Origin of the sequence: Streptomyces sp. NPDC006458 (genome assembly GCF_040612135.1) — a bacterium.
Lineage (GTDB): Bacteria > Actinomycetota > Actinomycetes > Streptomycetales > Streptomycetaceae > Streptomyces.
Window position 1 is genome coordinate 1 of the sequence record NZ_JBEXPR010000017.1, and the last position, 57,078, is coordinate 57,078.

Annotated in this window: 44 protein-coding genes and 5 pseudogenes; 35 read left to right on the forward strand and 14 right to left on the reverse strand. The window is 71.2% G+C overall.

Annotation, left to right across the window (positions count from 1 at the left end; all coding sequences use genetic code 11):
- Positions 1–806 (reverse strand): annotated as a pseudogene (locus tag ABZZ79_RS22955) (Fe-S oxidoreductase); the annotation flags it as partial.
- 269 nt (positions 807–1,075) lie between these two features.
- On the opposite strand from ABZZ79_RS22955, the gene ABZZ79_RS22960 reads away from it, so the two are divergent.
- The 5 genes from ABZZ79_RS22960 to ABZZ79_RS22980 all read left to right on the forward strand — a co-directional run bounded on the left by ABZZ79_RS22960 (position 1,076) and on the right by ABZZ79_RS22980 (position 6,357).
- Positions 1,076–2,101, forward strand: a complete 1,026-nt coding sequence (locus tag ABZZ79_RS22960; RefSeq protein WP_356691454.1) for an MraY family glycosyltransferase — start codon at positions 1,076–1,078, stop codon at positions 2,099–2,101.
- Positions 2,102–2,195: 94 nt separating this feature from the next.
- Positions 2,196–4,034 carry a molecular chaperone DnaK gene (dnaK, locus tag ABZZ79_RS22965; RefSeq protein WP_356691456.1) on the forward strand — a complete coding sequence of 613 codons (1,839 nt, stop codon included), beginning with the start codon at positions 2,196–2,198 and terminating at the stop codon, positions 4,032–4,034.
- Positions 4,031–4,687, forward strand: a complete 657-nt coding sequence (gene grpE / locus ABZZ79_RS22970; RefSeq protein ID WP_356691458.1) for a nucleotide exchange factor GrpE — start codon at positions 4,031–4,033, stop codon at positions 4,685–4,687. Before dnaK ends, grpE begins: the two co-directional genes overlap by 4 nt.
- 33 nt (positions 4,688–4,720) lie before the next feature.
- Complete coding sequence (gene dnaJ / locus ABZZ79_RS22975) at positions 4,721–5,899, forward strand: molecular chaperone DnaJ (protein WP_356691460.1); 1,179 nt, start codon at positions 4,721–4,723, stop codon at positions 5,897–5,899.
- A gap of 5 nt (positions 5,900–5,904) precedes the next feature.
- Positions 5,905–6,357 (forward strand): helix-turn-helix domain-containing protein, encoded by a 453-nt coding sequence (locus ABZZ79_RS22980; RefSeq protein WP_356691462.1) that lies wholly within the window; start codon positions 5,905–5,907, stop codon positions 6,355–6,357.
- A 295-nt stretch (positions 6,358–6,652) separates the two neighbouring features.
- Here ABZZ79_RS22980 and ABZZ79_RS22985 read toward each other — a convergent pair whose 3' ends face one another.
- Positions 6,653–8,683: a PA14 domain-containing protein gene (locus tag ABZZ79_RS22985; protein WP_356691464.1), complete on the reverse strand. Its 2,031-nt coding sequence runs from the start codon at positions 8,681–8,683 to the stop codon at positions 6,653–6,655.
- 262 nt (positions 8,684–8,945) lie between these two features.
- Here ABZZ79_RS22985 and ABZZ79_RS22990 point away from each other — a divergent pair, with 262 nt between their 5' ends.
- Both ABZZ79_RS22990 and ABZZ79_RS22995 read left to right on the forward strand, forming a co-directional pair.
- Positions 8,946–10,052, forward strand: coding sequence for a substrate-binding domain-containing protein (locus ABZZ79_RS22990; RefSeq protein ID WP_356691466.1), 1,107 nt, complete (start codon positions 8,946–8,948; stop codon positions 10,050–10,052).
- A 956-nt stretch (positions 10,053–11,008) separates the two neighbouring features.
- Positions 11,009–12,049 (forward strand): helix-turn-helix transcriptional regulator, encoded by a 1,041-nt coding sequence (locus ABZZ79_RS22995; protein ID WP_356691468.1) that lies wholly within the window; start codon positions 11,009–11,011, stop codon positions 12,047–12,049.
- On the opposite strand, the gene ABZZ79_RS23000 is transcribed toward ABZZ79_RS22995, so the two are convergent.
- Both ABZZ79_RS23000 and ABZZ79_RS23005 read right to left on the reverse strand, forming a co-directional pair.
- Complete coding sequence (locus ABZZ79_RS23000; protein ID WP_356691470.1) at positions 12,012–12,995, reverse strand: helix-turn-helix transcriptional regulator; 984 nt, start codon at positions 12,993–12,995, stop codon at positions 12,012–12,014. The genes ABZZ79_RS22995 and ABZZ79_RS23000 overlap by 38 nt on opposite strands.
- An 86-nt stretch (positions 12,996–13,081) precedes the next feature.
- A complete protein-coding gene (locus ABZZ79_RS23005; protein WP_356691761.1) occupies positions 13,082–14,065 on the reverse strand; it encodes a helix-turn-helix transcriptional regulator in 984 nt (327 codons plus the stop codon).
- Positions 14,066–14,383: 318 nt separating this feature from the next.
- On the opposite strand from ABZZ79_RS23005, the gene ABZZ79_RS23010 reads away from it, so the two are divergent.
- On the forward strand, positions 14,384–14,722 hold the full coding sequence (locus ABZZ79_RS23010; RefSeq protein WP_356691472.1) for a hypothetical protein: 339 nt from the start codon (positions 14,384–14,386) through the stop codon (positions 14,720–14,722).
- Positions 14,723–14,869: 147 nt separating this feature from the next.
- Here ABZZ79_RS23010 and ABZZ79_RS23015 read toward each other — a convergent pair whose 3' ends face one another.
- Positions 14,870–15,307: a TIGR03618 family F420-dependent PPOX class oxidoreductase gene (locus tag ABZZ79_RS23015; RefSeq protein WP_356691474.1), complete on the reverse strand. Its 438-nt coding sequence runs from the start codon at positions 15,305–15,307 to the stop codon at positions 14,870–14,872.
- A 131-nt stretch (positions 15,308–15,438) separates the two neighbouring features.
- Here ABZZ79_RS23015 and clpB point away from each other — a divergent pair, with 131 nt between their 5' ends.
- Both clpB and ABZZ79_RS23025 read left to right on the forward strand, forming a co-directional pair.
- Positions 15,439–18,036 carry an ATP-dependent chaperone ClpB gene (gene clpB / locus ABZZ79_RS23020; RefSeq protein WP_356691476.1) on the forward strand — a complete coding sequence of 866 codons (2,598 nt, stop codon included), beginning with the start codon at positions 15,439–15,441 and terminating at the stop codon, positions 18,034–18,036.
- Between the two features lie 181 nt (positions 18,037–18,217).
- On the forward strand, positions 18,218–18,760 hold the full coding sequence (locus ABZZ79_RS23025) for a YbjN domain-containing protein (protein ID WP_356691478.1): 543 nt from the start codon (positions 18,218–18,220) through the stop codon (positions 18,758–18,760).
- A gap of 78 nt (positions 18,761–18,838) precedes the next feature.
- Here ABZZ79_RS23025 and ABZZ79_RS23030 read toward each other — a convergent pair.
- Positions 18,839–19,454 (reverse strand): annotated as a pseudogene (locus ABZZ79_RS23030) (hypothetical protein); the annotation flags it as partial.
- A gap of 515 nt (positions 19,455–19,969) precedes the next feature.
- Here ABZZ79_RS23030 and ABZZ79_RS23035 point away from each other — a divergent pair.
- The 4 genes from ABZZ79_RS23035 to ABZZ79_RS23050 all read left to right on the forward strand — a co-directional run bounded on the left by ABZZ79_RS23035 (position 19,970) and on the right by ABZZ79_RS23050 (position 26,796).
- Positions 19,970–20,938, forward strand: a complete 969-nt coding sequence (locus tag ABZZ79_RS23035) for a hypothetical protein (RefSeq protein WP_356691480.1) — start codon at positions 19,970–19,972, stop codon at positions 20,936–20,938.
- Positions 20,935–24,489 carry a DNRLRE domain-containing protein gene (locus tag ABZZ79_RS23040; RefSeq protein WP_356691763.1) on the forward strand — a complete coding sequence of 1,185 codons (3,555 nt, stop codon included), beginning with the start codon at positions 20,935–20,937 and terminating at the stop codon, positions 24,487–24,489. Before ABZZ79_RS23035 ends, ABZZ79_RS23040 begins: the two co-directional genes overlap by 4 nt.
- A 41-nt stretch (positions 24,490–24,530) precedes the next feature.
- A complete protein-coding gene (locus ABZZ79_RS23045; RefSeq protein WP_356691482.1) occupies positions 24,531–24,977 on the forward strand; it encodes a hypothetical protein in 447 nt (148 codons plus the stop codon).
- Between the two features lie 586 nt (positions 24,978–25,563).
- A complete protein-coding gene (locus ABZZ79_RS23050) occupies positions 25,564–26,796 on the forward strand; it encodes an IS4 family transposase (protein ID WP_356691484.1) in 1,233 nt (410 codons plus the stop codon).
- Positions 26,797–27,152: 356 nt separating this feature from the next.
- Here the strand turns inward: ABZZ79_RS23050 and ABZZ79_RS23055 are convergent.
- A pseudogene (locus ABZZ79_RS23055) lies at positions 27,153–27,768 on the reverse strand (transposase); the annotation flags it as partial.
- A gap of 273 nt (positions 27,769–28,041) precedes the next feature.
- Positions 28,042–29,208: a pyridoxal phosphate-dependent aminotransferase gene (locus ABZZ79_RS23060; RefSeq protein ID WP_356691486.1), complete on the reverse strand. Its 1,167-nt coding sequence runs from the start codon at positions 29,206–29,208 to the stop codon at positions 28,042–28,044.
- A gap of 356 nt (positions 29,209–29,564) precedes the next feature.
- On the opposite strand from ABZZ79_RS23060, the gene ABZZ79_RS23065 reads away from it, so the two are divergent.
- The 3 genes from ABZZ79_RS23065 to ABZZ79_RS23075 all read left to right on the forward strand — a co-directional run bounded on the left by ABZZ79_RS23065 (position 29,565) and on the right by ABZZ79_RS23075 (position 32,521).
- On the forward strand, positions 29,565–29,837 hold the full coding sequence (locus ABZZ79_RS23065; protein ID WP_356691488.1) for a hypothetical protein: 273 nt from the start codon (positions 29,565–29,567) through the stop codon (positions 29,835–29,837).
- A gap of 420 nt (positions 29,838–30,257) precedes the next feature.
- Positions 30,258–30,779, forward strand: coding sequence for a DUF2617 family protein (locus ABZZ79_RS23070; RefSeq protein ID WP_356691490.1), 522 nt, complete (start codon positions 30,258–30,260; stop codon positions 30,777–30,779).
- Between the two features lie 107 nt (positions 30,780–30,886).
- Positions 30,887–32,521 (forward strand): polyamine aminopropyltransferase, encoded by a 1,635-nt coding sequence (locus ABZZ79_RS23075; protein ID WP_356691491.1) that lies wholly within the window; start codon positions 30,887–30,889, stop codon positions 32,519–32,521.
- A 159-nt stretch (positions 32,522–32,680) separates the two neighbouring features.
- Here the strand turns inward: ABZZ79_RS23075 and ABZZ79_RS23080 are convergent, their stop codons facing one another.
- Entirely contained in the window at positions 32,681–32,824 is a 144-nt protein-coding gene (locus ABZZ79_RS23080; protein WP_356691492.1) for a hypothetical protein, read from the reverse strand.
- Between the two features lie 47 nt (positions 32,825–32,871).
- Between ABZZ79_RS23080 and ABZZ79_RS23085 the strand changes: the two are divergent.
- The 9 genes and pseudogenes from ABZZ79_RS23085 to kynU form a co-directional block, all read left to right on the forward strand.
- Positions 32,872–33,231, forward strand: a pseudogene (locus ABZZ79_RS23085) (response regulator transcription factor); the annotation flags it as partial.
- A gap of 55 nt (positions 33,232–33,286) precedes the next feature.
- The gene (locus ABZZ79_RS23090; protein ID WP_356691494.1) at positions 33,287–34,204 is read left to right on the forward strand and encodes an SRPBCC domain-containing protein; all 918 of its coding nucleotides are present in this window, start codon (positions 33,287–33,289) and stop codon (positions 34,202–34,204) included.
- Between the two features lie 209 nt (positions 34,205–34,413).
- Positions 34,414–35,202, forward strand: coding sequence for an aldose 1-epimerase (locus ABZZ79_RS23095; RefSeq protein ID WP_356691496.1), 789 nt, complete (start codon positions 34,414–34,416; stop codon positions 35,200–35,202).
- Positions 35,203–35,212: 10 nt separating this feature from the next.
- Entirely contained in the window at positions 35,213–35,761 is a 549-nt protein-coding gene (gene pyrE / locus ABZZ79_RS23100; RefSeq protein ID WP_356691498.1) for an orotate phosphoribosyltransferase, read from the forward strand.
- A 160-nt stretch (positions 35,762–35,921) separates the two neighbouring features.
- Positions 35,922–36,944, forward strand: coding sequence for a class II fructose-bisphosphate aldolase (gene fbaA / locus ABZZ79_RS23105; protein ID WP_356691500.1), 1,023 nt, complete (start codon positions 35,922–35,924; stop codon positions 36,942–36,944).
- A gap of 271 nt (positions 36,945–37,215) precedes the next feature.
- Positions 37,216–38,682 carry an MFS transporter gene (locus tag ABZZ79_RS23110; protein WP_356691502.1) on the forward strand — a complete coding sequence of 489 codons (1,467 nt, stop codon included), beginning with the start codon at positions 37,216–37,218 and terminating at the stop codon, positions 38,680–38,682.
- Between the two features lie 767 nt (positions 38,683–39,449).
- Positions 39,450–39,863, forward strand: a complete 414-nt coding sequence (locus ABZZ79_RS23115) for a DUF3151 domain-containing protein (RefSeq protein ID WP_356691504.1) — start codon at positions 39,450–39,452, stop codon at positions 39,861–39,863.
- Between the two features lie 144 nt (positions 39,864–40,007).
- The gene (locus ABZZ79_RS23120) at positions 40,008–40,847 is read left to right on the forward strand and encodes a tryptophan 2,3-dioxygenase family protein (RefSeq protein WP_356691506.1); all 840 of its coding nucleotides are present in this window, start codon (positions 40,008–40,010) and stop codon (positions 40,845–40,847) included.
- A complete protein-coding gene (gene kynU, locus ABZZ79_RS23125; RefSeq protein WP_356691508.1) occupies positions 40,840–42,033 on the forward strand; it encodes a kynureninase in 1,194 nt (397 codons plus the stop codon). The genes ABZZ79_RS23120 and kynU overlap by 8 nt, the downstream gene beginning before the upstream one ends.
- Before the next feature lie 101 nt (positions 42,034–42,134).
- Here kynU and ABZZ79_RS23130 read toward each other — a convergent pair whose 3' ends face one another.
- Positions 42,135–43,016 (reverse strand): alpha/beta hydrolase, encoded by an 882-nt coding sequence (locus ABZZ79_RS23130; RefSeq protein ID WP_356691510.1) that lies wholly within the window; start codon positions 43,014–43,016, stop codon positions 42,135–42,137.
- A gap of 538 nt (positions 43,017–43,554) precedes the next feature.
- Between ABZZ79_RS23130 and ABZZ79_RS23135 the strand changes: the two genes are divergently transcribed.
- The 6 genes from ABZZ79_RS23135 to ABZZ79_RS23160 all read left to right on the forward strand — a co-directional run bounded on the left by ABZZ79_RS23135 (position 43,555) and on the right by ABZZ79_RS23160 (position 50,081).
- Complete coding sequence (locus tag ABZZ79_RS23135; RefSeq protein WP_356691765.1) at positions 43,555–44,520, forward strand: alpha/beta hydrolase; 966 nt, start codon at positions 43,555–43,557, stop codon at positions 44,518–44,520.
- Between the two features lie 43 nt (positions 44,521–44,563).
- On the forward strand, positions 44,564–45,808 hold the full coding sequence (locus ABZZ79_RS23140; RefSeq protein ID WP_356691512.1) for an acyltransferase: 1,245 nt from the start codon (positions 44,564–44,566) through the stop codon (positions 45,806–45,808).
- Positions 45,801–47,243 (forward strand): sensor histidine kinase, encoded by a 1,443-nt coding sequence (locus tag ABZZ79_RS23145; RefSeq protein WP_356691514.1) that lies wholly within the window; start codon positions 45,801–45,803, stop codon positions 47,241–47,243. Before ABZZ79_RS23140 ends, ABZZ79_RS23145 begins: the two co-directional genes overlap by 8 nt.
- Positions 47,240–47,914 carry a response regulator transcription factor gene (locus ABZZ79_RS23150; RefSeq protein WP_356691516.1) on the forward strand — a complete coding sequence of 225 codons (675 nt, stop codon included), beginning with the start codon at positions 47,240–47,242 and terminating at the stop codon, positions 47,912–47,914. Before ABZZ79_RS23145 ends, ABZZ79_RS23150 begins: the two co-directional genes overlap by 4 nt.
- Positions 47,915–48,045: 131 nt before the next feature.
- Positions 48,046–49,416 carry a histidine kinase gene (locus ABZZ79_RS23155; protein WP_356691518.1) on the forward strand — a complete coding sequence of 457 codons (1,371 nt, stop codon included), beginning with the start codon at positions 48,046–48,048 and terminating at the stop codon, positions 49,414–49,416.
- Positions 49,413–50,081 (forward strand): response regulator transcription factor, encoded by a 669-nt coding sequence (locus tag ABZZ79_RS23160; RefSeq protein WP_356691520.1) that lies wholly within the window; start codon positions 49,413–49,415, stop codon positions 50,079–50,081. Before ABZZ79_RS23155 ends, ABZZ79_RS23160 begins: the two co-directional genes overlap by 4 nt.
- 24 nt (positions 50,082–50,105) lie before the next feature.
- Here ABZZ79_RS23160 and ABZZ79_RS23165 read toward each other — a convergent pair whose 3' ends face one another.
- On the reverse strand, positions 50,106–50,921 hold the full coding sequence (locus ABZZ79_RS23165) for a hypothetical protein (RefSeq protein ID WP_356691522.1): 816 nt from the start codon (positions 50,919–50,921) through the stop codon (positions 50,106–50,108).
- 125 nt (positions 50,922–51,046) lie between these two features.
- Here ABZZ79_RS23165 and ABZZ79_RS23170 point away from each other — a divergent pair, with 125 nt between their 5' ends.
- Positions 51,047–52,267, forward strand: a complete 1,221-nt coding sequence (locus ABZZ79_RS23170; RefSeq protein WP_356691524.1) for a cytochrome P450 — start codon at positions 51,047–51,049, stop codon at positions 52,265–52,267.
- A 48-nt stretch (positions 52,268–52,315) separates the two neighbouring features.
- Here the strand turns inward: ABZZ79_RS23170 and ABZZ79_RS23175 are convergent, their stop codons facing one another.
- From ABZZ79_RS23175 to ABZZ79_RS23185, 3 genes and pseudogenes are all read right to left on the reverse strand, one after another.
- Complete coding sequence (locus ABZZ79_RS23175) at positions 52,316–53,923, reverse strand: ABC transporter permease (RefSeq protein WP_356691526.1); 1,608 nt, start codon at positions 53,921–53,923, stop codon at positions 52,316–52,318.
- Positions 53,920–54,105 (reverse strand): annotated as a pseudogene (locus ABZZ79_RS23180) (ABC transporter); the annotation flags it as partial. The pseudogene ABZZ79_RS23180 and the gene ABZZ79_RS23175, both read right to left, overlap by 4 nt.
- Positions 54,106–54,296: 191 nt before the next feature.
- A complete protein-coding gene (locus tag ABZZ79_RS23185; RefSeq protein WP_356691528.1) occupies positions 54,297–55,169 on the reverse strand; it encodes a diacylglycerol kinase in 873 nt (290 codons plus the stop codon).
- Between the two features lie 187 nt (positions 55,170–55,356).
- Between ABZZ79_RS23185 and ABZZ79_RS23190 the strand changes: the two genes are divergently transcribed.
- Complete coding sequence (locus tag ABZZ79_RS23190; protein ID WP_356691530.1) at positions 55,357–56,640, forward strand: adenylosuccinate synthase; 1,284 nt, start codon at positions 55,357–55,359, stop codon at positions 56,638–56,640.
- Between the two features lie 152 nt (positions 56,641–56,792).
- Complete coding sequence (locus ABZZ79_RS23195; RefSeq protein WP_356691532.1) at positions 56,793–56,987, forward strand: hypothetical protein; 195 nt, start codon at positions 56,793–56,795, stop codon at positions 56,985–56,987.
- The last annotated feature ends 91 nt before the right edge of the window (positions 56,988–57,078 follow it).

A 57,078-nucleotide genomic window follows, 5' to 3' on the forward strand; every position in this document is an offset into this window, starting at 1 on the left:
CCGCCCGAGGTCATCGGCAGCAGGGCACCCAGCGACGTGCCGCCGTCCGCGTTGCGCTTGAACCAGATGTTCGGGAACGCCAGGAACCGGTGCCAGGCCACACCCATGTCGGTCTTGAGGGAGACCGTGATCATCCAGATGAAGGAGGTCGCGATCTTCAGACCGGCGAAGAAGTAGGTGAGGTTCTGGAGGGTGGAGAGGTCCATCCCCTCCAGCCACGAGACCACCGGGTACGAGATGAAGAAGGACGCCTCGTAGCCGTCCACGTGGTGCATCGCGCCTTCGAGGGCGTGCAGCATGAAGATGCAGACGCCGACGATGAGGATGACGGTCTCGACGAAGTACGCCTGGCCGGTGTTGGAGCCCGCGAAGCGGGACTTGCGGCCCGGCCGGTCGGGGCGCGACAGCTGCCGGACGGCGATGAGCACCAGGATGCCGAGCACGGTCATCGTGCCGATGAACTCGACGAAGACGTTGTACGGGGGCCAGTCGCCGATGACCGGCAGCAGCCAGTCGGCCTGGAAGAGCTGGCCGGCGGCGTTCACGATGGTCAGCAGCAGCGTGTAGAAGCCGATCGCCACGAACCAGTGTGCGAAGCCCACGATGCCCCAGCGGTTCATCCGCGTATGGCCGAGGAACTCCTTGACCACCGTGACGGTGCGCTGCACCGGGTCGTTGGTCCGGGACCCGGCGGGCAAGCGCTGGCCGAGCATCATGGAGCGGACGATCTGCAGGACGGCCCGGCCGAACAGCGCGGAGCCGACGGCCACGAGGACCAGCGACACGATGATCGCGGCGAGTTGCATGGGGACTCCTCGAACCTGCGAGGGGTTCTTCGATGAGATTACTAAGCGGTAACTTATGCAGTCTGTTTGAGACTACCCGCATCCTCCGCCGCACTGTAGCCAGGCACTCGGTGATCTGCGTCGCTGAGGCGCCCCTCAGTGATCACGTCCACACCGGCCCTGACGTGGCGCTCGCGTGATGGAGAGCCTTTCACGGTCTCTCGCATGCGCGGCGCGCCGACCCGCTGCGCCATTCATACCAAATCATGACACTCCCCTAAATTGGTTCCGTGCTCTACGGGATCGCCGCCGCCATGGCGGCCCTGCTCCTCACCGCCCTGCTCGCGGGCCTGCTGCGCGCCCTCGCGCTGCGCCGCGGTCTGCTGGACCGCCGCGGGCGCGCCCGGCCCGTGCCGCTGCTCGGCGGGGTGGCCGTCGGGCTCGCGACCGTCGCGATCGCGGCGACGGGGGAGCTGACCGGCGTCGCCCGGCTGGGCCCGGGGCCCGGTGTGCTGCTCGCGGCCGGGGCGGGGGTCGCCCTGCTGGGGCTCGCCGCCGACGTCTGGCGGCTGCGCCCCCGCTTCCTGCTCGCCGGTACGGCGGTGGCGGCCGTGTGTGTCGTGCCCTACGAGGAGACAGGGCCGGTCGGCGGGGTGCTCGCGGTGCTGTGGATCACGGCGGTCGCGGCGGCCTTCCGGGCCCTGGACCATGCCGACGGGCTGACCGGGACGGTCGGGGTGGTCACCGCGCTCGGGGCCGGGGTGTGCGCGGCGGTGGAGGTGATGGACGGGCTCGCGGTGCTGCTGAGCGTGCTGGCGGCGGCGCTGGGCGGGTTCCTGATGCAGGGCCGGCATCCCGCCCGGATCACGCTCGGCGCGTGCGGTTCGCTGTTCACGGGGTTCCTGCTCGCGGGCGCGGCCGTGCTCACCCGTGCGGGGCACGATCCGGCCGGCTCCGTGGGTGTGCTGTTCGCGCTGAGCGCGGTGGCCGTGGCGGATGTGGTGCTGGTGTCCGTCTCGCGGCGGCTGGCCGGGCGTCCGCTGCTGCGCGGCGGTCCCGATCATCTCGCCCACCGGCTGCGCGGGCTCGGGCTCGCCCCGCGCGGGGTGACGGCGGTCCTCGGCGTGGCGGCCGCCGCGGGTGTGCTCGTGGGGGTGCTGGTGCACGCCGGGACCCTGGGGGCGACGGCCGCGTTCTGGGTGGCCGGCGGGACCGTGGGTGCGGTGCTCGCGCTGCTTCTTCGTCCGGCTGTGCCGCGTACCACCACCAGGGTGTCTTCGCAGGTCACAGGCCCGTTGCGTGTAAGGAACGGATAAGAGTTGAGTCTGCACGGCTCAGGTCTGTTGACCCAGCGGGAGCCGTCGTGCACACTTGAGTCCGTTCCACTCAAGTCAGCTGGAGGAAATAACCATGGCACGTGCGGTCGGCATCGACCTGGGCACGACTAACTCCGTCGTCAGCGTTCTTGAAGGCGGCGAGCCCACCGTCATCACCAACGCAGAGGGCGCCAGGACCACGCCGTCCGTCGTCGCCTTCGCCAAGAACGGCGAGGTGCTCGTCGGCGAGGTCGCCAAGCGCCAGGCGGTCACCAATGTGGACCGCACCATTCGCTCGGTGAAGCGCCACATGGGCACCGACTGGAAGATCGAGCTCGACGGGAAGCCCTTCAACCCGCAGCAGATCTCCGCGTTCATCCTGCAGAAGCTGAAGCGCGACGCCGAGGCCTACCTGGGCGAGAAGGTGACCGACGCGGTCATCACCGTCCCGGCCTACTTCAACGACTCCGAGCGTCAGGCGACCAAGGAGGCCGGTGAGATCGCGGGCCTCAACGTCCTGCGCATCGTCAACGAGCCGACCGCCGCCGCGCTGGCGTACGGCCTCGACAAGGACGAGCAGATCATCCTGGTCTTCGACCTCGGTGGCGGCACCTTCGACGTCTCGCTGCTGGAGATCGGCGACGGCGTCGTCGAGGTGAAGGCGACCAACGGTGACAACCACCTCGGTGGTGACGACTGGGACCAGCGCGTCGTCGACTACCTGGTGCAGCAGTTCAAGTCCGGTCACGGCGTGGACCTCGCCAAGGACAAGATGGCCCTCCAGCGCCTCCGTGAGGCCGCCGAGAAGGCGAAGATCGAGCTGTCCTCGTCCACCGAGACCTCGATCAACCTGCCCTACATCACCGCCTCCGCCGAGGGCCCCCTGCACCTCGACGAGAAGCTCACCCGCGCCCAGTTCCAGCAGCTGACCGCGGACCTGCTGGAGCGCTGCAAGACGCCGTTCCACAACGTCATCAAGGACGCCGGCATCTCCCTCAGCGAGATCGACCACGTCGTCCTCGTCGGCGGCTCGACCCGTATGCCCGCCGTCGCCGAGCTCGTCAAGGAGCTGACCGGCGGCAAGGACGCCAACAAGGGCGTGAACCCGGACGAGGTCGTCGCCATCGGCGCCGCGCTCCAGGCCGGTGTCCTCAAGGGTGAGGTCAAGGACGTCCTGCTCCTCGACGTGACCCCGCTGTCCCTCGGTATCGAGACCAAGGGCGGCATCATGACCAAGCTCATCGAGCGCAACACCACGATCCCGACCAAGCGGTCCGAGATCTTCACGACGGCCGAGGACAACCAGCCGTCCGTGCAGATCCAGGTCTACCAGGGCGAGCGCGAGATCGCGGCGTACAACAAGAAGCTCGGCATGTTCGAGCTGACCGGTCTGCCCCCGGCGCCGCGCGGCGTCCCGCAGATCGAGGTCGCCTTCGACATCGACGCCAACGGCATCATGCACGTGACCGCCAAGGACCTGGGCACGGGCAAGGAGCAGAAGATGACCGTCACCGGCGGCTCCTCGCTGCCGAAGGACGAGGTCGACCGGATGCGCCAGGAGGCCGAGCAGTACGCGGAGGAGGACCACCGCCGCCGCGAGGCCGCCGAGACCCGCAACCAGGGCGAGCAACTCGTCTACCAGACGGAGAAGTTCCTCAAGGACAACGAGGACAAGGTCCCCGGCGAGGTCAAGACCGAGGTCGAGGCCGCCGTCGAGGAGCTGAAGACCGCGCTCAAGGGCGAGGACACCGCCGAGATCCGCACGGCCACCGAGAAGGTCGCCGCGGTCTCCCAGAAGGTCGGCCAGGCGATGTACGCCGACGCCCAGGGCGCGCAGGCGGCCGGTGGCGCCGGTGCCGAGGCGCCGAAGGCCGATGACGACGTCGTCGACGCCGAGATCGTCGACGAGGACCGCAAGGACGGTGCCGCGTGACGGAGGAGACCCCGGGCTTCGAGGAGAAGCCCGACGTCCCCTCCGGCGCCACCTCCGACGACGCCGAGCCGCAGGCCGACTCCTCCTCGAACGGGGAGGGGGCGGCCCCGGCCGGGGACTCAAGCACCGACGTGGGTCTGGTGGCCCAGCTGGACCAGGTCCGCACCGCGCTCAACGAGCGCACCGGCGACCTCCAGCGCCTCCAGGCCGAGTACCAGAACTACCGCCGCCGCGTCGAGCGTGACCGGATCACGGTCAAGGAGATCGCCATCGCGAACCTCCTGACCGAACTCCTGCCCGTGCTCGACGACATCGGGCGCGCGCGGGAGCACGGCGAGCTCCTCGGCGGCTTCAAGTCCGTCGCGGAGTCGCTGGAGACCGTCGCCGCCAAGATGGGCCTCCAGCAGTTCGGCAAGGAGGGCGAGCCCTTCGACCCGACGATCCACGAGGCCCTGATGCACTCCTACGCGCCGGACGTCACAGAGACGACCTGCGTCGCGATCCTCCAGCCGGGGTATCGAATCGGCGAGCGCACCATCCGCCCCGCGCGGGTGGCCGTCGCCGAGCCGCAGCCGGGCGCGCAGGGCGTCAAGTCCGAGGCCGACGAGAGCGCGGCGGGCGACGACAAGGACAACGGCCCTGAGGAGGGCTGACGTAGAGACCGGACGGAAGGAGGGACGTCGAGGATGAGCACCAAGGACTTCATCGAGAAGGACTACTACAAGGTTCTCGGCGTCCCCAAGGACGCCACCGAGGCCGAGATCAAGAAGGCGTACCGGAAGCTCGCCCGCGAGTTCCACCCGGACGCCAACAAGGGCAACGTCAAGGCCGAGGAACGCTTCAAGGAGATCTCCGAGGCGAACGACGTCCTCGGCGACCCCAAGAAGCGCAAGGAGTACGACGAGGCCCGCGCGCTGTTCGGCAACGGCGGCTTCCGCCCGGGGCCGGGCGCGGGCGGCGGCTCGTTCAACTTCGACCTCGGCGACCTCTTCGGGGGCGGCGGCGGCAGTGCCCAGGGCGGCTTCGGCGGCGGCTTCGGCGACGTGCTCGGGGGCCTGTTCAACCGGGGCGGTGCCCCGGGTGCCGGCACCCGGACCCAGCCCAAGCGCGGCCAGGACATCGAGTCCGAGGTCACGCTGAGCTTCACCGAGGCCATCGAGGGCGCGACCGTCCCGCTGCGGATGTCCTCCCAGGCCCCGTGCAAGGCCTGCTCCGGCACCGGCGACAAGAACGGCACGCCCCGCGTGTGCCCGACCTGTGTCGGCACCGGGCAGGTCGCCCGTGGCTCCGGTGGCGGCTTCTCGCTCACCGACCCCTGCCCGGACTGCAAGGGCCGTGGCCTGATCGCGGAGAACCCCTGCGACGTCTGCAAGGGCAGCGGCCGGGCCAAGTCCTCGCGCACCATGCAGGTCCGCATTCCCGCCGGGGTCTTCGACGGGCAGCGGATCCGGCTGCGCGGCAAGGGCGCGCCCGGTGAGCGCGGCGGCCCGGCCGGCGACCTCTATGTCGTTGTCCACGTGGGCGAGCACCCGGTGTTCGGCCGCAAGGACGACAACCTGACCGTGACCGTGCCGGTGACCTTCGCGGAGGCCACGCTCGGCGGTGAGGTCCGGGTGCCCACCCTGGGCGGCCCGGCCGTCACCTTGAAGCTGCCTCCCGGCACGCCCAACGGCCGCACCATGCGCGCCCGCGGCAAGGGCGCGGTCCGCAAGGACGGCACCCGCGGGGATCTGCTGATCACCGTCGAGGTGAGTGTCCCGGCGGAGCTGTCGGGGAAGGCTCGTGACGCGCTGGAGGCGTATCGCGAGGCGACCGCGGGCGAGGATCCGCGGGCGGAGCTGTTCGAGGCCGCGAAGGGAGCTTGAGCCAGATGGATGGCCGTCGACGCAACCCCTATGAACTGACCGAGGAGACCCCGGTCTACGTCATCTCGGTGGCGGCCCAGCTCTCCGGCCTGCACCCGCAGACGCTGCGCCAGTACGACCGGCTCGGCCTGGTCTCGCCCGGCCGCACGGCCGGCCGGGGCCGCCGCTACTCGGCCCGTGACATCGAACTGCTCCGCCAGGTGCAGCAGTTGTCGCAGGACGAGGGCATCAACCTGGCCGGCATCAAGCGCATCATCGAACTGGAGAACCAGGTCGCGGCCCTGCAGGCCCGGGTCGCGGAGATGGAGGCGGCGCTGGACGGAGCCGCCGCCGCCATGCGCCAGCGCGAGGCCGCGGTGCACGCCTCGTACCGGCGCGACCTGGTGCCTTACCAGGAGGTGCAGCAGACCAGCGCGCTGGTGGTGTGGCGGCCGAAGCGCCAGCAGCCGGGGGACTGACGCGCGACGACGTGACGAAGGGCCCGGAGGTTCACAGACCTTTGGGCCCTTTCGCGTATGTCCTGCGTCTTTCCGTATGTCCTGCGTCAGACGGCCGTTGCGCGGCCGCGCGAGGCGAGGGCGCCGGTCGTACCGCCCGAGGTACCGGCGGTCGTGGCGGCCGTGCCCGTGGTGGCCGGGTGGGCGGACTCCGGCGGAGCTGCCGGGGCCGACGACGGCGGCGTGGACGGCGACGGCGGTCCATGGGCGGTCCGGCACTGCTTCGCAACAGCGCCGGAGTCCTTAGTTCCGCAGGTCAGGACGCATTCGGCGCGGTCGCGACGGAGGCGTGGCGGGCGGCGATCTCCGTGCCGTCCGCGGCGACCGCCGTGATCGTGTAGGAGCTCGTGGTGCCGCTCGGCGTGGCCGGGTCGGTGTAGCTCCTGGTGTTGCCGGACAGGGGCTGCTGGGTCAGCCGTATCCACTCCTCCGTGGCGCGGTCCCAGCGGTAGACGTGGAAGCCGGTGGCCGGGCAGTCGCCGGTGGTGCAGGTCCACGACAGCCGAGCGCGGGCGGAGTCGTCCACGGTGGCGGACAGGGCCCAGTCGTAGGTGTAGGGCAGGTTGTACGCCGGGCCGAGGTAGAACTCGTTGGCCTCGACGTGGGCGACGTCCGACGGGGAGCCCGTCGCATAGACGGAGTTGCCGGAGGTGTCCACCGCGTCGACGTAGTAGATCCAGGACTGGTCGTCGGCTGCCTGGACGTCGGCGTAGCCGGTGGTGCCGGGAGCGACCTCCGCGATCCGTTCGAGGGTGGAGAAGGGGTCGTCGGCGGGGGCGCGGTAGACCACGTAGTGGGCGAGGTCGGCGGCGGGGCTCTCGTCCCAGCGCAGGACCGTGCCGTACTCCGTGCTCGTGTACGCGAGCCCGGTGACGGCGGGCGGAGCGGTGCGGTCGGCGCGGGTGACGCTGCTCGGCTGCGAGGGCTCGGACTCACGGCCCTGGGCGTCGACGGTGTGGACCCGGTACCAGTACGTCACGCCGGTCTCGGCGGTGGTGTCGGTGCACGCGTACTGCGGCTTGGGGTCCGCCGGGTTGCCGGTGCGGTGGGGCTCGCAGGTGATGGGCTCGGGGACGGCGTTCTCGTCGAAGCGGTCCCAGCGGTACACCCGGAACGTGGAGGGGCCCGCCGCGGGCGAGGACCAGGAGACCTCGACGCCGCTGTCGTCGTCCGCGATCCGGGTGCCGTCCATGTACGGCACCGCGAGCGGCCGGGCGAACTCCAGCACCGGGGACGCGGTGCTGTTCCCGGCGGCGTCGGTGGCGGTGACGCGGTAGTACGACGTCTCGCCGTAGGGCGCCGTCTCGTCCCGGTAGCCGGGGGTGCGGACCGTGGCCAGCCGGGCGAACTCGCCGTCGGGGGAGGACGCCCGGTGCACGTCGTACGTCAGGCCCTCCTCCTGTGCGGTCCACTCCAGAAGGACGCCCAGCCAGTTGTCGTGCCCGGCGGTCGGCGCCGTGAGGGCCGGGGCGGTGCGGTCGGCGGTGGTGACGACCTGCTCCGCGCTGCCCGCCGACTCGTTGCCGGCCCGGTCGACGGCCCGCACCTGGTAGGCGTACGCGGCCCCCGTGGACGGCAGGTCCTGGGCGAAGGAGGTGTCCGTCAGCAGGGTCGCGCCGCTGACCGGCAGGAAGTCTCCGTCGCCGTCCGCGGCGCGCCGGTAGACGCGGTACCCGGCGAGGTCCATCTCCCTGTTCCGCGCCCAGGTCACCGAGGCCCGGCCGGTGGTCTCGTCGTACGTCGTGGCGACGCCGGTGGGCGCGAGCGGCACGACCTTGTCCACGGCCGCCGAAGTGAGGGGCGTGTAGGCGAACTTGACGCTCGCTGTGCCGGTCCAGTTGACGTAGTCGACGCGGAGGCTGTGCTCACCGGCGGGGACGGTGAGGTTGAGTGTCGTGGAAACCGTGCCTGAGGTGTTCTTCCACAGGTCGATCTTGAGCACGCCGTCGAGGTAGACCCGTATACCGTCCTGCCCGGAGGCGGTGAGGGCGAAGGGGCCGCCGGAGCCGAAGTCGCGGGTCACCGACCAGCGCACCCCGAACCGGTTCGACGGAAGGCCGGACGCCGGGGCCCCCGCGCCCCAGTTCTCGGCGATCTCGCTGTCGCAGTCGGTCTTCTTCGGGGTGCCGGAGAAGGTGGTGCCGACGAAGAACTGCCGCTCGAACTCCGGCGAGGCGCAGGTGGAGGCGGCAGAGGCGGGTGTGGCGGCGACCGTCAGCAGGCCGCCCGTGGTGGCGAGCACCACCGCGGTCGCGGCGGTGGCTGTGGTGCTTCTGGGTCGGTACATGGGTCCTCTCTCGGAGCGGTACAGCGATGAAGAGGGGTCCGGGATCAGGGGATCTCGTGAACCCTTCGTGATCATGACTGCCGAGGAAACCCATTGGTTGTGCGGGAGATTTCGCTGTGTCTTCACATACTGAACAGAAGGTGATGTTGCTATCTCGTTAAGTGATAACTCTTGACGCTGAGTGTTGTCGGCGCGTTGTCTTTCCAGTCACCTGGGCGTGATGTCGCGTCCATGTCCGCAACACACTGAATTGAGCCCCTGAATGCGTCGTATCGCCATAACCGCGGTTGCGTCCGCGCTGACCCTCTCGCTCGCCGGCTGCGGCGTTCTCGACGCGACCGAGGGTGGCGGCGAGGCGAGCCCCACCAAGGGCAACGACATCAAGGTGGGGCTGCTGCTGCCGGAGAAGGTCAACTCCCGGTACGAGAAGTTCGATTATCCCATCATCAGGAACAAGGTCGCCGCGCTCACTAATGACAAGGGCGATGTGATCTATGCCAACGCCGAGCAGAACGCGGACAAGCAGGAGAGTCAGCTCGAGAAGATGATCGCCGACAGCGTCGACGTCATTCTGCTCGACGCCGTCGACTCGCACGCCATAGCGGGCGCCGTGCAGCGCGCCAAGGACGCCGGCATTCCCGTCATCGCATACGACCGCCTGGCCGAGGGGCCGATCGACGCGTACATCTCTTTCGACAACGAACTGGTCGGCGAGGTGCAGGGCCGCACCCTGCTGGACGCGATGGGTTCGGGCGTCGACTCCTCCGACAAGATCGTCATGATGAACGGCTCGCCCACCGACCCCAACGCCAAGCAGTTCAAGACCGGCGCGACGTCGGAGCTGAGCGGCAAGGTGACGATCGCCAGGTCCTACGACACCAAGGACTGGGACCCGAAGAACGCCCAGGCCAACATGACCGAGGCGATCAACGCCGTCGGCGCGAAGAACATCGCCGCGGTCTACTCGGCCAACGACGCCATGGCCGGCGGCATCATCAAGGCCCTGGAGGCCGCGGGTGTCACCGAACTGCCGCCCATCACCGGCCAGGACGCCGAGCTGGACGCCGTGCAGCGCATCGTCTCCGGCGAGCAGTTCATGAGCGTCTACAAGTCCTACCCCGCCGAGGCCGAGGCCGCCGCCGAGATGGCCGTCGCCCGGGTCCAGGGTCGCGACATCCAGTTCGACGCCCTCACCCGCGACAAGGTCGACAGCCCCAGCCAGGCGAAGATCCCGGCCCAGCTGGTCGGCGTGGTCGCGCTCACCCGGGAGAACATCGCCGAGACGGTGATCGCCGACGGTATCTACGAGGTCTCCGACATCTGCACGGCCGACTTCAAGGACGACTGCGACGCGATCGGCCTCTCGTAGCCCTCCGGGGGTGGGCGGGTGGTGGCGGCTGCGGGGCGGGTGTTGGCGGCTGCGGGGCGGGAGGCCCGGCCGCCGACCCCGCTTCCGGTTCCGGCCCCGGCCCGGCTCCGGCTCCGGCCCGGCTCTGGCCTCGGTCCCGGCTTGGCGCCGGGCGTCGGCCCTCGGCTCCAGGAGCCGGGCGCCGGCACCGCGGCCGGGTGGTCTCGGTCCGGTCGCGGATCAGCGGCCTGGCGTGACGTAGCAGCGGACGGGCCCCGTGGGTGGTGCCTGGCTCGTGTGCGGGGTTTCGCTGCGGGTCGTGTGTGGTTGATTGCGCAGTTCCCCGCGCCCCTTTGGGTGGTGCCTAGCGGGTGTGTGTGGTTTGGCTGGGGGCCGTGTGTGGCTGAGCGCGCAGTTCCCCGCGCCCCTGAAGGGCGCTGACCACCGGCCCCCTCAGGGACGCGAGGAACTGCGCGAGCACGAAGTCGTAGGCCGGCCAGGCAGCTCCTTAGGGGCGCGGGGAACTGCGCGAGCAACCATTGATGACCTGCACTCGAAGTTGTGCGCCGGCCAGGCAGTTCCTTGGGGGCGCGGGGAACTGCGCGAGCAACCACTGGCGACCTGCGCTCGAAGTCGTAGGCCGGCCAGGCAGTTCCTCAGGGGCGCGGGGAACTGCGCGAGTGGCCATTGACGACCCGCACCTCACGTCGTGCGCGCGCCACCGGCCACCTCTCAAGGGGCGCGGGGAACTGCGCGTTAACGGCCAGCCCACCCGGCGTCACCGTGGGGGCCGTTGCGGCCGGGCCCGTGCCGTCGCTGACTTCAGCTTGTTGCACGAGGGTCTTCATGGGGCCGGGAGGAAGCCGCGCGAACCGGTGGTTTCCGGTGGTCATGCCGGGGGGAGCCGTGTTGCGGGAGCCGGTCCGGGCCGCGCATAGTTGCGCTGCGAGACGCGGGAGTCGGGGGTGGAACGGGCGATGGCCGGGCACGGAACGGAGGAGCACCCGCACGGTGCCGACCGGCTGTGCGCTGCCGCGGACCGCGTCTACTCCCGTGCCGTACGGCGCGGAAAAGTGCCCCGCTCCGACGCCGACCAGGTCACCTGCCTCCTCGACCTCGCCCTGCTGCACCCCGACCCCGACGACATGGACTGGCTGGTGCCGACCGCGCCCCAGGAGGTCATGACGCGGCTGCTGCGCGGGGTCTACGACGAGGTCAGCGCGAGCCAGCGCCGGGTGGGCGCGGCGGTCGCCGCCGTGGAGCGGTACGCCGGACTGGGCGTGGACGAGCCGCATCTGGCCATGGGCGAGGGCACGGCGCTCCGCGTCCTGGACGGCCCGGCCCGCATCCAGGCGGCCCTGGACGAGGCCACCGAAGCCTGCACCTTGGAGGTGCTCACCGTGCAGCCCGGCGGCATCCGGCGCGAGCACGAACTGACCGAGGGCCTGCACCGGGCCCTGGCCCTGCGCGCCCGCGGCGTTCGCATGCGCGACCTGTACAACCATGTCGCCCGGCACGGCCAGGGCCTGCTGCACTACCTGGAACTGATGGGCGACGCCGTCGAGGCGCGCACGCTGGACGAGGTCATCGACCGCCTCATCCTCTTCGACCGCACGGTCGCCTTCATCCCCGCCAACCCCGAACGCACGGTGGCCCTGGAACTGCGCCACCCGGGCCTGGTCGCCTACCTGGTGACGGTCTTCGAGCGCCTGTGGCGTACGGCCGTGCCACTGACCGAGGCGATCCCGGAGCCGGGCATCGAGGGCATCTCCCACCGCGAGCAGTCCATCGCCGCCCTGCTCGCCGAGGGCCACCAGGACGCGGTCATCGCCGAGCGCCTCGGCATCAGCGTGCGCACCTGCCGCGCCCACATCGCCCGCCTCGCCGAGACGCTGGGCGCGGCCAGCCGTGCCCAGCTCGGCGTCCGCATAGCCCAGGCCGGCCTCGACGGCCCGCCCCCCGACTCCTCACCGGCCGGTGTCACGCTTCCCGATCCAGGATCGCCGAGCGTGCGATGAGATAGCCGAGCTGCGCCCGGCTGTCACTGCCGAGGGTGGCGGCGAGCTTCGCGATGTGGACGCGCGCGGTACGGATGTTCATGCCGAGCCGATCGGCGATGACCGCGTCGGTGTGCCCCTCCACGAGCAGCGCGGCGATCGCCCTCTGCCGCGGGGTGATCCCGTCCAGGGTGGGCTGCTGGACGGCCTGCGGATACATGGGGGTGGCCAGGCGCCACAGCCGGTCGAAGGCGGTCGCGAGATAGTGCACGAGCGCGGGGACGCGCACTTCGAGGGCGAGACTGCCGTCCCGGTCGCCGGGGAGGAAGGCGACCGCCCGGTCGACGATGATCAGCCGGTCCGTGATCTCGTCCAGTGTGCGGGCCTCGGCCTCGCCGCGCAGTTGCTCGTAGCGGGCGGCGACGAGCGGCATGTGCCGCTGGGTGTCCTGGTACAGCGTGCGGATCCGCAGCCCGCGGTCGAGCAGTGCCTGGTCGCGTTCCAGCGCCACGGCCTGGGCCCGTTCGCCCCGGGTGCCGCTGTAGTTGCTGTTCGGCTGCACGCACAGCACCTCGACGGCCGCGTCGGCCATCGCCTCGGTGATGGCCCGGTTGATCCGCTCGGTCCCGCTGAGCACGGTGATCGCGGGCAGTTCCTCCGGCACGGTCGCCCGCCCGTCCAGCCGCATCAGCGGCTCGAACATCTCGGCCAGCCGGGCCTCGCGCCGGCGCTGCTCCGCCACGGCCTCGGCGGAGGTGTGCAGCAGCCGGTGCAGGGCCAGCGCGGGCGCGACCGGTTCCAGCCGGTCGGGGTTCGTGACGGTCGGCTGGAGCAGCCCGTGATCGACGAGACAGGGCGCGGGCCGCGCCTCAGCGGTGTGCAGATGCCCTTCGCGCAGGGCCCGCTCGTACAACTGGGTCCCGGCGGGGCACAGTTCGTCCACCCCGTGGTGGGGATGTGGGGTCACGCGTGTGCTCCCTCCTGGTCGAGGATGCCGGAGCCGGCGACGGGACAGCCGAGCCGGGCGCGGTGTGTGTGACCCTCGACGGGCATTCAGTGATCCCGTTCCAGGATCCCCGACTGGGCGATGAGGAAGCCGAGTTGTGCGCGGCTTCCACTGCCGAGGGCGGTGGCCAGCTTGGCGATGTGGGCGCGGCAGGTGCGGACGTTCATGCCGAGGCGGCGGGCGATGGCCTCGTCGACATGGCCTTCCACCAGGAGTTTGGCGATGGAGTACTGGATGTCGGTGATGCCGTCGGGGTCGGTCTCGTACGGGGTGCCGGCGTGCAGGGGGACCGCTCGGCCCCACATGAACTCGAAGACCTTGATGAGGTAGCTGACCAGACCCGGGTGGCGCAGTTCCAGGGCGACCTGGCGGTCGTCGCTGATGGGGATGAAGGCGACGGCCTCGTCGCAGATGATGAGGCGCTCGACCAGTTCGTCGATGGTGCGGTACTCGACCTTCCCGTTGGTGAACTGGTCGACGTAGGCCAGTCGTTCGGGGCTGTACCGCGCCGTGTGCTGGTAGAGGGTGCGGATGCGGACGCCGCGTTCGATCAGGGGCTTGTCGCGCTCCAGCGCTTCGGCGAGCCTGTGTTCCGGGAGGCGGAAGCTCGGTTGGACGGTGAGCATCTCGTTCTGGCACTGCGCCGTCGCGAGGTCGAGTGCCGCGTTGATGCGGTCGAGCCCCTCCAGGACGGTGATCGAGTGCGAGGTGGCGGGCCCTTGGGCGCTGAGGGCCATGAACGGTTCGAATGCCTCGGCGAGTTCGACCGAAAGACGTCTGCGCTCGGTGATCTCGCGTTCAATGGGATTGAGCCGCTCGGCCAGGGCGACGAGCGGAGCGACGGGGCGCAGCCAGTTCGCGTCGTCCGGATCGGGGTGGAGCAGCGCGAACTCCATCAGGCAGGGGACGGATTCCACGTCAGCCCGGCTGATGCGTCCTGTGCGCAAGGCTTGGGCGTAAAGACGCCCCCCGTCCTCACAAAGCTCAGTTACTGCATGGGGATGCGTAGATTTAGTCCGATTCGTCCCCAAAACTCCACCCCCCAGGGTCCTGAACATGCAGGAACATGATGCACCGATTGTGTGGCCATGACGTGCCTGAATGAGCCATCGTCTTATCCGACGGGGGAAGAGGGGACCTTCAAGTGAGGACGAAGCCGACTATGCGTAAGAGAATGCTTCGCTCGGTGCTGGTCGCCGCCTTCTCCGCCGTTGTGGCCTTCGGAACTCTGGGTGGCTTCTCCGGTACGAAGGGTGGCGAACGGGCGGACAGTTCCTGGGCAATGGGGCCCGCTGTGGCAAGAAGTGGCGATGCGCCCACCGGCGCCGACGACAGCTCGTGGGGCTGACATGACGACTCCACCCGACGACCGCTCCTTCCGCCGTGAAATGGCCACCGCCTACCGCTCCGGCTGGCACTTCATCGATCTGGTCACCGCTCTCCCCCACAACGGTGACTCCCTGATGGTGACCGTGTTCGGCGAACCTGTCGTCGTCACCCGGGACGAGGAAGGCGACGTACGGGCCTACCGGTGCCTGCGCCGGCCGCGAGGCGCGCCGCAGCCCGTGCGGTGTGCCATCCGGTACGGAATGATCTTTGTGAACCTGGACCAGCGAGACCACCGACTGGCGGACCCCAAGACCGCCCCGGAACCACGAACCATCTCGGCCACCCCCCGCAGTGCCTGACGCGATTCCCCCGTCGTAACAAGATCGCCTCAGGTGCTTCCCCCCGCAGCGGCGTCACCGTGACCTGAACACGGTGACGCCGCTGCAGTTTTACGGGATTTACGCGGACTTCCGACGACATGCGCCGCGGCCTCGGCGCGGCTGGAATCAGGCCCTGCCGAGAGCCCGGGTCACTTCGATCTCGATCACGACTCGAGTGGGGTTCGAGGCGGGTGTCCGCTCGTAGCGCTCGGCGTAGCGCCGTACCGCTTCGGCCACCCGGTCCGGATCGTCGCGCACACGCGCCCGGCCCTCCAGCGTCGCCCAGCGCCGGCCGTCCACCTGGCACACCGCCACCGGGGCCCCCTCCGGGCCCGTGGCCAGCACGTTTCGCGCCTTGCTGCTGGCGCCGTCGGTGATCACACGGGCCAGGCCCGCCCCGGGGTCGTAGGTCACGCCGACCGGCACGACATGCGGGCTGCCATCCGGGCGCAGAGTTGTCAAGGTGCACAGGTGCCGTTCCCGCCAGAAGGTGAGATACGCCGGGTCCGGAACGGCCAGGTCCTGGGCGTGCGTCCCCCGGGGTGTGCTCGCGCTCGTCGTCATACCGCGAACCTAACCGCCGGGAGCCGCCCCGGCGCACCCTTGAGTGGAATAGACTCAACTTTGTGTACGTTGACTGAGTCAGCACTGGGAGACGTGGCACTGACGGCTGACGCAAGGAGGAGAAGGCGAACGTGGACGCCGAGCTGACCAACCGGAGCCGGGACGCGATCAACGCGGCCGGCAACCGCGCCGTGACCGAGGGTAACCCGGACCTCACCCCTGCCCATCTGCTCCTGGCTCTGCTCCAGGGGCAGGAGAACGAGAACATCACCGACCTGCTCGCGGCCGTCGACGCCGACCAGGCCGCCGTGCGGGCCGGGGCCGAGAAGGTGCTCGGCGCGCTGCCCAGCGTGACCGGGTCCACCGTCGCGCCCCCGCAGCCCAACCGGGAACTGCTGGCCGTCATCGCCGACGCGCAGTCCCGGGCCAAGGACCTCGGCGACGAGTACCTGTCCACCGAGCACCTGCTCATCGGCGTCGCCGCCAAGGGCGGTGCCGCCGCCGACGTGCTCACGCAGCAGGGCGCCAGTGCGAAGAAGCTGCTGGAGGCGTTCCGCAAGGCCCGCGGCGGCCGGCGCGTCACCAGCGCCGACCCCGAGGGCTCCTACAAGGCACTGGAGAAGTTCGGCACCGACTTCACCGAGGCCGCCCGCGAGGGCAGGCTCGACCCGGTCATCGGGCGGGACCAGGAGATCCGGCGGGTCGTGCAGGTGCTGTCCCGGCGCACCAAGAACAACCCCGTCCTCATCGGTGAGCCCGGCGTCGGCAAGACCGCCGTCGTCGAGGGGCTCGCCCAGCGGATCGTCAAGGGTGACGTGCCCGAGTCGCTCAAGAACAAGCGGCTCGTCGCGCTGGACCTCGGGGCCATGGTCGCGGGCGCGAAGTACCGCGGCGAGTTCGAGGAGCGGCTGAAGACCGTGCTCGCCGAGATCAAGGCGAGCGACGGGCAGGTCATCACCTTCATCGACGAGCTGCACACCGTCGTCGGCGCGGGCGCCGGCGGCGACTCCGCCATGGACGCGGGCAACATGCTCAAGCCGATGCTGGCCCGCGGCGAGCTGCGCATGGTCGGCGCCACCACGCTCGACGAGTACCGCGAGCGCATCGAGAAGGACCCGGCGCTGGAGCGGCGCTTCCAGCAGGTGCTGGTCGCCGAGCCGAGCGTCGAGGACACCATCGCGATCCTGCGCGGACTCAAGGGCCGCTACGAGGCCCACCACAAGGTCCAGATCGCGGACGCGGCCCTGGTCGCCGCCGCCACGCTCTCCGACCGGTACATCACCTCCCGCTTCCTGCCCGACAAGGCCATCGACCTCGTCGACGAGGCCGCCTCCCGGCTCCGCATGGAGATCGACTCGTCCCCGGTCGAGATCGACGAACTCCAGCGCGCCGTCGACCGGTTGAGGATGGAGGAGCTCGCCCTCGGCAAGGAGACCGACGCCGCCTCCCGCGAACGGCTGGAGAAGCTGCGCCGCGACCTCGCAGACAAGGAGGAGGAGCTGCGCGGCCTCAACGCCCGTTGGGAGAAGGAGAAGCAGTCCCTCAACCGGGTCGGCGAACTCAAGGAACGGCTCGACGGGCTGCGCGGCCAGGCCGAACGCGCCCAGCGCGACGGCGACTTCGACACCGCCTCCAAGCTGCTGTACGGGGAGATCCCGGCGCTGGAGCGCGACCTGGAGGCCGCCTCGGAGGCCGAGGAGGAGGCCTCGAACGACACCATGGTCAAGGAGGAGGTCGGCTCCGACGACATCGCCGACGTCGTCGCCTCCTGGACGGGCATCCCGGCCGGGCGTCTGCTGGAGGGCGAGTCGCAGAAGCTGCTGCGCATGGAGGACGAGCTCGGTCACCGGCTGATCGGCCAGTCCGAGGCCGTGCGGGCCGTCTCCGACGCCGTACGGCGCTCACGGGCCGGGATCGCCGACCCGGACCGGCCCACCGGCTCCTTCCTGTTCCTCGGTCCGACCGGTGTGGGCAAGACCGAGCTGGCCAAGGCGCTCGCGGACTTCCTGTTCGACGACGAGCGGGCCATGGTCCGCATCGACATGTCCGAGTACGGCGAGAAGCACACCGTGGCCCGCCTGGTCGGCGCGCCGCCCGGCTACATCGGCTACGAGGAGGGCGGCCAGCTCACCGAGGCCGTCCGCCGCCGCCCGTACAGCGTGGTCCTGCTGGACGAGGTGGAGAAGGCGCACCCGGAGGTCTTCGACGTCCTGCTCCAGGTCCTCGACGACGGCCGCCTCACCGACGGCCAGGGCCGCACGGTCGACTTCCGCAACACCATCCTGATCCTGACCTCGAACCTGGGCAGCCAGTACCTGGTCGAGCCGATGACCTCCGACGAGGAGAAGAAGCAGCAGGTCCTCGAAGTGGTGCGGGCCTCCTTCAAGCCGGAGTTCCTCAACCGCCTGGACGACCTGGTGGTCTTCTCCGCCCTGTCGAAGGACGAGCTGGGCCGCATCGCCCGGCTCCAGATCGACCGCCTGGCCCGCCGTCTGGCCGAGCGCCGGCTGACGCTGAAGATCACCCCCGAGGCCCTGGCCTGGCTCGCCGACGAGGGCAACGACCCGGCCTACGGCGCCCGCCCCCTGCGCCGTCTCGTCCAGACCGCCATCGGCGACCGCCTCGCCAAGGAGATCCTGGCGGGCGAGATCAAGGACGGCGACACGGTCCGCGTCGACACCTTCGGCGAGGGTCTGATCGTGGGCCCGGCGACCGGAAAGACCCTCTGAGCGAGTTGACGCAGAGTGACCGTCCGGCCCCGCACGGCCCGCCCTTCACCCGGGTGCGGGCCGCGTTGTGCTGCGATCGGCCGGATCGTGTCCGCCGAGGGCTGACAGGGGTAGTCGGGGGTTGCCACGCCCCTCCCCGCATGGGGGAGGATGACGGAATCCGTACGAAGGGAAATTCACGGTGAGCATCGACCCGTCCTCGATTCCGAACTTCGGGGGCCAGCCCCAGCCGCAGTCCCAAGGACCGGCGGGCCCCGTCGTCCCGGATCAGGACCTTGTGAAGCAGCTCCTGGACCAGATGGAGCTGAAGTACGTCACCGACGAAGAAGGTGACCTCGCCGCGCCGTGGGAGACGTTCCGTACGTACTTCATGTTCCGCGGTGAGGGGGAGCAGCAGGTCTTCTCGGTGCGGACGTTCTACGACCGCCCGCACCAGATCGAGGAGAAGCCGCAGCTCCTGGAGTCGATCGACGACTGGAACCGGCGCACCCTGTGGCCGAAGGTCTACACGCACACGCACGACGACGGCACGGTCCGTCTGATCGGCGAGGCGCAGATGCTGATCGGCACGGGCGTGAGCCTGGAGCACTTCGTGTCGTCGACGGTGAGCTGGGTGCGTGCGGCCATCGAGTTCGACCGCTGGCTGGTCGAGCAGCTCGGTCTGGAGCAAGACGTCGACGGCATCGACGAGGAGAAGCCGGAGGACGGCGAGGCGGGCGAGTAGGCCCCCGGAGCCGGTCCGCTTCCCCGAGCGCGGGCCCGCCTCTTCCGACGGCGGCCCCGGCCGCGTCGGCGTGCCCGGTCACAGGGGCGTATGCGCCACCACGACCAGGTACGCGCCGTAACCGTACGAGAGCCCGGCCAGGGCGCAGACCACCACGGTGGCGTGCCACGGCCGGGCTCTCGCCGTGCGGACCAGGGCCAGGGCCGGCGGCGGCAGCAGATGCCGTACGAAGCGCGCCGAGCCCCGGCCGAGGTCGGAACGGGAGCCCCAGCGGCGCTGCACCGCGAAGTAGCCGACGGCCGTCCTCGCGACGGCGGGCCGCGAGCGCCGAGCAGGTCGCCCGAGCGGTGGCCGACCCACAACATGTACGAGGGCCGGTCGATCGGCGCGAGCGCGGCGGCCGTCCACAGCCTGTGGGTAACTTTTCCGGGCGTCCGGCGGGTGCGCCACAGCTCACGGACCGCCACAGCTCGCGGCCCGCCACGGCTCGCGGACCGCCACAGCTCGCGGCCCGCCGTCGCGAGGACGGCCGTCGCGACCGCGAAGCCGTTGGGACGGGACAGTCCGGCCAGGGCCGCCAGGGTGCCGCCCACAGCCGGTTCCGGCGCAGCACGGCGTACAGCGCCCAGGCCGCGAAGGCGGTGAGCACCGGCTTGGTGTAGGCCATCGACAGCACCACCGAGTGCGGCAGCAGGGTGCCACCGATGAAGGCGGGGCACGGGTCGCTGGCACCCGCTGGCGGGTCAGCGGCGGATAACGGCATGCTCCCCGGCGCGGTGGTTTTCTGAGGTCCTCGAAGTCCCGCTGTGAAGTGCTGGGCCGACTGAACTGCATCTTTCATCACAACGACCCTTCGATATTACGTTTCCATCACATTGGGCGGGAAGCGCAAATGGCCCCCTCTGGGATCTATAGGGGGATAAATTTCACTTCTCGGTGGATTCCGGAATTCAATTATCGGTCAAATCGGACGCTGTGCCATGTCGGCTTGATGTGGACCGAGTTGGGTGAAGCTGCGATTTGGCGCGTACGCGCCATATTTGATGATTCGTCAACTCGCCTTGCTGACAGTGGCCTTTGTGGAAATCCCCCATGCCGGACGCACTTTGCCCGGCATGAACAGGGGAGGGGTCGCTGATGCGACACAAATTCAGACCCGGGCGCAGGCGCGGGTGCAGGTCAACGCGCACAACAGCCGTCACTGCGGCGATGCTGGTGCTCACCCTGACTGGTGGTGCTCTGTCATCTATCGGTCAGGCGGCGGCCGACGACACGCCTTCTGGCTCCACCGCTTCTGCTGCGACCGAGCAGCGGGACTTCGGTCTGGCGGAGGCCGAGGACGAGGGCACGGCCCGTGTGCTTGCCCAGGCCGAGAACCGCCGTATCGAGATCCTCTCGGAGCGTACCGAGACGGGCTCTACGTATGCCAATCCCGACGGCACGCTCACGGCGGAGGCGTTCGCCGCGCAGGTCCGGGTGAAGGAGGACGGCAAGTGGGAGGACATCGACACCACGCTGTCCGACAGCGGTGCCGACCTCAAGCCCGAGACCGCGGCCGCAGACATCGCGGTCTCCGACGGTGGTGACACCGATCTGGCCTCGGTGTCGGACGACGGCAAGTCTTTCGGGCTCGGTTGGGAGGACAAGCTGCCCACCCCCACGGTGGACGGCGACACCGCCTCGTACGCGCTGAGCGGGGGCGAGACGCTCCAGGTGACCGCGCTGCCCCAGGGCTTCTCCCAGAACGTGCTCCTCGACCGGGCCCCGGACGGACCGGTGTCGTACCGGATCCCCCTGGAACTGCACGGGCTTCGCCTCTCCGAGGCCGACTCGGGGCACCTGCTGCTCAAGGACTCCTCCGGTGACCTGGTGGCCGAGGCGCCCGCACCGATGATGTGGGACTCCAGCAGGGACGAGTTGTCCGGCGAGCCGGAGAACCAGGCTCGGGTGGACGCCGACATCGAGACCGCTGCAGATGGGTCGCAGACCCTGGTCCTCACCCCGAACGCGGACTTCCTGGCCACGGCCACCTACCCGGTGACGGTGGATCCGACCTCTACCCTCGCGGTGACCACGGACACCTGGGTGGCCACCAACTACACCGACTCGCAGATCTCGTCGACCGAGTTGAAGTCGGGACGTACAACGGGGGTTCCACCAAGGCCCGTTCGTACCTGAAGTTCGACGTCTCGGACTTCGTGGGCAAGCACATCACCGACACCAACCTGGCCCTGTACTCGTACTGGTCCTCCTCGTGCTCGACGTCGGGCGCGGGCACCCAGGTGCGGCGGATCATCTCGTCCTGGTCGTCGTCGAGCGTGACCTGGGACGACCAGCCTTCGACGACCACCACGGGCGCGGTCACCAACACCGCCGCCAAGGGCTACTCGGACGACTGCCCGGCCGGCACCATGAACTTCGACATCGACGGCATCGTCCAGTCCTGGGCCGACGGATCCACGAACTACGGCATCCAGGTGCGTGGCGCGAGCGAGACCGACTCGCTGACCTGGCGCCGCTTCCGGTCGGCGAACTATGCCTCGGGTGACTCGGCCACCGAGCCGCACCTCACCGTCACCTACAACTCGTACCCGAGCACCGCCCTTCAGTTCTTCCCGCTCAGCGGAATGGTTACTGCCGATGCCACCCCCACCCTGTGGGCCAGGGCGACGGACGCCGACTCCGACCAGCTCCGCTACACCTTCGAGGTCTGGGACAGCGGCCTGACGACCCGTAAGACCACCGGCAACTCCAAGTACGTACTGTCCGGACGGATGGGCACCTGGACCTCGGGCACGCTGCCCGCGGGCACGTACAAGTGGCGGGTCAAGGCGTACGACACGACCGACCTGTCGAAGGCGTGGTCGGCCTGGCGCACCCTGACCGTCGATCCGACGGCCCCCGCCGCGCCCGCCATCACCAGCAGCAGCCACGGCTCGTCGGCCAACTGGTATGCCGACGACTTCACCGGCACCCTCAGCGCCGACGACACCAGTGGCATCAACGGGTACGCGGTCAAGGTCGACAAGAGCCCGGCCACCAGCGCCGGCACCACGGTCACCCAGACCTCTACGGCCGTGTCCGCCACGGACCGGACCGACGGCACCTGGTACGTCCACGCGGCGGCCCGGAACGCGGCCGGCCTGTGGTCACCGACCCAGACCTTCCCCTTCAACGTCGACACGACGGCCCCGGGCGCGGCGACCGTCACCTCGTCCACGCACCCGCTGAGCGCATCCACGTACGCGAGCCGGACGGCCGCCTTCGCCTGGACTGCACCCAGCGACACCTCCGGTGTGTCCGCGTACGCGGTCACCGTGGACCAGAGCAGCACGACGCTGCCCAGCAGCACCGGCACGCAGAGCGCCGCGTCCTACACCACCACGGTGAGCGCCGACGGCACCTGGTACCTGCACGTCCGAGCCAGGGACAAGGCGGGCAACTGGTCCGCGTCCGCCGCCCACTACGCCTTCACGGTCGACTCCACCCTGGGCCTGCTGCCGACGGTCACCTCCTCCACCCACCCCGACCAGACGGCCGCCTACAAGGCGACCGCCTTCAAGGCGACGTGGACGACCAGCGCCACCGCAACCGGCTACAGCTACACCGTGGACTCCAGTGCCACCACCGTCCCGGACACCACGGCCGACTCCACGACCGCAAGCTACAGCGCCACCGTCGCACAGGGCGCCTGGTACCTGCACGTCCGCGTCGTCAACTCGGCCGGAACCTGGGGACCCGCGGCCCACTACCGCTTCACCGTCGACACCGCCGCGCCCGCCGCGCCCACGGTCTCCTCACCGGACTTCCCGGACGACGCCTGGGCCGGTGACGTGGGCGACACCGGGACGTTCACACTGACGTCCGCAGACAAGGGCCTGGACACCTTCACCTACGCCCTGAACGGCGGTACGGCCACTACGGTCGCCGCCTCCGCCGCGGCCACCGCGATCGAACTGACCCCGGCGAGCGAGGGCAGCCACAAGCTCACCGTCACCGCCACCGACAAGGCCGGCAACACATCCGCCGCGACCGTCTACACCTTCCACGTCGGCGCCGCCGGCCTCACCACGCCACTGTCCGGCGAGGAGATCGGCCACTCGGTCACCCTCACCGCGGCCGGACCCGCAGACCTGGCCGGGGCCACCTTCCAGTACCGGCGCAGCGACAGCGACAACTGGTCGGACATCCCGGCCTCCGCCGTTACCCTCGCCTCCGACCGCACCGCCGTCACCTGGCCGGTCGCCTTGACCGCCGGTGTCACCCCGGCGCTCACCTGGACCACCGACGCCGTCGCCGACGACGGAGACCTCCAGCTGCGAGTGACCTTCACGGGCGCCAACGCCCCGGCGCCCTCCGCGTCCGCTGCCGTCCTGCTGAACCGTGTCGAGGTCACCGACGACGGCACCGACCTCGACAGCCTGGCCTCACCGACCGCCGTCGAGTCGTACGCGCTGGAGACGGCCGAGGACCGGGCCGAGGCGTCTCCCGACACCCTCGCACCGCCCTACCTCGACCAGGACACCGGCAGGATCGTCGCCCCGGTCGCCGACAGCGACGCGAAGGCCGACGCCACCGCGACGATCTCCCTGACCGACGTCCCGGTCGACGAGGGAGGCGACGACACCACCGTGGACGACGCGGACGAGGCTGCCAACGGCACCACCACGACTGAGGACGACGTGGCCGGCACCGTCACCACCACCGACGCCACCGTGATCCCCACAACCAAGGTCGTCGACCACAGCCAGGCCCAACTCGACTCCATCGCCGACGAGGTCTTGCTGCTCGACGACGACGACCTTCCCGGTGCCTCCGCGCTCGCCAGTGCGGATGTCGACGCCGAGACCAACAAGGTCGTCGTCGAGATCGCCGCAGACAACCCCGAACTCACCGACGGGCTCGGCCAGCGATACGGCACTGACACCGTCACCGTCCGCGTTAACCCCGGCGTCACTCAGCTCCAGGAGACCTCGACCCGCTGGACCGACACGAACCCCTACAAGGGAGGAGCAGGCTACGAGTCCCACTGGGCCTCGGGCGATGCGGCGGGGAAGTTCAATGCATGCACCACCGGCTTCGCTTGGACGTACAACGGCAACCCCTACATCGTCAGCGCCGGGCACTGCACCTACGCCGACGGATACATGGACAGCTGGGACAACACCGGCACCGACAACTCGGTCACCGTCGGCTTCGTCGACGTCGACAACTACGCCAACGGCAAGGGCTCGGTGAAACTCTCCGGCCAGAACTACTATTCGGGAGACCTTTCGCTGATCGAGGTCATCGAGAACAAGTACAACGTGTCCGCACGTATCTACCAGCACGACAGTGTGATGCGGCGGGTGGACAACCGGTTCACCACACGGTCGTCGAAGGGACAGAAGTTCTGCACCGGAGGCGGCCGCTCCAGCGAGTTGTGCGGCTGGAAGGTGACGGAGACCAGGAAGCGGTTCAAGTACGACAACGGGGACGTGGCGCACAACCTGACCGTGGGCCAGAAGAACTCGGGAGCATGCGTCATCTCCGGTGATTCCGGCGGACCCGTCTACACCGTGAAGTCCAACGGCCACGTCAACGCGAAGGGCATCATCTCGGGTGCGGGCTGCAAGTCGGTGAGCGACGACGGCGAGTGCAGTGACGGGTGGGACGGCAAGTGCACGGTGTTCTTCACGGACATCGCTCTGGCCGAAAAGGCACTCCCGGGAGGGGTCAAGAAGTGGTGAGACGAACGGTGAGGCTGGGAGTCCTGGCAATGGTCTCCGTCGTGGCGGTGACCGCGTCGGCGTGCAGCAGCTCCAAGCCGTGCGCCGGCGTCGGTGTCACATCTCAAATCGGCGTGATGTTCCTCCAGCAGGGCTACACCGACCTCGCGGGCGCCTCCTACGAGCTGTGCGCAGGGGGCAGATGCGTCAAGGACAAGCTCGAACAGGAAGACATCACCCGAGTGAGCCTGCCTCTTCCCGACGACGTGGACGCCGACCTCGGCACGGTCCGCTTTCGAGTCACGCCGAAGGGAAGTAGCAGTCCCGAGATCGACGCTTCCTCCGACGTGAAGCTCACCCGCCAGTCCGACGGCTGCGGCGGCGGCGCCTACAGCCAGGGCCTCGCCTTCACCAAAGAAGGCGGGCTGACCACGAAAATCCCGTCAAGTGTGACCGCTGCGTGGCGCGATCACCTCAAGTCACTGGCCTCACCCTCCGAATCCTCCTGACACGCGTGTCCCTCCACAGCCGGCATCCGGCTGTGGAGGGGCGCTGATCAGGCCAGCACCCTGCTCGGCATCCTCACGACTGACAGCCCATCCAACCGGCCAGGTGAGAGCGAGCCCCTCACCAGTAGCTTCGTCGATGTCTGCGGACCATCCGATGCTGCCGGAACGATGCCGAATGCTGCCCGAACTCGCCCTTCGTGAGTCCGTAGCCCGTGCGGTCGCCACCGCGATCGCTCATAGCCCGGTCGCACCACCTTCCTCGTCGCAGCACTCTTCGCCGACTTCCTGCGAACCGGTGTACCCCTGAATCCCGCCGAGGCGGTGGCCCGACTGCCGCAGAGCTTGCCGCACCTGCTGGAACTGCCCCTGCGGACCACGCTGAACGGCGACCCGTGGATGCGGCACTTGATGGTGGGGCTGGCACAAGCGCGGGGTCAGGGTATGCCGTTGGAGCTTGTGGTCGCAGCGGCCACCGCTGCCGCCATGGCCGCGGGTCAGGAGCTCCGCCCGCTGGCCCCGGGCGAGGCCCGCGAGAAGCTAGCCTCAATACCGGTAACTTAGGGGCAATCCGGCCGTTGTTGTTGGCGTGGCAAGAGCGGGTCAGTCGAAGTCATCTGGTGAGCGGTTGTCGGACCGGGTCGCGGTCGGGGTGCTGACACAGGCGTTTCCTCAGTCGCTTGTGGACGAGGTGTTGGCGGAGACGGGTCGGGTGCAGCAGCGGAACCGGCTGTTGCCGGCCCGGCTGGTGGTCTACTTCGTGTTGGCGATGTGCCTGTTCTCCGGGCAGAGCTATGAGGAGGTCGCCCGGCTGCTGACCGCAGGTTTGCAGGGTGCGCGGCGTTGGCGTACGCCGTGGGTGGTGCCGAGTACGGCGGCGATCTGGAAGGCCAGGTCGCGGCTGGGGGTGGCGCCGTTGCGGCAGTTGTTCGCGCGGGTGTGCCGTCCGGTTGCCACACCGGACACTCGGGGCGCCTTCTACCGCGACTGGCGGTTGACCGCGATCGACGGCACAACATTCGACCTGCCCGACACGAAGGCGAACGTGGAGGCGTTCGGCCGTCCGCCCCGCTCCGGTCGTGGTGAACAGGACGTCGGCTACCCGCAGTTGCGCATGGTCGGCCTGGTGGAGTGCGGTACCCACGCCGTCTTCGATGCTGCGACCGGAGGATTGCGCACCGGAGAGCAAACTCTGGCCCGGGCGGTCATGGTGTCCCTGCGACCGGGGATGCTGCTGCTGGCCGACCGTGGCTTCTACGGCGTGGACCTGTGGCGCACAGCCGCGGCCACGGGGGCGGACCTGCTGGGGCGAGTCCGCAAAGACCTCGTGCTGCCGGTGGTCGAGCAGTTGTCGGACGGCTCGTATCTCACCGAGATCTTCGATCGCAGCGACATCCACCACACCCGTCGTGGGGTGCCGGTACGCGCGGTGGAATACACCATCGCCGGCCATGAGGGCGTCTACCGGCTCATCACCACGATTCTCGACCCGGACAAGGCCCCAGCCGCGGAACTGGCCGCCCTCTACGCCCAGCGATGGGAGTTCGAGTCCACCCTCGACGAAATCAAGACCCACCTCGGCGGGTCGCACCTGGTACTGCGTTCGCAGCACCCCGACGGGGCCGAGCAGGAACTTTACGGCTTTCTGCTCGTCCACCATGCGATCCGGCACCTGATGCACCAGGCCGCACGACAAGCCGACCGGGACCCCGACCGGATCTCCTTCACCCGCTCACTGCGCGTCGTGCGCCGCCAGGTCACCGACCAGGCGGCATTTTCCCCCCGGCCGACTCGCCCGCGCGGTCAAAGCCACCCATGCTGAACTCCTCGAACGCCTCCTGCCACGGCGACGCCGCCGGGCCAACCCCCGCGTCATCAAACGCAAAGTCGCCAGCTGGCCCCTCAAACGCGCTGCCCACCGCGTTGCAGACCGCCCATGTGCTGCGGCCGTCACCATCGTTGGCGCCACCAAACCCAAACGGGCCAAGCGGTCACCAAAGCCCTAAGTTACCGGTATTGAAGCTAGCCTCGCCGTTTCGGTTGGGTCGGCTGAGCCGAACCGATCGCAATGGGCCGTGGCTGTCGGCTGTTTCTCGCCCGTGGGCATGGCTGGGGCCCGACGCTCAGTCGAGTGCACCAGGTCCTCACGTAGTAGGCGCTCAGGGACGAATCCGCTGGTCAGGTAGCCGGTCTCGGCAGGGCCGCGAGGCAGGCGAAAGCGTTCACCAGCTCGTGCCGCCACGGCCAGGTGGCGGAGATCCGCAGGCGGAGGCGGCGTCCGCCGCGGGTGCGGCGGGCGGCTGCGTGGAGCAGCCGGTAGCGGAGCTTCTTGGGCTCGTCGGTTGCCAGCTCCGGCTTCCAGCAACAGTGTTTGGGCCCAGGCGAGCAGGTCGACGGCGGTGAGAGCCAGTTCGAGCCAGGCAACGTTGATCTGGAAGTGGCGGGAGGGGAAGCGGCCGAAGCCGGTGGATTTGTCGCAGCGGATGCGGTCTTCGACGCGGGCGCGCGCGGTGGCGGAAATCAAGCTGCTGCACGGAGCCTTCGCCGTAGGAGTGTCGGTGAGGAAGACCTGGTGACGCATGCCCTCGTCCAGGTCGAGCAACGACAGCTGGGCGCCGGGGTGTGGGCGTTCGCGCCGCACGATGATCCGGGTGCCGACGGGGTAGCCGTCCAGGTCGACCGTGCCGGTCAGCTCGGCGACCTGCGCGCCGTGGCGCAAGGAGCCGTCCTGTTCCAGCGCGGGGTGCCAGACCTGCTCGGGCAGGGCCCAGATCGCACGGCGGACCGGCTCGGAGTCTCATCGTCCCAGCTCAGAAGGCACTTTCGCTTTTCTGGTCAAGATCCGGACACCACCGCAAGTGAAACGCGCAGGTTAGCTGGTACTCCTGAAGCGGCACGCCTTGGGTTACGTGTCTGTACTCCACTGTGGCGACGCTATGGGGTACTGGCTGCTGCCGAGTTCGATCGGCAGGTCTGCCACCGTTCGAGTGCAGACCTGCCTGGAAGTCGACCCGCTCACGCCGGTGACGGTCTTGCCGCGGGCTCGTCGGGGCGAAGGGCTGTGAGCTCAGGACGCCAGGCGTTGCAGGCGGTCGGCGGCCTCGTGGAGAATCTCGTCCTTCTTACAGAAGGTGAACCGGACCTGGCTGCGACCGGCGTTGGGATCGTCGTAGAAGACGGAGTTGGGGATGGCGACGACGCCGCAGCGTTCGGGGAGGGCGCGGCAGAAGGCGTAGGCGTCCTTCTCGCCGAAGGGGGTGATGTCGGTGGTGATGAAGTACGTGCCCTGGGGCTGGTAGACCTCGAACCCGGCTGCCCGCAGTCCGTCGCCGAGCAGGTCGCGCTTGCGGCGGAGATCGGCGCGGAAGCCGTCGAAGTACGCGTCCGGCAGGCGCAGCGCTTCGGCGATCGCGTACTGGAAGGGGCCCGCGCTGACGTAAGTCAGGTACTGCTTGGCCGTCCGGACCGCGGAGACGAGCGGGCCGTTCGCCGTGACCCAGCCGACCTTCCAACCGGTGAAGGAGAAGGTCTTGCCGGCCGAGCCGATGGTGACCGTGCGCTCGCGCATGCCGGGTAGGGCCGCGATGGGGCGGTGGGTGCCCTCAAAGGCCAGGTGCTCGTACACCTCGTCGGTGACGACCAGCAGGTCGTGCTCGATGGCGAGTGCGGCGATGGCGCTCTGTTCGTCGGCGGTGAGAACCATCCCGGTCGGGTTGTGCGGGGTGTTGAGGAGCAGCAGACGGGTCCGCGGGGTGATCTTGGCGCGCAGCTCGTCGAGGTCTGGGCGGAAGGACGGGGCACGGAGGGTCAGAGGTACGCGCTTCGCGCCGGCCATCGCGATGCAAGCGGCGTAGGAGTCGTAGAAGGGCTCGAAGGCGATGACCTCGTCGTCCGGCTCCAGCAGCGCCAGCATGGTGGCAGCGATGGCCTCGGTCGCGCCGGCAGTGACCAGGACCTCTGTGCCGGGGTCGAAGGAGAGGTCGTAGAAGCGCTGTTGGTGGTCGGAGATCGCGGCGCGCAGTTCCGGAATGCCCGGGCCGGGCGGGTACTGGTTGCCCTTCCCTTCCCGCAGGGCGCGGACGGCGGCCTCCCGGATCTCCTCGGGCCCGTCGGTGTCCGGGAAGCCCTGGCCCAGGTTGATCGAGCCCGTCGCGGTCGCCAGTGCCGACATCTCCGCGAAGATCGTCGTCCCGAGTCCGTCCAGCCTTCGGTTCAGCAGGGGCCTGGCGTTCATGTCTCCACCGTTCTCACGCGGGTGCCTGTCGGTTCTCCGGGGACCATCCTGACTCATGGCTGGTCGTGGCCTCGCGCGGCGTGGGGACCATCGAGGGCGGCTGTCCCCCGGCGGGAAGACACGGGCCTCGATGCGGCGAGGGCCGACATCTCGGCGAAGATCGTCGTCCCGAACTCGGCGAGCCGACGGTTCAGGAGCGGGCGCGCGGTGGAGGTCATGGCGGCCATCCTGCGCCGAACCTCTGGAGTTCCTCAACTCTGCTTTGGCGCGTTCACGCGGCGGGCATCCCCGAGTCACGCAAGGAACGAGGCGCCCACGGGGGGCCGCTTCGGGGGAATCGGAAGGAGGGTGACGCCATGTTCCTCGGCATCATCCTGGCGGCGGTCGCCGTCGTCGTCCTGGTGGCGTTCGTCGCCTCCCTGAGCGAGAGCCGGCAGCGCCACAACCGCCGGCGTACGACCACGCGCACCCACCGTCGCAGCAGCGGGGGCGGCGGCGACGGTGGGTGGTGGGCCGGCGACAGCGGCGGCGGCAGCTCCTGCGGCGGTTCCTCGTCGTGCGGCAGCAGCTCGTCGTGCGGGGGCGGCTCGTCGTGCGGCGGGGGTGGCGGATGCGGTGGAGGCAGCTGACACGGGGCAGCTGAGCTTCGAACGGGGGAGCGCATCCGCGCCGAGCGCCCGCCGGGGGACGACCCCGGCGGGCGCCGTTCTTCCGGATGCTTCCCGGGTTCTTCCCGGGGGCGTCGCGGGGTCGTTCCGGGCCGCTCCGGCGCGCGCCGTAACCGATCAGGCGTACGCCCTGGTTGAACAGTTGAGCTGTGGGGCCCTCTGAGGGATGGAAACCGCACGAACTTGGGTGAAAACGCTGTGGCGGGGGCGCGGTTCATGATTCCCTCTACATCACCTGAGCAGCCCCTCGGACGTCCCCGCGGACCCTCCCCGACTGGGCTGACGGGGCCGAACTCCCGGTGTGACCGCCGAACTCCCGGTGCGACCGGGGCCGCCGGACCCACACACCGCCTTTCTCTCGCGTGCTAGCGGAGCCGATCCATGCTCACCACCCTGAAGACCTCCTACACCGACACGCGCGCGGCCGACCTCGCCTGGGCACTCGGACGCGAACCGCTCCCCGCCCTGGCCACCCTCGATCTGGAACTGACGAGGGCGAAGCTGCAGTTGAGACTCCTCGGAGCGTCGCACCAGGTGCTCCTGGAGGAGGACCAGGTCACCTGTTCGGAAACGGTGGCATGCATTCCCGGCAGCAGTACGCCCCTGCCGCTGGGCGTCGCCAAGCGCGTCGGCGACTGGGAGTACGAGTTCGCCGCGCGCGTCGAGGTGCTCTCCCCGGGCTCCTTCGCGGGCCGCGCCTCCGAACTTCTGGCCCTGGTCTCCGACCATCCCAACGGCCTCGCGGGCGTCTTCCCGGGCAGTCCGCACGCCTTCACCGCCCTGCTCGCCCAGCGGCACGAGGGCCAGGTGCAGTGGCGCACCTGGCACGCGTACCCGCAGGACGGGCAGTTGGTGGCGACCCGCACCCGTGTGGGCGTACGTGAGCCGGCCACAGCCGCATGACGCGGCCGGGCGGCGGGCGGTGTCGAAACGTCCCCCGTACAGCCAACTCCCAGTTCCACACGTGTGGGTGACCAAGCGTGCCGGACGCGTCACGTAACGTCGCAGTCGTGATCGAACCGCACGCACCGGCGCCACCCGGCGCCCCGCCCCCCTGGCGCAGGCCCGCACCCGCACCGCTGCCCGTACGGCAGGGCACCGGGCGCTTCCTGGTCCTCGCGTGCGTGTTCGTCTGCGCGGCCTGCGGGCTGGTCTACGAACTCGAACTCGTCGCCTTCGCCTCGTACTTGATCGGCGACTCGGTCACCCAGGCCTCCGTCGTGCTGTCCGTGATGGTCTTCGCGATGGGCGTCGGCTCGCTCGCCGCGAAACGGCTGCGCCCGCGCGCGGCCGTCGGCTTCGGCGCGATCGAGGCACTGCTGGCACTCGTCGGCGGATGCAGCGCGATGGCGCTGTACGCGGTGTTCGCCTGGACCGGCACCTGGGGAGGGCTGTGGGCGGCCGGCCCGCGCACCCTGCTGGTCGCCTTCTCCCTCGCCACCGGCCTGCTCATCGGCGCCGAAGTCCCGCTGCTGATGGAGCTGATACAGCGCATCCGCCGCCAGGACGCGGGCGGTGCGGTCGCCGACCTGTTCGCCGCCGACTACGTCGGCGCCCTCGTCGGCGGTCTCGCCTTCCCCTTTCTGCTGCTGCCCTTCCTCGGCCAGTTGACCGGCGCCATGCTCACCGGCGCGGTGAACGTGGTCGTCGGCGGCGCCCTCGTGCTCGGCCTGTTCCGCGGCGACCTCACCCGCCGCGCCCGCTGGCTGCTGATCCTCACCAACCTCACAGTGCTCGGCGTACTCGCCGCCGCGGCCGTTCTCGTCGACGACTTCGAGCGGGCCGCGCGGCAGGCGGTGTACGGCCGTGACGTGCGGGTCGCGCTCCAGACCGGGGTGCAGGAGGTCGTCCTCACCGGCGGCACCCACGGCCGCCCCCTCGACCTGTTCCTCGACGGCCGGCTGCGGGTCAGCGGCCTCGACGAACGCCGCTACCACGAGGCCCTGGTGCACCCCGCGATGAACGGCCCGCACGCCCGCGTGCTGATCCTCGGCGGCGGCGACGGCCTCGCCGCCCGCGAAGTGCTGCGCCGCCCCGGCGTCGTCCGCGTCGACATCGTCGAACTCGACGCGGCCGTCGTCCGCCTGGCCCGCCGCGACCCGGCCCTCGCCGCCCTCAACGGGCGTGTCTACGACGACCCGCGCGTCCACGTCAGCACCGCCGACGCCTTCGGCTGGCTGCGCGGGGCGCCCTCGTCGGCGTACGACGTGATCGTCTCGGACCTGCCCGACCCGGGCATCACGGCCAGCACCAAGCTGTACTCCCAGGAGTTCTACGGCCTCGCCCGCCGTGCCCTCGCCGACCACGGGCGGCTGGTCGTGCACGCGGGCCCGGTCGCCACCCGGCCGCACGCCTTCTGGACGGTCGACGCGACCCTGCGCGCCGCCGGACTGGCCACCTCGCCCTACCGCGTCGACGGCCGCGCCGCCGGGTTCGCCGCGGGCCCCGACCGCACCGCCCGCGCCGCCCGCGCCCCGCACGACTGGGGCTTCGTCCTCGCCGCCGCGGACGGCCCGCCGGCCCTCGGTTCCGACGGCACCCCGGGCGCGCCCGGCCGCGCGGCGCTGGCCGAGGGGGCACGGGCCGCGGAACGGACCCGGATCGCGGACGCGCCGGTGTCGACGCTCGTCCATCCCAGGTACTAGGCCCCAGCCTGTCGGGGCGCCAGGGGCTGTCGGGGCTCCGGGTGCCCTCGGGCACGCCCGGTTCCCGCGCCCCGGGTCCACGGTGCGCCCCGCACGCCGGCGGCCCGTTCCCCGCCCCGCGGGGCAGGGAACGGGCCGCCGATCCCCTGTCGCAGTGGCTCAGACGACGTTCAGTGTGCTGTACGACGCCACCTTCCAGCCGCGGGTGTTGTTGACCTTCAGCTGGTACTTGCCGCCGCCGCGCTTGAACGTCAGCGTGTGCTTCTCGCCGATGTAGCCGACCGTGCCGTTGCCCCAGTCCACCAGGAAGTTCCGCGAGGCGAACCCGAGGGTCCTCCTGCCGGGGAGGGGACGCCGGGCCGGAACGCCTGCTCGCCGCGGTAGCCGCGGTGCACGGCGGCGACGCCCTGTTCGCGCCCGTCGTCACCCGGCGTCTGGTCGAGGCCTACACCAGCCGCTCCGGCACTCGTTCCGCCGGCGAACCCCCGCCCGGCCTGAAGGCGTTGACCGGCCGCGAGGCCGAGGTGCCGCGCCTGGTCGCCCGCGGTCTGACCAACGCCGAGGCCGCCGACCGTCTCTTCATCGGCGAGGCCACCGTCAAGACCCACCTCAACCGCACCATGACCAAGCTGGGCCTGACCAGCCGGGCCCAGGCGGTGGTGGTGGCGTACGAGACGGGGCTGGTCGCGCCGGGCGAGGCGAGCGAGTGATCCGGCCCCGTCGGGGAGGGTGTTTTCGGGCCCCGGCTGGGTAGGCTCGGCCGACATGGAGCATGAGGTGCGTGTGCCGGTCTCCGGCGAGCGGGTGCGGGCGGCACTGGCCGACCCCGCGCGGGTCGCCCGGGCGCTCCCCGGGCTCCAGCAGGAGGCGGGCGCCGAGCCCGTCGCGGGCCGCCTCAAGGTCCGGATCGGCGGCACGAGCATCACCTACCGGGGCGCGGCGTCCGTGACCGCGCGCGAGGACGGCACGTACGCCGTCCAGGGCGAGGCGGTCGAGTCCCGGGGCACGGGTGCGGTGAGGTTCGAACTGATCCTCAGCGTGCGGGACACCGACGACGGTGCGGCCGTCGCCTTCACCGGCACGGGGACCGTGGACGGCCGGGCGGCGGACCTCGCGGACGACGCGGTCGCCACGGCGGTGACGCGCCTGCTGAACCGGTTCGTGGAGAATCTTGACGGCGGGGAGGCTGTGGAGCCGCCCGGGGCCGTGCAGGCGCCCGAAGCCGTGCAGGGACCCGAGGCCGTGCAGGGGCCTGAGGGCGGGGAGTCGTCCGAGGCCGAGGAGTCCGGCGCCGGCGAGTCCGGCGTGGAGGGGTCCGGCGCCGAGGAGGCCGGTGTGGAGGGGTCCGGCGCCGAGGAGGCCGGTGTCGAGGAGTCCGAGAAGGGCGCCTCCGCGTCCGTCTTCGAGACGGAGATTCCGCCGTCCTCCCTGGATCCGCTCGCCGACGACGTCGAGGACTCGGCCGAACCCCCCGCAGAGGCCGCCCACGCCCGTCGCACGATGATCGGCCGCAGTGCGGAAGAGGTCGACCACGCCCCGCCGCGCGGGCGTTACGCGCCGGTCCCGGCGCCGCAGACGATCGCCCCGGGTTCCACCCTCCGCTGGGCGGGGCCCGCCGCGGCTCTGGTCGTGGCCACCGTGATCGTGGCGGGGAGGGCACTGCGGCACCGCCGCCGTCTCTAGGGCCTGCCGTCGAACCGCGCGATTCTGGAAGGCGTGGGGAGCGGCGCGGGCAGTCCCGCGCGATTCGGCGAGGCGTGGGGAAGCCGCGCGAGCAGTCCCGCGCGACTCGGGAAGGCGTGGGGAGCCCGCGGGCTGTCCGATACGGCCTACGGGCGCCCACAATCGGCCACCGCCCCCCACCTGGGAGTTCACCGAAGTAAGGTCGCCTCGTGAGTAACGACGAGATCACGCTGACCGCAGGCGTAGCGGAACTGACGGTGACCCCCGCGGGCGGCGGCCGAGTGAGCGGCCTCCGCGTCGACGGCGTGCAACTGCTGAGGCAGGGCGACCACTACGGCTGCTTCCCGATGGTCCCCTGGTGCGGCCGCACCCGCGAGGGCCGGTTCCTGAACGGCGGAGTCGAGCACCGCATGCCGCTCAACGCGCCACCGCACGCCATTCACGGCACCGCCCGGGACGGCGCATGGTCCGTGGCCCGCGTCTCGGCGGACGAGGCCGTCATCACCTACGACCTGGTCGACCCCTGGCCCTACACCGGCCGCGTCACCCAGGCCGTCGCCCTCACGCCCGACTCCCTGACGCTCACCATGTCCGTGGAGACGTACGACTCCTCCTTCCCGGCCCAGATCGGCTGGCACCCCTGGTTCAACCGGACCCTCGACGGCACCGACGCGGACCTCGCCTTCGACGCCGCCTGGCAGGAGGAGCGCGGCGACGACCATCTGCCCACCGGCCACCGCATCGACCCCAAGTCCGGCCCCTGGGACGACTGCTTCGGCATGCCCGACGGTGTCGACGTCACCCTCACCTGGCCCGGGCTGCTGGAGCTGAAGGTGACCAGCCCCGAGCAGTGGGTGGTCATCTACGACGAGCAGGAGGCCGCCGTGTGCGTGGAGCCGCAGACCGGCCCGCCCAACGGGCTCAACACCCTCCCGCGCCTGGTCACGCCGCTGGAGCCGCTGGAGGCCACGACGACCTGGAGCTGGCGGCGGCTCTAAGCTGGTCGGCATGACGGATGCACGTGGCGCACTGCTGGCGCAGATCAAGGACAAGGCCGTGGTGCACGGCAAGGTGACGCTCTCCTCGGGTCTGGAGGCCGACTACTACGTCGACCTGCGTCGCGTGACCCTCGACGGCGAGGCCGCCCCGCTGGTCGGCCAGGTGCTGCTGGACCTCACCGCCGACCTCGACTTCGACGCGGTCGGCGGGCTCACCATGGGCGCCGACCCGGTCGCCGCCGCGATGCTGCACGCCGCCGCCGCCCGCGGCAGGCGCCTGGACGCCTTCGTCGTGCGCAAGGCCGCCAAGGCGCACGGCCTCCAGCGCCGCGTCGAGGGCCCGGACATCAAGGGCCGCCGGGTGCTCGTCGTCGAGGACACCTCCACCACCGGCGGCTCGCCGCTCACCGCCGTCGAGGCCGTGCGCGAGGCCGGCGCGGAGGTCGTGGCCGTGGCGACGATCGTCGACCGCGCCACCGGCGCCGCCGAGAAGATCCAGGACGGGGCGGGAGTGCCGTACCTGTTCGCGTACTCCAAGGACGAGCTCGGGCTGGACTGATCGTCCTACTCGTCAGTAGCGACCGCCCCTCGGACCGCGCCTGAACCTACCGGCCGAGTCTGGAAAGATGGGGCCGACGATGACGTCGCCCCCACCCCATGGTCTAGGTCAGGGCCGTAAGCACCAGTAACGCCCACCCGCACATACAAGGAGCGGACAGATGCCCATCGCAACCCCCGAGGTCTACAACGAGATGCTCGACCGGGCGAAGGCAGGCAAGTTCGCCTACCCGGCCATCAACGTCACCTCAAGCCAGACCCTGAACGCGGCTCTGCGCGGCTTCGCGGAGGCGGAGAGCGACGGCATCATCCAGATCTCGACGGGCGGCGCCGAGTTCCTGGGCGGTCAGTACAGCAAGGACATGGTGACCGGCGCGGTGGCCCTCGCCGAGTACGCGCACATTCTCGCCGAGAAGTACCCGGTCACCGTCGCCCTGCACACCGACCACTGCCCGAAGGACAAGCTCGACAGCTACGTCCGTCCGCTGCTCGCCGTCTCCGAGGAGCGCGTCAAGGCCGGCCGCAACCCGCTGTTCCAGTCCCACATGTGGGACGGCTCCGCGGAGACCCTCGCCGACAACCTGGCCATCGCCCAGGAGCTGCTCGCGCGCGCTGTCGCCGCGAAGATCATCCTCGAGGTGGAGATCACCCCGACCGGTGGCGAGGAGGACGGCGTCACCCACGAGATCAACGACGAGCTGTACACCACCGTCGACGACGCCATCCGCACCGTCGAGGCCCTCGGCCTGGGTGAGAAGGGCCGCTACCTGCTCGCCGCGTCCTTCGGCAACGTCCACGGCGTCTACAAGCCGGGCAACGTCGTCCTGCGCCCCGAGCTGCTGAAGGAGCTCAACGACGGCATCGCCGCCAAGTACGGCAAGGCCTCTCCGTTCGACTTCGTCTTCCACGGCGGCTCCGGCTCCACCGAGGAGGAGATCGCGACCGCGCTGGAGAACGGCGTCGTGAAGATGAACATCGACACGGACACGCAGTACGCGTTCACCCGGCCCGTGGCCGCGCACATGTTCCGGAACTTCGACGGCGTCCTCAAGGTCGACGGCGAGGTCGGCAACAAGAAGACCTACGACCCGCGGACCTGGGGCAAGCTGGCCGAGGCGTCGATGGCCGAGCGTATCGTGCAGGCCTGTGCGAACCTGCGGTCTTCGGGTACGAAGATCAAGTAAGCGGTGGTGGGCCTCTGAGTGAGGTCCGTCCGCTCGTGCTGTGCGGCGAGCCCGGTGCTTCGGTGCCGGGCTCGTCGCCGTCTTCGGGTCTGGTTTGTGGTCGTGGTCGTGGTCGTGGTCGTGGTCGTGGTCGTGGTTGCGGTTGCCGTTGTTTGCGGTTGCCGGTGTTTTGCGGGTGCGGGTGCGGGTGCGGTTTCGGTTCGTTGTGGTTCGTGCGTGGGTGTTGTTCCAAGGCTCGCTGTTTGTTCCGGGGCGGCTGTTTACTGAAGTCATGCCCGATGTCCGGCTGGCCTCGTCGCAGGGCCGATGGATCCTGCTCACCACCGTGCTCGGCTCCAGCATGGCGCTGCTGGACTCGACCGTCGTCAACGTCGCCCTCCCGGCCATCGGCCGCGACCTGGACGCCGACCTCGCCGTTCTTCAGTGGACGGTCAACGCGTACATGGTCACGCTGGCCGGGCTGATCCTGCTCGGCGGGTCTCTGGGCGACCGCTACGGCCGTCGGAAGATCTTCGTGATCGGTGTGGTGTGGTTCGCCGTGGCGTCCCTGCTGTGCGGGCTCGCGCCGGACGCGGGTGTGCTCGTCTTTGCGCGGGCCCTTCAGGGCGTCGGCGGCGCACTGCTCACGCCGGGGTCCCTCGCGCTGATCCAGGCGTCCTTCCATCCCGACGACCGGGGCCGCGCGGTCGGCCTCTGGTCCGGGTTCGGCGGCATCGGCGCGGCCGTCGGGCCGTTCCTGGGCGGCTGGCTGGTGGACGGGCCGGGCTGGCGGTGGGTGTTCCTGCTGAACGTCCCGCTGGCCCTGCTGTGCGTGCCGGTGGCCCTGCGGCACGTCCCCGAGTCCGGCGACGGCCGCCGTCACGGTCGCTTCGACGTGCTGGGTGCCCTGCTGGGGGCGGCGGCGCTCGCGCTCGTGACGTACGCGCTGATCGAGGCGCGGGGCGGGGGTGTGATCGTGGCGGTGACGGCGGTCGCGGGTGTCGCGGCCGGGGTGGCGTTCGTGTACGTCGAGAAGCGCCGGCCCGATCCGATGATGCCGCCGGGCATCTTCGCCTCACGCCAGTTCACGTCGGTCAACCTGGTCACGCTGTGCGTGTACGCGGCGTTCGCCGGGTTCTTCTTCCTGTCGGTGCTCCAGCTCCAGGTGGTGTCGGGGTACAGCGCGCTGGCGGCGGGGACGGCGCTGTTGCCCACGACGGTGCTGATGCTGTTGTTCTCGGCGCGGGCGGGTGAGCTGGGGGAGAAGATCGGGCCTCGCATTCCGCTGACGGTGGGGCCGTTGCTGTGTGCGGCAGGGATGCTGCTGATGCTGCGGGTGGGGGAGGACGCGGACTATGTGACGGACGTGCTGCCGGCGCTGTTGGTGCTGGGGCTGGGCATGGTGACGCTGGTCGCGCCGCTGACCGCGACCGTGCTGGCGTCGGTGGACGTGGCCAGGGCGGGGCTGGCCAGTGGCATCAACAACGCGGCCGCGCGGGCGGCGGGGCTGGTGGCGGTGGCCGCGCTGCCGTTGCTGGCGGGCATGGGGCCGGAGGCGTATCGCTCGGCGGAGGCGTTCGACGCGGCGTTCCGTCGGGCGATGCCCTTGTGTGCGGGGGTTCTGGTGGTCGGCGCGGGCCTGGCCTTCGCGGCCGTCCGCCGACCGGACCCCGGCTGCCGACGTCCCGAATGCCGCCGCTTCGCCTCGGTGACGTCCCCGCCCCTGGAGGGGGAGCCGGCCCGGCGTCGTCTGTCCTGACGGGGTGCCTGCGGCGGCCCGCTTGTGTTCGGTGGGGGTTGCGGTAGCGCCCGTCGCGGGTGGGTTGTGCGGGGCCGCGTCGGGGGGTGTCCGTCCTCGGTCCGCCGATCAGGTTGCCCACGGGGGCTGAGGGTGGTCGGCGGCGGCCGCTGCGGGCGGACACCCCCCGCCCCGTCCCCTCCCCGCCGTACGCGACTTCCCGTCGCCCGTCGCCCGTCGCTGCGGACTTCCCGCCGTTCGTCGCCCGTCGCTACGGACTTCCCGTCGTTCGTCGCTCAGGGCTTCCCGTCGCCCGTCGCTTCGGGCTGCGTGCCGCCCGTCGCTGCGGGCATGCGTGCCGCTAGGGGCGGCACGGGTGGGCGCGGCGGCACCTCGTCGCGCCGGGTTGCGCGCCGCCCCTGCCTCGGCTGCCGCCCAGCGGCACCTCGTCGTGCCGGGTTGCGCGCCGCCCCTGCCTCGGCTGCCGCCCAGCGGCACCTCGTCGCGCCGGGTTGCGCACCGTCCCTGCCTCGGCTGCTGTCCGGCGGCTCGTCGTCGTGCCGGGTTGCGCGCCGCGCCTGCTTCGGTTGCTGTCCGGCGGCTCGTCGTCGTGCCGGGTTGCGCACCGTCCCTGCCTCGGCTGCCGCCCAGCGGCACCTCGTCGCGCCGGGTTGCGCAGGCGCCCCGCCCCCAGTCACCCCGCCGTCCAGCCCGGCAAACACGCCCACCTCCTCCCAGCCCCCTCACCAGGCAGCGCCCACCGCCGTGGATGTACCAGACTGGAAGTCATGACGATTCACGAGAACCTCCTCGGCGGCCCGCCCCCGACCCACCTGCCCGACGACCCCGAGCCCCGGGAACTGCTGGCCGCAGGCACCCCCGCGGCGGAAGTCGCCGCCAAGTACCCCACCTCCTCCCTTGCCTGGGCCCGCCTCGCCGACGAGGCCTACGAGCGGGGCAGCGTCGTGGAGTCGTACGCCTACGCCCGCACCGGCTACCACCGCGGCCTGGACTCCCTGCGCCGCAACGGCTGGAAGGGCCACGGCCCGGTCCCGTGGGAGCACGAGCCGAACCGCGGCTTCCTGCGCGCCCTGCACGGCCTCGCCCGCGCGGCGGGGTCGATCGGCGAGCAGGAGGAGTACGAGCGCTGCTCCCAGTTCCTGAAGGACTCCTCCCCCACGGCGGCCCAGACCCTGGGCTAGCCGTCCCGTGGGCCCGCCCGAATGTTCGGGCGGGCCTTGCGTGAAAAGGGTGGGATTGCGGAGGATGCCGGTGGGGACCGGGGCCCCCGTGCCGGCATCGGCAGGGGCGGACCGCTACCCGGAGTACACACACAGGAGACAGCGATGTCCCAAGAGGCTCATGAGGCCCACGAGCCCGAGACTCCGCATCTCGACTTCGAAGGCACGACGCCGTACGAGGACTACGTCAAGGCGGACGTGCTCACCCACCTCCAGCACACCCTCTCCGACGATCCCGGAGAGATGGTCTTCCTGGTCACCACCCAGGTGATGGAGCTGTGGTTCACGGTCATCGTGCACGAGTGGGAGACCGCCGCACGCGCCCTGCGCGGCGACGACGTCCCCACCGCCCAGGCCGCCCTGAAGCGCTCGGTCCGCGAACTGGAGGCGCTCAACGCCTCCTGGAAGCCGCTCGGCCAGCTCACCCCGGCCCAGTTCAACGCGTACCGCGGCGCCCTCGGCGAGGGCTCCGGCTTCCAGTCGGCGATGTACCGCCGCATGGAGTTCCTGCTCGGCGAGAAGTCCGCCTCCATGCTGGTCCCGCACCGCGGCGCGCCCCGCGTCCACGCGGAGCTGGAGAAGGCCCTGCACGAGCCGAGCCTGTACGACGAGGTCCTGCGCCTGCTCGCCCGCCGCGGTCACGCGATACCGGCGTCCGTGCTGACGCGCGATGTCGCGCTGCGTTACGACCCGTCCGACGCGGTCGAGGCCGTGTGGACCGCGGTCTACGCCGGCGACCCGGACGACGAGGTCGCCCGCCTCGGCGAGGCCCTGACGGACGTCGCCGAACTGGTGTGGCGCTGGCGCAACGACCACCTCGTCGCCACCCGCCGCGCGATGGGCGCCAAGGCCGGGACCGGCGGCTCCGCAGGCGTCGCCTGGCTGGAGAAGCGGGCGCGCAAGAACGTCTTCCCCGAGCTGTGGACGGCGAGGTCCCATGTCTGAGCTGACGGAGAAGGCCCGGAAGGCGGACACCGTTGACGAACTCGCCGCCAAGCGCGGCGAGTTCGTGCTGGACGACGTCGTCTATCTCGACGGCAACTCGTTGGGCGCCCTGCCCCTCGCCGTCCCCGGCCGGGTCGAGGACGTGGTGCGCCGGCAGTGGGGCGAACTGCGCATCCGTTCCTGGGACGAGAGCGGCTGGTGGACCGCGCCCGAGCGGATCGGCGACCGGATCGCCCCGCTGGTGGGTGCCGGGGCCGGGCAGATCGTGGTCGGCGACTCCACGAGCGTCAATGTCTTCAAGGCGCTTGTCGCCGCCGTGCGGATCGCCGGGGACGACCGGGACGAGATCCTGGTCGACGCCACGACCTTCCCCACGGACGGCTACATCGCCGAGTCCGCCGCCCGGATGACCGGCCGCACCCTGCGGCCCGTGACCCCGGCCGAGGTGCCGTACGCGCTCGGCGACCGTACGGCCGCGGTGCTGCTCAACCACGTCGACTACCGCACCGGCAGACTGCACGACCTGCCCGCCCTCACGGCGGCCGTCCGCGCGGCGGGCGCGCTGTCGGTCTGGGATCTCTGCCACAGCGCGGGCGCGCTCCCCGTCGGGCTGGACGAGCACGGAGTCGACGTGGCCGTCGGCTGCACTTACAAGTACCTGAACGGCGGCCCGGGTTCACCGGCGTACCTGTACGTCCGGCACGGCCTGCAGGACCGTTTCGACTCCCCGCTGCCCGGCTGGAACTCCCACGCCGAGCCCTTCGGCATGCGGTCCTCCTACGAACCGGCCCCGGGCTCGCTGCGCGGCCGCGTCGGCACGCCGGACATCCTGTCCATGCTGGCCCTGGAAGCCGCACTGGAGGTGTGGGACGACGTGTCGGTCGACGCCGTCCGTGCCAAGTCCCTCGCGCTGACGGACCTCTTCCTGGAGTGCGTGGCCGAGTACGTGCCCGCGGGCCGTGTCGAGTCCCTCACCCCGGTGACTCACGCGGAGCGCGGCAGCCAGGTCGCCCTGCGCTGCGAGGACGCCGGTGAGGTCATGAAGCGCCTCATCGAGCGCGGTGTCGTGGGCGACTTCCGCGCGCCGGACGTCCTGCGGTTCGGATTCACGCCGTTGTACGTGGGATTCGCGGACGTCGAGCGGGCGGCCCGGCTGCTGGGGGAGGTTCTGACCCGTCCCTCTTGATCCCGTGCGCGGTGAGACGGGCTTGAGGCGCGCGTCGTGACCGGCAGGCCCGTCGGCCTGCCGGTCGGGCGGCTGCGTAGGTGGTGCGTCCGCTGCCCTTCCTACCAGGCCAGTTGGGCGATCTCCTCCGCCACCACCGCGCACGCGTCCGCCGCCGGGTCGATCAGCGGGAAGTGGCCCACGTCCTCCAGCAGGGTCAGGCCCACCACCTCGCCCGCCTTGGCCGCCGCGTCCGCGTAGGACTCGGCGACGGCCTGCGGGACCACGTCGTCGGTCCGGCCCTGCACGAGCGTCGTGGCGATGCCGGTGGGCAGCAGGAACGCGGGGTCGGCGTACGGCAGTCGCTCCGCGAACTTCTCCTGGCCGCCGAGGAGTTGCAGCGAAGCGTTGCCGCAGACGTCGAGCTTCTCGGCGACGGTGAAGTCGGCGATCGGGGCGAGGGCGACGACCCCGCGCAGGGCGGCGGGGCCGTGCGTGCGCCAGGGCGCGTCGGCGGGCAGCACATGCCGGGCCGCCGCCCACAGGGCCAGGTGGCCGCCGGCGGAGTGGCCGGTGATCACCGTGCGGTGGGGGTCGGCCTGCGGCAGCGCCTCGGCGAGGGCGGGCAGCGCGTCCAGCGCGGCGGCGATGTCGTCGAAGGTGTCAGGCCAGCGGCCCGCGACGGGTGTGCCCGCGGTCTGCGGCTCGGCGGGGCCACGGCGGTACTCCACGCTCGCCACCGCGAAGCCCCGGCGGGCCAGGAAGTCCGCGAACGGGCTGATGTGCGCGCGGTCGTACGGGGCCCGCCACGCGCCGCCGTGCAGGACGACGACCAGCGGCGCCGAGCCGCCGTCGGGTGCGTTCTCGCCGCGTGGTGCGTAGAAGTCGATCACCTGGTCGGGGTGGTCGCCGTACGCGGCGGTGACGTCGGGGGCGACGGGCGGGTGCGAGAAGGCCGACTCCTCCTCGGCGGCGGCCCGTGCTGTTGCGGCGTCGTCCGGCATGCTCCAACCTCTCAGCGGCGATACGGAATTGGCGGACCAGGTGAGAGCGGCCGGGTGGGTGATCCGACCGATGGCGGGGACGCTATCAGGCCGGTGACGTGCGCGGACACGGGGATGTCACGCACGGTGAGGGGAAAACGGTTCGGCCTGGTGGGTGTTCGTCGGCGGAACGGCCGTCATACCCGTAGTACCTGAGAGCTACGTGACGAAAGAGCTCCGGAGCGTGACGCGAGTGACGGGCGGGGATTCGTAGCGTCTTCCTCGGATGCCCGATCGGCGGGCGTGGGGGAGGGGCTTCGCTGTGGGTGTGGGTGCGGGTGGGCGTTTCGGCGTGGGTGTGGGTGCGGGGGCGGGTGCGGGTGGGCACTTGGGTGCGGGTCGTGGAGGGGGCGGGGGCTTTGGTGTGGGTGCCGGTGGGGGCGCCGGTGCGGGTGCGTGCTTCGGTGTGGGCGCCGGTGCCGGTGTGGGTGCCGGGGCGGGTGCGGGTGCGGGTGCGGGTGCCGCTCCGGGTGGGGGTTCCGGTGCCGGTGGGCGTGGTCTGTGGAGGGCTCGGCGTCCCCACCGGTGGCGTCGCGCGCTGGTCGCCGCGCTGGTCACCAGTGCCGTGGTGTTTCCACTCTCCGCCGCGGCTCAGCCGCGCATACCCGCCCCGCCACCGGCCCGCACCGGGCCCGTCACCGCCGCCACCCTGGACGAGGTGTACGCCGCGCACCGGGCCACCGCCGCGCGGGCCTCGCGCATGGCCGAGGCGCACGGCGACCGGCACCGGGCGGAGGCGGAGCGCGCGCTCGCCCAGCCGTCCCGGCGCCTGCTGTCCTTCGACGGACGGGGGCAGGGCCGTGCGGTGGAGGTCTTCGGCGACCTGGCCCACGCGGAGCGCGTCGCCGTGCTCGTGCCCGGTTCCGACACCTCGCTCGACACGTACGGCCGGCTGCGCACGAGCGCGGTCGCCCTGCATCGGCGTCTCACCGCCGAGACCCCGCCCGGCACCCGTACGGCGGTCGTCGCCTGGCTCGGCTACAGCACCCCGGGCACGGTCAGCACGGCGGTCCTCACCACCGGCCGCGCGGACGAAGGAGCGGCAGGGCTGCGGGAGTTCCTCCGCACGCTGCACGGCGTCACCGGACCGGGCACCGCCGTGGCCCTGCTCTGCCACTCGTACGGCTCGGTGGTCTGCGCCCGAGCGGCCGAGGGGGCGGTGGTGGACGACGTGGTCCTGCTCGGCAGTCCCGGCACGGGCGCGGCCGACGTGGCGGAGCTGCGCACGCGGGCCCGGGTGTGGGCGGCGCGGGGTGCCGACGACTGGGTGGCGGACGTGCCGCATGTGCGGGCGGACCTGTTCGGCACGACCGTCGGGCTCGGCACGGATCCGGTCTCCCCGGCCTTCGGCGCTCGGGTGTTCGCGGCGGGGCCGGGCGGCCACAGCGACTATTTCGTACCGGGCTCGCCGAGCCTGGCCAACCTCGCCCGGATCGTGCTCGGATCGGAGGTGCGTCATGGGTGAGCGGGCGGTGGGTGCCGGTGGGGCGGGCATACCTCCTTGTCCTGTGCGGGTTTCCGTTCCCGCGCGAGGCGCCACCGGCCGGCGGCGGAGTGTGCTGCTGCGGGCCGCCCGGCTGGACGCCGTCACTCCGGACGACCGCGACCGCGCGGTGGACGCCCTGCGCGCGATCGGCATCCTCGGCGTGGTCCTCGGGCACTGGCTGGTGACGGCGCTGGTCTCGGACAGCGGGCGGCTGCACACCGCGAGTCCGCTGGGGTCGATGCCGTGGCTGGCGCCGATCTCCTGGGTGTTCCAGACGCTGGCCGTGTTCTTCCTGGTCGGCGGGCAGGTGGCGGCCCGGGGTCTGGGTTCGGCGCGGGCGCGCGGGGTGCCGTACCGGAGATGGCTGGGGCGGCGGCTGGCCCGGCTGTTCCGGCCGGTGGGGGCGGTGCTGGGGCTGTGGGCCGTGGCCTCGGCCGGGCTGCTGCTGTCCGGCACGGACCTGGGCACGGTGCGCACGCTGGTCAAACTCGCCCTGTCCCCGCTGTGGTTCCTGCTTGTCTTCGCGGCGCTGACGGCGGCGACCCCGCTGCTGGCCCGGGTGCATCCGCTGTGGCCGCTGGCGGTCGTGCTCCATGTCGACCTGGTGCGCTTCGGGCTGGGCGGACCGCAGTGGCTCGGCTGGGTGAATCTGGTCGCGGGCTGGGCCGTTCCGTTCACGCTGGGCGCGGCCTGGACGCGGGGCGAGCTGGAGGGCCGTCGGGCCGGGTGGCTGCTGCTGGGCGGCGGGGCGGCGGTGACGGCCCTGCTGGTGGTGTGCGCGGGGTATCCGGCGTCGATGGTCGGGGTGCCGGGCGCCCCTGTGTCCAACCTCAACCCGCCGACGCTGGCCGCCGTCACCTTCGGGCTGGCCCAGTGCGGTGCCGCCCTGCTGCTGCGGGAGCGGCTGCGCCGGGGGATGCGCGGGCCCGTGGCGTGGGCGGTGGTGGTGGGGGCCAATCTCTCGGCGATGACGGTCTTCCTGTGGCACCAGACCGCCCTGATGGCCACCACCGCCACCGGTCTGCTGCTCGGGCCGCTGCCCGGCCTGCACACCGCTCCCGAGGGGCTGGGCTGGGTCGTGGCGAGGCTCGCCTGGCTGCCGGTGTTCGCCCTGGTCCTCGCGGTGTGCTGGGCTGCGTTCCGCTTCCGCGAGTGGGACAGCGGCGGCCGGCGCCCCGCAACACCCTTTCCCGCCCGCGCGATTCCCGTGGCCGGGTCCGTCGTCGACGTCCACAGGCCGGCCAAGGAGGAGGTACCGCATGTCTAGGGTGAGAGGTATGAAGGGCACGGGGGAGGCGCGGCGGCGGTCACGGGCGGGCGGGGGCGGCACCGGTTACGGGCTGGGGACCCTGCGTGAGGACCTGTTGCATTTCGAGGCGGCACCGCTGCCGCCGTCGCTGTGGCTGCGCTGGCTGCCGCACGGCGTGGTCTGTCTGATCGCGGTGACCGTGATCGGCACCGGCGCGTCCCTGCTGTCCGAGACCTACGGCCAGAACGCCCAGTACGCGCTGCTGCTGTCGCTGGCGCAGGGCGCGGCCGTGCTGCTGGCGCTGTGGCGGCCGGTACCGGCCTGGCTGCTGTCGACGGCGGCCGCCGTGATGACCGCGCTGGGGGCCAGATCCCAGCTGATCTCGGGGCAGGCCGAGGGGGATCCCGCCTGGCCGTGGGCCGCGCCCGCCCTGGTGGGGCACGCGCTGGTGCTGTTGCTGCTCGCGCTGCGCGTTCCGACGAGGGTGGCCGTCGAGGCGCTGGCCGTGACCGTGCTGGCCACCTATCTCATCGAGGGTGTCGTCGGCGCCGCCGGCTACGAGCCGACCGGGGTGACGGCGGTGGCCGTGTTCGCCGCCGTCACCCTGCTCGGCACGGCCCTGCACGGCCGCCGGGAGGCCCGCCACCGGCTGGAGAAACAGGAGGAGATCACCGCCGAGGAGCGCGCCCGCCGCACCCTGCTGGAGGAACGCAGCCGGATCGCACGGGAGTTGCACGACGTGGTGGCCCATCACATGTCGGTGATCTCCATCCAGGCCCAGGTCGCCCCGCATCTGGTGCGGGATCCGCCCGAGGAACTCAAGGAGAACCTCGCCGGCATCCGGCAGAACGCCGTGGAGGCCCTCACCGAGCTGCGCCGTGTCCTCGGCGTGCTGCGCTCGGAGCTGCCCGAGGACCTGGACGGCCTCGGTGAGGCGGTGGGCGGCAGCAACCCCGACGCCCCCCAGCCCAACCTCGACCGGCTCGAAGCGCTGATCGACAACACCCGTACGGCGGGCCTGACCGTCAACACCCGGGTCATAGGCGAGCCGGCCGGCCCCTATCCGCCCGGGGTGGAGCTGTCGGCGTACCGGATCGTGCAGGAGGCGCTGAGCAACGTCCTGCGGCACGCGCCCGGCACGAGCGTGACAGTGGAGGTCACGCACTTCCGCGACGGCCTGTATCTCGGGGTCATCAACTCCCGCCCCCAGCAGCCCGTTCCGCCGTCGCCGGGGGCCGGGCACGGTCTGCTGGGCATGCGCGAGCGGGCGGCGATGCTCGGCGGGCACCTCTGTGCGACCCGGATGTTCCAGGGCGGCTTCGCGGTGACGGCGTTCCTGCCCAGAGAGGGCGGAGCGGCCGCGCCCCGGCACCCTGACCCCAGGTTCGAGCCGGAGGTCACCTTCCCCGACGACAGTCAGATCGTGTTCGTGACAGGAGACGAGAGCCCATGAAGAGCGGTGCGATCAGCGTCCTCATCGCCGACGACCAGGAGTTGGTCCGCCAGGGCTTCACCGTGCTGCTCGACACCCAGCCGGACATCGAGGTCGTCGGCCAGGCGGTGAACGGGCGGGACGCGGTCGCCAAGGTCGCCGAACTCGCCCCGGACGTCGTCCTGATGGACATCCGCCTGCCCGAGATGGGCGGTATCGAGGCCACCAGCCGTGTCACCGAGGAGACCACCGGGACCAAGGTGCTCGTGCTGACCACCTTCGACCTCGACGAGTATGTGTACGAGGCGCTGCGGGCCGGGGCGTCCGGGTTCCTGCTGAAGGACACCTCCGCGGACCAGCTCGCCGAGGCGGTCCGGGTCGTCGCCGCCGGGGACGCGCTGCTCGCGCCCGGCATCACCCGCCGTCTGATCGCCGAGTTCTCCCGGCTCGACGGGGCGCCCCGCCCGCCGCTCAAGGAGCGTGTGGGCGACCTGACCGAGCGGGAGACGGAGGTCCTGGCGCTCATCGCCCGGGGCCTGTCGAACGCGGAGATCGCGGAGAAGCTGGTGGTCGCCGAACAGACGGTGAAGACGCACGTCGGCCGGATCCTGGTGAAGCTGGGGCTGAGGGACCGGACGCAGGCGGCGGTGTTCGCGTACGAGTCGGGGCTGGTGCGGCCGACGGGGTACTGAGGGGCAGGGGGAAGCCTGCCGCGACGGCGGGGGAAACCTGCCGGGGCGACCCGTAGTACCTGAGAGGGACGCCGGAGGACCCCCCTCACTGGTGACGACGGTGACAGGCGGCCGGGCCTACCGTTTTGTACGTGACCCAGACGACGCACACGGGCGGTGGCGGGACGCGGCCGACCACGCCGGAGAAACCGTACGAACCCTACAAGCCGAGCAGCCCCGAGTTCAGGGCGGCGATGGCGGCGCTGCGCGGCATGCAACAGGATCTGATGCACGACGCCTTCGCCTACTGTCCGCTGCCCCGCCTGGCTCCGGACGGCCCGCGGATCGGCAAGCTGCCGACGCGCCTGCGCCGGTACGCGGTGTGGACGCCGCACGCGGTGGTGGCGGTGCTGGCGTGGATCGCGCTGACCTCCGGGATCACGACGGGCCGGAACGTGGGCGAGCCGCTGGGGATCGCGGCGGCGCTGATCCCCGCGGTGGCGGTGCTGCTGACCCTGGTCCGGCCGGTCGGCGCGTTCTGGGTGTCGCTGGCCTCGACACCGGTGCTCGCGGTGATCGGCGACACGTGGGTCGGCTGGCCCTGGCAGCCGGGCAGCTTCGCCGCGCATCTGTTCGTGATGACGATCGTCGCGATACGCACCCGGCCGCGCGCCGCCGCCTGGATGTGGCTGCTGACCGCGGCGTACGGTCTGGCGGCCGACCTCACCCGGCAGACGTACTACGACTCGGACACCACGGCCATGCTGTTCCTGTCGGCGGTCGCGCTGCTGCTGGTGACGCTGCTGCACGTGCGGCGCGAGGCCGCGCAGGAGGTGACGGCCCAGCAGACGGTGACCGAGCGGGAGCGTTCCCGGCGCACCCTGCTGGAGGAGCGCACCACCATCGCACGCGAGCTGCACGACGTGGTCGCCCACCACATGTCGGTCGTCGCCATCCAGGCCGAGGCCGCCCCCTACCGGGTGGAGAACCCGCCGCCGGAGCTGGAGCGCGCCTTCGTCACGATCCGGGAGAACGCGGTGGCGGCCCTCACCGAGCTGCGCCGGGTCCTGGGTGTGGTCCGCGCCGAGGACTACGAGGCCCCGGACGCCCCGCAGCCCACCCTGGCGGACCTCGACGCCCTGCTGGCCAACGTCCGTGACGCGGGCCTGGACGTGGACAAGTTCGTCACCGGCGCGATACGTGAACTCCCGCAGGGCGTGGAGCTGTCGGCGTACCGGATCGTGCAGGAGGCGCTGAGCAATGTGCTCCGGCACGCGCCGGGCGCGAGTGCCCGGGTGGAGATCGGCTATGTGATCGGCGGTCTGGGCCTGCGCATAGTCAACGGCCCGCCGCCCGCACCGGGCCTGGTGAAGCCCTCGCCGGGGGCCGGGCACGGCATCACCGGCATGCGTGAGCGGGTGACGATGCTGGACGGCGGGATGACCGCGGCGAGCACGCCCGAGGGCGGCTACGAGGTGACGGTGTTCCTGCCGGTCGCGGCGGCGAGCGAGGCCGGGGCATGACCATCCGGGTGCTGATCGCCGACGACCAGATGATGGTGCGGGAGGGCTTCTCCGTCCTGCTCAACGCGATGCCGGGCATCGAGGTCGTGGGTGAGGCGGTCAACGGCCGCGAGGCGGTGGCCAAGGTCCGCGAACTCGCCCCGGACGTCGTCCTGATGGACATCCGCATGCCCGAGCTGAACGGCATCGAGGCAACGCGGGAGATCGTGGCGGCGGACGGTGCGGCGAGGGTGCTGGTGCTGACGACGTTCGACCTGGACGAGTACGTGTACCAGGCGCTGCGGGCCGGGGCGTCCGGCTTCCTGCTGAAGGACGCCTCGGCCCGTCAACTGGCCGATGGAGTCAGGGTGGTGGCGGCGGGCGAGGCACTGCTGGCGCCTTCGGTGACGAAGCGGCTGATCAGCGAGTTCGCGAAGCTGTCGGACGTCCCGCGGCGGGCGGCGCAGGCGGCGGACGCCGCCTGCGGTGAGCTGACCGAGCGCGAGACGGAGGTGCTGGTGCTGATCGCGCAGGGGCTGTCCAACGCCGAGATCGCGGAGCGGCTGGTGGTCGCCGAGTCGACGATCAAGACGCATGTGAGCCGGATCCTGGTGAAGCTGGGGCTCAGGGACCGGACGCAGGCGGCGGTGTTCGCGTACGAGGCGCGGTTGGTGGTGCCGGGGTGAGCGGCGGGCCCTGCCCCGGGCCGGTCAGGAGAGGGGGATCGCGATGACCATCGCGAGGCACAGGGCGAACATCAGCAGAGCGGGGACGGCGCAGAAGATCATCGGGAGCAGCAGGGTCCTGCGCCCGAGGAGCAGGTCGCGCTCGGTGCCGTTGAAGGGGTCGCTGGGGTCGTAGACGATCTCGACCTGTTCGCCTCGGTAACCGTTGGGTGTGTAGGCGAACTGCTTGCCGTTCAGATCGGTGAAGTCGTAGATGTGCATCCCGTCGATGTAGCCCTGGTACCGCGCCATCACCGAGACTCCGTGCCGGGGCAGCCGCCACGCCGGGGTGTCGAACGGCGACCAGTGCACCGCGAAGGCGCCGAAGGTGCCGGTGATGAAGCCGCCCATCCATACGAGGAAGGAGAGTTCGGGTTCGTCGGCGAGCGAGACGACCACGGTCTGCGCGATGAGCAGGACGGTGAGCGCCAGCAGTCCCAGCCGGATGCGTCGGCGCTTCCTCAGCTTTCGGCCCTCGTCGTCGAGCCCTCGCGCGATGACGAGGGAGGCGCCGTCGGCGGCGGGTTCGGCCACGCCGGGCAGCGCGGCGTTGACGGCCTGGGCGAAGGCGTCGCCGGCCGCCTCGCTGACCTGTTCGACGCGATGGGTGGGGGGCTTGCCGCGCGCTGCCGTGAGCTGCACCTCGACCACCCGCTGGGCGCTGCGGACCCGGGCGACGGCGGCCAGGGGTATCTCCAGCTCCTTGGCGCCCCGGCGCAGGATCAGGGCCGAGCCGTCGAACTGGAGAGAGGTGTTCCTGCGGCCCCGCAGGACGGGGACTGACGGCGGCGTGATCGACATGGCGTGATCGTAGAGGCCGGGTGTGGATCTTGGGGAGGCCGTTTTCCCGTGGGCGGTGCGTACGGCCGGGAGGCGTGGCGCGAGCCCCCTGGCCACGGACCGGACGGGCGGGTTACGGTCCGGGCATGTCAGGCCGTACTGATCTCGCGTTCGACCCCTGGGACCCGGCGTTTCTCGCGGACCCGTACCCCGCCTACGCGGAGCTGCGGGACAAGGGGCGGGTCCTGTACTACGAGCCCACCGGGCAGTGGCTGGTGCCGCACCACGCGGATGTGGCGGCGCTGCTGCGGGACAGACGGCTGGGGCGGACGTACCGGCACAGGTTCACGCACGAGGACTTCGGGCGGACGGCGCCCGACCCGGAGCACGAGCCGTTCCACACGCTGAACGATCACGGGATGCTCGACCTGGAGCCGCCGGACCACACCAGGATCCGGCGGCTGGTGTCGAAGGCGTTCACGCCCCGGACGGTGGAGCGGCTGAAGCCGTATGTGGAGCGGCTGGCCGGTGAGCTGGTGGACCGGCTGGTGACGGCCGGGGGCGGGGATCTGCTCGCGGATGTGGCCGAGCCGCTGCCGGTGGCCGTGATCGCGGAGATGCTGGGGGTGCCGGAGGCGGACCGGGCGCCGCTCAGGCCCTGGTCGGCGGACATCTGCGGGATGTACGAGCTGAACCCGTCGGAGGAGGCGGCGACCCGCGCGGTACGGGCGTCCGTCGAGTTCTCCGACTATCTGCGGGAGCTGATCGCCGAGCGGCGCAAGGAGCCCGGGGACGACCTGATCTCCGGGCTGATCGCGGCCCACGACGAGGGCGACCGGCTCAGTGAGCAGGAGATGATCTCGACCTGTGTCCTGCTGCTGAACGCCGGTCACGAGGCCACCGTGAACGCCACGGTGAACGGCTGGTACGCGCTGTTCCGCAACCCCGGCCGACTCGCCGCGCTGCGCGCCGATCACGCGCTGGTGCCCGCCGCCGTCGAGGAGCTGATGCGTTACGACACCCCGCTCCAGATGTTCGAGCGCTGGGTGCTGGACGAGGTCGAGATCGACGGGACGGTGATCCCGCGCGGTGCGGAACTCGCCCTGCTCTTCGGCTCGGCCAATCACGACCCCGCCGTGTTCACCGACCCCGAGCGCCTCGACCTCACCCGCGCCGAGAACCCGCACATCTCCTTCAGCGCCGGCATCCACTACTGCATCGGTGCCCCGCTGGCCCGGCTGGAGCTCGCCGCCTCCATGACGGCCCTGCTGGAGCGCGCCCCGGCCCTGCGGCTCGCCGAGGAGCCCCGGCGCAAGCCGAACTTCGTGATCCGGGGGCTGGAGGGACTCGCGGTCGAGGTGGCGTGAGCCGTCCCGCGGAGCTCACGCGGCACCTCGCCCGCCGTGCGGATCCCTTCAGCCGCTGCGCATGTCCCGTCGCCTGAGGCCGGCCAGGCCCGCGCCGACCAGCGCCACGGCGATCACCGTCAGGGCCGTCACCGGACCCCAGGCCATCTCGCCGCCCGGCAGCTTGGGGAGGTGGCCGAAGGGCGAGAGGTCGAGGACGGGCTGAGGCATGTCCAGAGCCGGGCCCACCCAGCCGAGCAGGAGGACCGCCCCGGCCACCGCCCAGGCGGCCGTGGCCGCGCGGGGGAGAACGCCGTACAGCAGTACCGCCAGGCCGCCGACGGTCCAGACCGCCGGGAGCTGGACCAGACAGGCGGCCAGGATCGGTCCCGCCTCCTTGCCATGGCCCGCCGCCAGGCCCAGGCCGGCCAGGAGCATGATCAGGGCGCTGCCGCCGAAGGCGATCAGCAGATGGCCGGACGCCCACCGGGTCCGGCCGACGGGGGCCGCCAGCAGGGGTTCGGCCCGGCCCGAGGTCTCCTCGCCGTGCAGGCGCAGGACGGATGCCACGACGTACAGCGCGGCGACAAGGCCGAAGAAGCCCGCCATCGAGGCGAGGAAGGCCTCCGTCAGGGCCGACTGGCCGCCCATGCGCCGGAAGATCTCGCGGGCCCGGTCGTTGTCGCCGACGAGGTCGGCCGCGCCCTCGGCCATGGCGCCGTAGACGGCCCCGGCGAGCAGGAACGCGGCGCTCCAGCCCAGCACACCGCCCCGCTGGAGGCGCCAGGCCAGGGAACCGGCGGTGCCCAGGCGGCCGGTGGCCGGGCCGGGCCGGGTGGCGAGGAAGCCCATGCCGACGTCGCGGCGGCCGGCCAGTTCGTAGGCGATCGCGGCCTGGACGAGGATCGCCGCCGCGAACAGCGGCAGGACCCACCAGCGTTCGTGGGAGTAGGGCCGCAGGTTCTCCAGCCAGCCCAGCGGGGACAGCCAGGTCAGGGGTGACGAGCCGTCGTCCGCCGCCGCGTCGCCCGCCGCGCGCAGCACGAACGCGGCCCCCAGGACCGCCGCCGTCAGCCCGCGCGCGAGCCGCGCGCTCTCCGTGAGCTGCGCGGCGATCGCCGCCGTCGTCGCGAACAGCAGGCCGACCCCGGCGATCCCCAGCCCGAAGGCCAGGGCCCCGGTGCCGCCCTGCGGGAACAGTCCTGCGGTGATCAGCGCGGCCAGGACGGCATCGGCGACGGCCGCCGTGAGCAGGGCCGCCGTCAGCGGGGCCCGGCGGCCGACCATCGCGGAGGAGATCAGCTCCTGGCGGCCGCTCTCCTCCTCGTCGCGGGTGTGGCGTACGACGATCAGCAGGCTCATCATGGCCGCGAGGGCACCGGCGTAGACGCCCACGCGCCAGACCGTCAGGGCTCCGTACGAGTCGCCGAGGACCGGGCCGATCATCGCGCGCAGGGAGGGGTTGGCCGCCATCTGGTGGACGAGGTCGGCGCGTTCGGCCGGGGTGCCGTACAAGCTCCTGATCGTGTTCGGCATGGACAGGACCATCGGGGCGTTCACGCCGATCCAGACCGGGATCGTCCCGCGGTCGCGGCGCAGGGCGAAGCGCTGCAGCGTCCCCGTCCCGGCCAGCGGGCGCGAGCCGCGCGGCCGTGCGGCGAAGAGCGCGGCGGTCATCGGGCCACCTCGCCTAGGTCGTCCTGGTAGTGACGCAGGAACAGTTCCTCCAGGGTCGGCGGCGTCGAGGTCAGGGACCGCACCCCCGACTCGCCGAGTGACCGCAGGACGGCGTCCAGCTTGTCCGTGTCGACCTGGAGGCGGACGCGGCGGCCCTGGACGTGGAGGTCGTGGACGCCGGGAGGCGGGAGAGGCTCCCGTGACGGGGCGACCGTGGCCGTGTCAGCGCTGGGTTCTCCGATGACCGGGTCGGGCGGGTCGCGTCAGCGCTGTGCTCTCTCGTGACGGGGCGACCGTGGCCGCGTCAGCGCTGAGCTGTCCGTGGCTGCCCGCCGTCGGCGGCTTTCCGGCCGTCGCGGCGTCCCGGCGCGGATCAGCCCGGCAGCATCAGGCCCAGGGCTCCCTCGTGGAGGATCCAGGTGCGGCGGCGGACCGGGCCGGAGACCGTCGCGTCGGCGCGGTAGCGGAAGTCCGCTCCGGAGACGGTGACCTGGCGGCCAGAGGCCCGCAGGGGCAGGGCGTCCGCGCCCACGGAGACCGGGTGGACCTCCACGGCGGCCGACCCGACGGGGCCCGGCGTCACCGAGACCTCCCGCACGGGCTGGTCCAGGTCCACCAGGGTCACCCCGTCGACCTCCACCCGCAGCCGGGCGGGCCCCGCCACGGGAGGCGCGGCGGCAGGCTCACGGGGCGGCCGGGTGGCCCCCAGCGCCCGCACCAGCGAACGGGCCGACCGCAGCCAGGGCACACCGCTCTCGGCGCCCTCCGGCGCACCCGCACCCGCCCCCGCGCCCACCGCGTGGACCGGCGGGATCCGCAGGCCGCCGAGGACCACGCCGTCACTGTCGTCGACCAGGACGTCCAGCCGCCGTTCCACCCCGTCCAGCACGGCCCGCGCGGCGGCCACCGCCCCGGTGGGCACGCCCAGTGAACCCGCCAGCGACAGCATCGCCCCGACCGGCACCACGGACAGCACGCACTCGGCCAGCTCCCGCCGCCGGTGCAGCAGGGACACCGTGCGGACCAGGGCGCTGTCGTCACCGATGACGACAGGGCGGCGCGAGCCGCGGCGCGCCAGGGCGCGGGCGAATTCGTCCGGCCCGTCCGGGAGGCACACCTTGGTGGCCGCACCCGCGCTGAGCACGTCTTTCGCGATCCGTACGGACTCTCCGTCCATCGCCCGAGCCATCGGATCGATCACCACGAGCAGCTGATCGGATGTCGCGAAAGTCGCCACCTCGGCCATGCCTCGCTTCCTCGGGTAGCATCTTTGTGCAAGAGCCCCTTGCGCTATTGCGCCAGGGGCTTCGTCTATTCCGGGGCATCCGGTCCGACGGGTTGCGGCCAACGACGGTCGCCGGTGTACGCAGACACAGGTGTGCGGCGTACGCCTCTGACCTTGGACATGCCCCGCCCGGAAGGGGTGTACGCGCGTGCCCGCACTTGTGCTGCTCGGTGCTCAGTGGGGTGACGAGGGTAAAGGTAAGGCCACCGACCTGCTCGGCGGATCCGTCGACTACGTGGTCCGTTATCAGGGCGGCAACAATGCCGGCCACACGGTCGTCGTGGGCGACCAGAAGTATGCCCTCCACCTTCTCCCCTCCGGCATCCTCTCGCCAGGGTGCACCCCGGTCATCGGCAACGGCGTCGTCGTCGACCCGTCGGTCCTGCTCTCCGAGCTGAGCGGGCTCAACGAGCGAGGCGTCGACACGTCCAAGCTCCTCATCAGCGGTAACGCGCACATCATCACGCCTTACAACGTGACCGTCGACAAGGTGACGGAACGCTTCCTCGGAAAGCGGAAGATCGGCACCACCGGGCGCGGCATCGGCCCGACCTACTCCGACAAGATCAACCGCGTCGGTATCCGGGTCCAGGACCTGTACGACGAGTCGATCCTCCAGCAGAAGGTCGAGGCGGCGCTCGACGTCAAGAACCAGCTACTGACCAAGCTCTACAACCGCCGTGCCATCGCCGTGGACCAGGTGGTCGAGGAGCTGCTGGACTACGCCGAGAAGCTGCGGCCGTACGTCGCCGACACGGTGCTGGTCCTGAACCAGGCCCTGGAGGAGAACAAGGTCGTCCTGTTCGAGGGCGGCCAGGGCACGCTGCTGGACATCGACCACGGCACGTACCCGTTCGTCACCTCCAGCAACCCGACCGCGGGCGGTGCCTGCACGGGCGCGGGCGTGGGCCCGACGAAGATCAGCCGGGTCATCGGCATCCTGAAGGCGTACACCACCCGCGTCGGCGCCGGTCCCTTCCCGACCGAGCTGTTCGACGCGGACGGCGAGGCGCTGCGCCGCATCGGCGGCGAGCGGGGTGTCACCACCGGCCGTGACCGCCGCTGCGGCTGGTTCGACGCGGTGATCGCCCGCTACGCCACCCGCGTCAACGGTCTGACGGACTTCTTCCTGACCAAGCTCGACGTCCTCACCGGCTGGGAGGAGATCCCGGTCTGCGTGGCCTACGAGATCGACGGCAAGCGGGTCGAGGAACTGCCGTACTCGCAGTCCGACTTCCACCACGCGAAGCCGGTCTACGAGACCCTGCCGGGCTGGTCCGAGGACATCACCAAGGCCAAGTCGTTCTCCGACCTGCCGAAGAACGCGCAGAACTACGTCAAGGCCCTGGAGGAGATGTCCGGCGCCCCGATCTCCGCGATCGGCGTGGGTCCGGGCCGCGACGAGACGATCGAGATCAACTCGTTCCTGTAGGCCGGGACACGGCTGTGCCGCGACCGCGTCGCGGCACGGTCCGGCCAGGCATGATCGGGTCGCGGTGCCAATGTGCCGCGGCCCGGTCGGACCGATGCACGTGCGGGCGCTCCCGGCAAGCGGGGGCGCCCGTTTCGTGGTCCAATCGGGTCATGCCCCTCCGTGAGGCGCCGTGCCAGGGCCCGTACGGCGGAGAGGTCCAGGACACCGACTGCGGCGAGCGGGCCCGTTTCGAGGTTCTCCGCTACCGGCGCCCCGCGCTGCATGTGTGCCCCGTCCATCTGGGCCCGGCCCTGCTGCTGGCCGACGGGGTGCTGTGGCCGCCGGAGATCCGGCTCATCGGGTGAGGCGCCGAGCCCCCGCGTGTTCCACCAGCCCCCGCGTGTTCCACCAGCCTCCGCGTGCTCCACCAGCCCCGCCAACGCCAGCCCGCGTGTT

What these genes read in the sequence shown, in the direction of transcription:
- dnaK (WP_356691456.1), top strand. Translation starts at nt 2,196, where the DNA reads ATGGCACGTGCGGTCGGCATCGACCTGGGCACGACTAACTCCGTCGTC.
- dnaJ (WP_356691460.1), top strand. Translation starts at nt 4,721, where the DNA reads ATGAGCACCAAGGACTTCATCGAGAAGGACTACTACAAGGTTCTCGGC.
- ABZZ79_RS22980 (WP_356691462.1), top strand. Translation starts at nt 5,905, where the DNA reads ATGGATGGCCGTCGACGCAACCCCTATGAACTGACCGAGGAGACCCCG.
- ABZZ79_RS22985 (WP_356691464.1), bottom strand. Translation starts at nt 8,683, where the DNA reads ATGTACCGACCCAGAAGCACCACAGCCACCGCCGCGACCGCGGTGGTG.
- ABZZ79_RS22990 (WP_356691466.1), top strand. Translation starts at nt 8,946, where the DNA reads ATGCGTCGTATCGCCATAACCGCGGTTGCGTCCGCGCTGACCCTCTCG.
- ABZZ79_RS22995 (WP_356691468.1), top strand. Translation starts at nt 11,009, where the DNA reads ATGGCCGGGCACGGAACGGAGGAGCACCCGCACGGTGCCGACCGGCTG.
- ABZZ79_RS23010 (WP_356691472.1), top strand. Translation starts at nt 14,384, where the DNA reads ATGACGACTCCACCCGACGACCGCTCCTTCCGCCGTGAAATGGCCACC.
- ABZZ79_RS23015 (WP_356691474.1), bottom strand. Translation starts at nt 15,307, where the DNA reads ATGACGACGAGCGCGAGCACACCCCGGGGGACGCACGCCCAGGACCTG.
- ABZZ79_RS23035 (WP_356691480.1), top strand. Translation starts at nt 19,970, where the DNA reads ATGCTGGTGCTCACCCTGACTGGTGGTGCTCTGTCATCTATCGGTCAG.
- ABZZ79_RS23060 (WP_356691486.1), bottom strand. Translation starts at nt 29,208, where the DNA reads ATGAACGCCAGGCCCCTGCTGAACCGAAGGCTGGACGGACTCGGGACG.
- ABZZ79_RS23065 (WP_356691488.1), top strand. Translation starts at nt 29,565, where the DNA reads ATGTTCCTCGGCATCATCCTGGCGGCGGTCGCCGTCGTCGTCCTGGTG.
- ABZZ79_RS23070 (WP_356691490.1), top strand. Translation starts at nt 30,258, where the DNA reads ATGCTCACCACCCTGAAGACCTCCTACACCGACACGCGCGCGGCCGAC.
- ABZZ79_RS23090 (WP_356691494.1), top strand. Translation starts at nt 33,287, where the DNA reads ATGGAGCATGAGGTGCGTGTGCCGGTCTCCGGCGAGCGGGTGCGGGCG.
- pyrE (WP_356691498.1), top strand. Translation starts at nt 35,213, where the DNA reads ATGACGGATGCACGTGGCGCACTGCTGGCGCAGATCAAGGACAAGGCC.
- fbaA (WP_356691500.1), top strand. Translation starts at nt 35,922, where the DNA reads ATGCCCATCGCAACCCCCGAGGTCTACAACGAGATGCTCGACCGGGCG.
- ABZZ79_RS23110 (WP_356691502.1), top strand. Translation starts at nt 37,216, where the DNA reads ATGCCCGATGTCCGGCTGGCCTCGTCGCAGGGCCGATGGATCCTGCTC.
- ABZZ79_RS23115 (WP_356691504.1), top strand. Translation starts at nt 39,450, where the DNA reads ATGACGATTCACGAGAACCTCCTCGGCGGCCCGCCCCCGACCCACCTG.
- ABZZ79_RS23120 (WP_356691506.1), top strand. Translation starts at nt 40,008, where the DNA reads ATGTCCCAAGAGGCTCATGAGGCCCACGAGCCCGAGACTCCGCATCTC.
- kynU (WP_356691508.1), top strand. Translation starts at nt 40,840, where the DNA reads ATGTCTGAGCTGACGGAGAAGGCCCGGAAGGCGGACACCGTTGACGAA.
- ABZZ79_RS23130 (WP_356691510.1), bottom strand. Translation starts at nt 43,016, where the DNA reads ATGCCGGACGACGCCGCAACAGCACGGGCCGCCGCCGAGGAGGAGTCG.
- ABZZ79_RS23145 (WP_356691514.1), top strand. Translation starts at nt 45,801, where the DNA reads ATGTCTAGGGTGAGAGGTATGAAGGGCACGGGGGAGGCGCGGCGGCGG.
- ABZZ79_RS23150 (WP_356691516.1), top strand. Translation starts at nt 47,240, where the DNA reads ATGAAGAGCGGTGCGATCAGCGTCCTCATCGCCGACGACCAGGAGTTG.
- ABZZ79_RS23160 (WP_356691520.1), top strand. Translation starts at nt 49,413, where the DNA reads ATGACCATCCGGGTGCTGATCGCCGACGACCAGATGATGGTGCGGGAG.
- ABZZ79_RS23165 (WP_356691522.1), bottom strand. Translation starts at nt 50,921, where the DNA reads ATGTCGATCACGCCGCCGTCAGTCCCCGTCCTGCGGGGCCGCAGGAAC.
- ABZZ79_RS23170 (WP_356691524.1), top strand. Translation starts at nt 51,047, where the DNA reads ATGTCAGGCCGTACTGATCTCGCGTTCGACCCCTGGGACCCGGCGTTT.
- ABZZ79_RS23175 (WP_356691526.1), bottom strand. Translation starts at nt 53,923, where the DNA reads ATGACCGCCGCGCTCTTCGCCGCACGGCCGCGCGGCTCGCGCCCGCTG.
- ABZZ79_RS23185 (WP_356691528.1), bottom strand. Translation starts at nt 55,169, where the DNA reads ATGGCCGAGGTGGCGACTTTCGCGACATCCGATCAGCTGCTCGTGGTG.
- ABZZ79_RS23195 (WP_356691532.1), top strand. Translation starts at nt 56,793, where the DNA reads ATGCCCCTCCGTGAGGCGCCGTGCCAGGGCCCGTACGGCGGAGAGGTC.